Consider the following 57,671-nt stretch of genomic DNA (forward strand, 5'->3'; position numbering starts at 1 on the left):
AGCCACCCGCCGGAATCACGTCGCTTAACGCCTTGAACCGAAACGTCGCTCCCGGGCGACCAGTGCTTTTTTGAAATCACGACTATCCCTCCCGAATGTTCCAAGCTCAGGATAGTTGCGCCACACAAATTGAGGCAGAACCTAATTAAGGGCAACGCGGCACCCGCGTCGAAGCCGGCAGCCACGATGTCGAACTCCTCGTCTGTGACCGTGATATCGATCGTCACGCCCGGATGGGCCATTGCGAAGGTTGCGATCAGAGGCCCCGACAAGAACCGCTCGGCGATCTAGGTTGCGGCGATCCTGAGAAGCCCGTGTGGCGCGCGCTCTCCAGCCACGCCTTCGAGGGCCGTTCCAATATCGGAAAGGGGCCGAGATAAAGCGTCGCGCAAGCGCTCGCCCGCTTCCGTGAGACGCACCGAACGGGTCGTGCGCAGGACCAGCGCCGTGCCGAAAGCATCCTCAAGCCGTCGCATTCCCTGACTGACTGCCTAGCGTGTCACCCCCAGACGATCGGCGGCGGCACGGAAATTGTGTTACTCCGCGACGGCGAGGAACAGCGGAAGCAGGTTCAGGTCGATCGTCATTGTCCAGCTTTGCTAACCGTCCAATCAAGTAAGTGGCGGATACCGGCACTAGTCGCAAGCGTCTATCTTATCCCTCGAATCAACACATCAATGGAGAAGAGTATGGACAAGGTTATTCTGATTACCGGGGCCTTTAAGGGAATAGGCCCAGAGACACGATGATACAGATTTAGCGCACGGCACGCACGACTGACTTAATTCGGCCAGAAGTTATCTGATGGCCATTACACTATGGGAGCGGGATGATGGGATTTTCCGCGCAACAGCAGCGCAGGCATGGAAGACCTAGTATTTATAGCAATTTAACAACCGTTTGCGGCGATCACGCCGCACATTCGGCGCAGCACCTGAGGATCGAGAGCCGTGTAACGCTCGAAGTACCGCAGATTCTTCGGACCAAGTCCGTGCTCGGCGCTGAACGAGGCGCCGAAGCCTTCGACCGCCTGCTCCACAACCCAATCACGCAATCCCTCTTCGAAGCTCGGCTGCGCGGGTCCGTCGGTTTTGATTAAATTGAAATGCAGGCCGCCGTCGCCGAGGTGGCCGAAATCGCAGATCTCCATCATGGGATATCGGGCTGGGAGCGTCCTGTGCATCTGCTCGCGAAAGGCGATTACTTTGTCGCGCGTGAATCCCAAATCGAAGGCGATCAGTGGCCCCGCAGTGCGCACGCCTTCGGACAATGCGTGGCGTAGCGCCCAGATCTCTTCCGCTCGTCCGAACAGCGCGTCCTCGACCGGGGCGCCGGGCAGGTCCCAAGCCTCGGCAAATGCGGCCTGCAGCACCTCGTCAAGAGGCGTGTCCCAAGGGGCGTCCGCGGTCGTGCGGGAAACTTCGATCAGAAGCGCCATTTGCGGGATCGCGCCGCGCGCAAACGGGTTTGCGATCGCCGGCACGTGGGTGAAGGTATGGCGCATCGCGGCGCATGACATGAATTCAAAAGCCGACAGTAGCGGGCCGAGCCGGATCTCGAGATGGCGCAGAAGATCAAGCATGGCAGCATGCGACGAGGGGACAACGAGGGCCGCCGCCTGCGCCTGCACCATCGGCTCGACGTTGAGGACGGCCCGCGTTACGACACCGAACCACCCCGAGGTGCCGATGAACATTTGCCGCCAATCGGGGCCTGTGTTCGCCTTGCGCACCGCGCCGCCAAGCGTCAGTACCTCCGCCTTCGCCGTGTTCAAAACGACTGTCAGGCCGAGGACATGGCGCCGGACGTCGCCGTAGCGCAAATAGCGGCCACCGCCGGTATTGGTGGCAATCATGCCGCCGATCATCGGATCAGCGCCGAGGTCGATGGGAAAGAACAAGCCGTGCGGCGCAAGCTGGGCGTTCAGCTCGGACAGTCGTAACCCGGCGGAGACGGAGACGGTCCGGTTGGCGGCATCGACCGTGCATTCACCGCGAAGCCGGTCGAGGCTCAGCACCACCCCACCCTCCTGAGTGCCAGGCACGGAGGCGCCGACGAGCCCGGTGTTGCCCGATTGCGGCACGAAATTCATTCCTTCCGCGTGACAATGGCGCACGCAGGCGGCCACTGCCTCTGTCGTCTGGGGGCGTAGTACGGCGAGAGCCTGCCCTTTTTCGCCGCGCACACCCGCAAGATAGGGGGCCATGTCGCCCGGCGCCGTCAGGCAGGCGACACCGGGCGGCGCGGGCGGGCGGGCGGGCGTGCCGGTCATGCCGCCGCTTGCCCCGAGGCGAGGCGCGCGCGGCACCGGGCGATCGAGGCGGACTCGATACCCGCGTAAAGGGTGAATTCATCGGCCAGCGGCATCCCCAGCGCGGCCTCGAACGCCGCGCGCCCCGGACCGGCGTCGTAGATAACGCTCGGTCCGTCGCCGAGGTTCGACTGAAAGATGCCGGCGGCACTGACCGGCAGGAAATCCTCGTAGATCACAGGGCTCAGCGCGAGGACGCCCGTGTCGACGAGGGCTGTCGCGTCGAAACGGTCCGCTGGGATGGGCGCGTCGGGCGCCCGGGCGAGCGAGAACTTGAAATAGGCGAGGCCCTCGGCGTGCAGTGTGCGCCAGTTGTCGGGGAAGGCGGCGAAAGCGGTGGCGAGCCGCTCTTCGTAGGTCGCCGTCTCGCCGCTCGGACATGGGCTACGCACGGTCCCGAGAAGCCGGTCGTAGAGCGCGCGGCCTTTCGGCGTCAGGGCTACGCCGCGCTGCTCGATCTCACCGAAGCGAGCGGTATGGTGGCCGATGCGTGCCGCACCATCCGCGCCGGGAAAGGTCACTTGCTCTTGCATCGCCTTGAACGAGGTCTGGCGCAGAAGGATCGGGCAGCGGCGGCGCGGCGGCCCTTCGATGACGGCCTTGGCGGGTAGACCAGCCGCCTGCATCGCCGCCTGTGCCGCGTCTATATCGAGGGTGCGGGGCGTTAGGTGATTGATGTGCGGTCCTTTGAAGGAGACAACGTCGGCGATCAGTCTGTGCGCCTCGTTCAGCGCTCGGAACGTCCCGAGGTCGACGCAGGCCCGCTCGTGCCAGCGAAAGGTTTCGAGGATGGCGGCGACGAAGCGCACGGCCTCCTCCCCAGTTAGGCCGCCCTGCGCCTCGGCCCGTTCGGTCAGCGCGATGGCATCGGGGGTGAAGATGCGACGGCGGGCGAGGATTTCGGCTGCCGTGCGGCGCAAATCGGCATCCTCGATCAGTTCCAGCCGCAGCAGCGACGTGAAGATGCGGAATGGATTGCGTGCCAGTGCCTTACGATTCTTCGGGCGGAAAGCAGTCGAATGGACGGGGACGCCAGCGGCAGACAGATCGTAATACCCCACCGGATGCATCCCCATCACGGCGAAGATCCGCGCTATCATGGCCAGCTCCTGCGCCGTGCCGACGCGGATTGCGGCGTGACGCTCAAGCGAAATACGGTCGATGTCCTCCTCGGGCGTCAGGTTCAGCAGGTCGGCGTCGTCGCTGGCCAGTACCCCGGCATTCACCTCCGAAACGATACGCAGAAGATCGCCGTAGGCCCCGACCTCGGTTCGGTACATCCGCGACATGGCGTCCGAGAAGTCGTCGCGAATTGCGTCGGGAACGATGAAGTCGGCGTTCGTGGGGTAGGTCATTTTGCAAGGTTCCTATTGGTGTGGTCGGGCGCGCGGGCGCCAGTCAGATGTGTGAGGACGGCACCCGTCTCGTACCAGGCAGCCCTCAGCGCGACGCGCGCCTCGGGCAATGGCGGCGTGATGGGCACCGGGAATTCGCCCGCGCCTATCGCCCAATCAGCTGCGGCGCGGCCAAATACGGTCCCCGGCGCGATGCCCCGGCCCGAATAACCGAAGATGGAAATCGCCCCCTCGCCCAGCGACTGGACGCGGGGCAGATAGGTCGAGGTCATGGCGATGCGGCCCGTCCACTCATGCTCGAAAGGCACCCGAGGCAGTTGCGGGAAAAGCGCGGCCAGCTTGCGCCGGGCCCAGCCGCGATGGACGCCGCCTCCGGGACCATCGAGATTACCCAAGGCGCCGAAGATTAACCGCCCCGCCGCGTCAAGCCGAAATGACGACATGATGAGAGCGGTGTCCCAGCACCCTTCGCCACCGGCGAGGATGTCGGCGCGCAGGGCTGCGGGCAGCGGGGCCGTCGCCAGCTGGAAAAAATGCGTCGGGATGATCGGGCTGTCCGGGACACCGTCGCTGGCATAGGCGTTGGTGGCCTGGATCAGCCGGGCCGCGCGGACGCTGCCGCCTGATGTAGTGACGCGCCAATGATCGCCGTCGCGGCTCATCGTCGTAACGGCGGAGATCTCGTGCACCCGGGCGCCACGCGCCGCGGCGGCGCACGCGAGTCCCTGCACATAGGCCAGCGGCTGGATAGTGCCGGCGCGCCCGTCCCAGAGCGCGCCGTGGTAGGCAGGAGAGCCGGTGCGGCGGGCCGTCTCGGCGGCGTCGAGCAGTTTTACCGGCGCGCCTCGCGCCTCCTGTTGAGCATGGCGCGCCTGCAGATCGCGAAAGCCTGCCGCCGAATGGGCACAGTGCAGGGTGCCGCCCCGAACCGCCTCGCAGCGGATCTGCTGCGCCTCGATCAGATCGAAAACGAGCTGCGGTCCCTCGGCGAGCATGTCGTTGAGGGCGGCCCCCGCCGCCGCGCCCAGTTTCTCCTCGACACCGTCGGGAGGGGTCCAGAGGCCGGCATTGACCAGCCCCACGTTCCGCCCCGACCCGCCGAAGCCCACGGTTGCGGCCTCCAGAAGGACCACCGAAGCACCGCGCGCGGCAAGGTGCCAGGCTGCCGAGACGCCGGTGAACCCGCCCCCGATCACCACCACATCGGCGGTGACATCTCCTTCCAGTGCGGGCCAGGATCGCGCTTCTTGCGTAGTGTGCCGCCAGAGGCTGTCGGGAGCGGGTCGGGACATGGTGTGCCTCAGATTTCGAAGGAGATACCCTGCGCAAGCGGCAGGGAGCGGCTGTAGTTTACGGTGCTGGTCTGGCGGCGCATGTAGGCGCGCCAGGCGTCCGACCCGCTTTCGCGGCCGCCGCCCGTCTCCTTTTCACCGCCAAACGCGCCGCCGATCTCGGCGCCCGAAGGGCCGATGTTGACGTTGGCGATCCCGCAGTCTGAGCCCTGGACGGAGAGGAAATGCTCCGTCTCGCGCACGTCGGTCGAGAAGATGCAGGACGACAGGCCCTGCGGCACCGCGTTCTGCAGGGCGATGGCGTCATCGAGGTCGGTGTATTTCACCACGTAGAGGATCGGCGCGAAGGTCTCGGTGTGCATGATCGCGCTCTGCTTGGGCATCTCGACTATGGCGGGAGCCATGTAGGCGGCGCCCGGGAACCGGTCGGCCAGCGTGGCCGCGCCGCCGTGGACTGTTCCGCCCTCGGCCTGCGCCGTTTCCAGCGCGCGGGTCATTGCCGTCGCGGCCGTCGCGTCGATCAGCGGGCCGACGAGCGTTCCCTTTTGCAGCGGGTCGCCGATGGTCAGCCCTTCGTAGACCTTTACCAGACGCGGTACGAGCGTGTCGTAGACATCGGCATGCAGAATCAGGCGCCGCAGCGAGGTGCAGCGCTGACCGGCGGTGCCGACGGCGGAAAACACTATGGCGCGCACGGCCATCTCGAGGTCCGCCGAGGGTGTGACGATCATCGCGTTGTTGCCGCCAAGCTCGAGGATGGTCTTGCCCAGCCTTTGCGCCATGTCGGCGGCCACGGCCTTGCCCATGGCGACAGATCCCGTCGCCGATACCACGGCCACGTCCTTGGATGCCGTCAGCACCTGCCCGACTTCGCGCTCGCCGATCAGGGTCTGGATCAGGCCCTCGGGCGCGTCCGCGCCGAAAGCGGCACAGGCCCGGTCGCAGATCTTCTGGATCGCAAGCTGGGTGAGCGGCGTCTTTTCGGACGGCTTGGCGATCACCGGATCGCCGCAGACGAGTGCCAACGCCGCGTTCCAGGACCAGGGCGCCGCCGGGAAATTGAACGCCGTGATGATGCCGCAGATGCCCGCCGGATGCCAAGTCTCGCGCATCGTGTGGCCCGGCCGCTCGGAGGCGATCGTGAGGCCGTAGAGCTGGCGCGAAAGGCCGACGGCGAAGTCGCAGATGTCAATCATCTCCTGCACCTCCCCGAGACCCTCCTGCAGGATCTTGCCGCATTCGAGGGTGACGAGACGGCCAAGGTTTTCTTTTTCGCGGCGGAGTTCCTCTCCCAGAAGCCGAACGAGTTCGCCCCGGCGCGGGGCGGGTACCTTGCGCCACGCGGCGAAGGCCGTGTTCGCGCGCGCGATGGCGGCTTCGGCGTCGGCAACGGTGTGGACCGGCACCATGGCAATCTCGCTTCCGTCGACGGGAGTGGTCACGCGAAGGGAGCCTCCGGCGGTTTCGGCAGCGGTCAGGGCGCAGGCTTTCAGGATGTCCGTGTAAGGCATATTGGGTCCAGTTCGGGTCAGGTGGTCGGTTCGCAGAGTGCGGTGGGGGTTGATGCGGTGAGGGTGGTTGCGGCGCGGATCAGCCGCGCACAGCCGTCCGCAAGGTCGGCGTCGGAATAGGCATAGGACAGGCGCAGATGACCGGGCAGGCCGAAAGCACTGCCTGGAACGAGGGCAAGTCCTTCGGTAGCAAGCAGCCACTCGCACAGGTCGGTGTCAGTCTCGATCCGCGTGCCGTCCGGAGCGGTGCGGCCCAAAAGGCCGTGGCACTCGGGAAAGACGTAGAAGGCGCCGTCGGGTACGGCACAGGCGATGCCGGGGATGGCGTTCAGCGCCGCCACTACCCGGTCGCGGCGAGCGCGGAAGAGGGACAGACGTTCGGCCAGTAGCCCCTGATCGCCCGTCAGCGCCTCGACGGCGGCGGCCTGCGCGATGGAACAGGCGCCCGAGGTCACCTGCCCCTGCACCGCCACCATCGCATTGACCAGCGGCTCGGGCCCGATACCCCAGCCGATGCGCCATCCGGTCATCGAATAGGACTTCGAGACGCCGCTTATGACGATGGTCCTGTCGGCAAGGCCGGGAGCGGCGTTGCGGAACGACGTGAACGGTACATATGACAAATGCGCATAGATCTCGTCCGAGGCGATCCAGACGTGAGGATGCCGTTCGAGGACGCGTGCGAGGGCCGCGAATTCATTCGCGGTATAGAGCGCCCCGCTTGGGTTCGATGGAGAATTGAGCAGCACCCAGCGTGTGCGGGACGTGATCGCGGCCTCCAGTTGCGCGGACGTGATCTTGAAGCCCTGTTCAGGTCCGCAGGCAACCTCGACGGGGCGGCCCTCGGCCAGTGCTACGATATCATTGTAGCTGCTCCAGCAGGGTGTCGGAAGGACGACCTCACATCCGGCATCCAGCGTGGCAAGAAAGATGTTCGCCAGTACCTGCTTGGCCCCCGTCGACACAACAACCTGAGCCGGCTCGGCCGCGAAGCCAGCCGTGGCGGCAATGGCGCGCCGCAACTCTGGTGTCCCGGCAGTCGGGGTGTAGCGCGTGCGGCCTTCGGCCATTGCGCGAGACGCGGCGTCGCAGACGGGCGTGGGCGTGGGCAGATCCGGCTCCCCGGTGCTCAGTGCAAGCACGTCGCGCCCTTCGGCGCGCATCCGGGCGGCGGCCTCGGAAATGCGCACGATCTGCGACAGGGCAAGACCGGCGGTGCGTGAAGAGGGGCGAAACATGGGCGGCTCCCGGGGGCAGTTGCACTGCCGAGATTGACAGCAGCTGGGCCGTATGGGAAACGCGATTATCCGATACGGTATGCAAGACGGGAATACCCATGGCCTCGCCGAAGCGCTTTTTGCCGCCGATTTCCGCGCTGCGCGCACTCGAATCCTTTGCCCGGACGGGCAACGTCTCGGTCAGCGGGCGTGAGCTGGGGCTGTCGCAGAGTGCCGTCAGCCGACAGCTCAAGGTCCTCGAGGAGTACCTCGCCACCGACCTCTTCATCCGCGACCGCAAACGCATCGCCCTCTCGCCAGCGGCCCAGTCCTATGCTGGGGAGGTGCGCGGCGCGCTCGAACAGATCGGCCGGGCGAGCCTGCGGCTGAAGGCCAATCCGCGGGGCGGCCTGCTCAATCTGGCGATTCTGCCGGCGTTCGGGGTGCGCTGGCTGGCGCCCAAGCTGCCCGATTTCCTGCGGCGGCATCCGCAGGTAACGGTCAATCTCGGTACCCGTTTGTCGCCGTTCGATTTTCGCACCGAGGCTTTTCATGCCGCCATCCATTTCGGTCGGCAGGACTGGCCCGACGTGCATTATCTGCGGCTGTTGCGCGAAGAGGTGATCGCGGTCGCGGCGCCCGATCTTGCTGAGCGTATCGCGACCGGCAACCCCGCCTCGCTTTTTGATCTGCCGTTGCTGCACCTCGACACGCGGCCTGACGCTTGGGAGAACTGGGCGCAGCAGATGGGAATCACCATCGCGCCGCCCCGAGGCATGCTATTCGACCAGTTCGCCTCGATCGTGCAGGCGGCGGTGCACGGGATGGGCGTGGCACTGGTGCCAACGTTCCTCGTCGACGAAGATGTGGCGCAAGGCCGCCTCGTGCCGGTGGGCGGTGCGGCACCGCTGAGCATCGGTGATTACTTCTTGGTCTGGCCGAAGGCAGACGCGCCCCATGAACCGTGTCGGCTGTTCGAGGGGTGGTTGCGGTCGCAGGTGCCATCGTCTGCGTCTGGGCTGGCCTGACGGCGGGGACAGAGAGAACGAAAGGGCGTGCAACTTTCGGCCAGGACCGCGCGCCGGGCAGGACGGGCCGGGGGACTGTGCTGGGCTCAACGCAGGCCGATCTCGTCCAGCAGCGCCAGGATCGCCTCGGCGCCCTCGCCCGCGTCCTTGAGCACGCGCCCGCCCCCGGCAATGTCGCGCGGTGGCGCGATAGGCGGCGGCAGACGCCGGGAGGGGCGCGCGGGCCTGGCGTGGCGGGGATCGTCGGGGGCATCGACCGGCCACGCCGTCACAGTGCCGCGATCGGCGTCCCAGCGACTCCCGAGTGTAGCCGTGATGGCGCCGGTCGCCAGCGTGAGGACGGCGCCGCAGGGCGGTAGCCCCAGCACGCGCCGGGTTCCGCCGGACATTCGCGTCCGCACGATCCACGATGCCCCGTCACGCGAAAGGTCGAGGCACCGGGTGATGACAGTGCGCCCGAGGGCCGCGCCCAGCCGGTGGGGCACCATGCCGCTGCATTCTCCCGCCTCGGCCCGGGCTCCGCAAAGGATGATCTCCGGTCGGTCGCCCTGCAGATGCGCGATCAGCGCCGCCAGAGGGTCGCCCCGCACGCCGACGTCGAGGATATCGAGTGCCGGTGACCCCAGACCCAGACCGCGCCTGAGGGCCAACGCCGCATCCGGCGAGCCTGCGTGCAACAGGCGCGGCTCGAGACCGCCGCGCACCGCTAGTGAAATCGCTGCAGCCTCCTCAGGAGGGAGGCGCGGACGACCCGTGACCGGATTGCGGCCCGTCGAGACGAGAACGGTGCAGCGTGTCACGGCGTGTCACCCAGCCGGTCCAAGAGCGCCCGCAACACCGCGCCCGTGTCGGTGACGACGGCCAGATCGGCGCGCGCGATCATCGGCGCATGCGGATCGGCGTTGACGGCCACGACCTTTCGCGCGCCTTCGATCCCCTGCAGATGCTGACTCGCCCCCGAAATACCAAAGGCGATATAGCAACGCGGGGCGATGACGGTGCCCGAAATACCGACCTGCCGGCCCCGCGGCAGGAGCCCTGCATCGCAGACGACCCGGCTGCCACCGACCGCCGCACCGAGCGCTGCGGCGACCTGATGCAACAGCGCCCAATCGGAGACGCCCGCGCCCGCAGAAAGGACCACATCAGCTTCTGAGAGCGGCAGGGACGCCGGATCGCCCCGCTCGATCCCTAGCTCGACGGGCGCTGCGGCCTGCGCCGCGTCGGGCACAGAGGACCGGGGCGGGCTGAGCGGGAGGGCGGCGCCGGTCGACATATCTCCCGACACTTCTCCCGACGCTGGCCCGGCCTGCGGGCGAAACCGTCCCGGGGCAGCGATCAAAAGGGGCGCGTCGTCGCGCTGCCGCTCGCGGGTGGCGCCGTCTTCGAGGCAAAGGCAGCCACTGGTATCGATGGCGGCGACGTTCGTGCGGATCTGCCCTTCCGTCACGGCGGCGATCCGGCGGAGCACCTCGGCGGCCTCGCCTCCGTCGACGGCGACGATGCGGCGCAGTTCGAGGTCGTGCCAAAGGGCGGTGATCTGGTGGGACAGGGCGTCCGAGTCCTGCGACGGAGGAGCCCAGACGCGGTCCACGCCCGCCCCGGCAAGGCCCGAGGGCGCATCGGTAGAGAGAATGATCGCCAGAAGTCCGTGCCCGGCCGAAACCGCGAGCCTGCGCCCGAGGGTCAGTGCCTCGACGTCGAGAGGGGTCAACGGCCCCGCTCCGCCGTCGATCAGGACCGCGACGAGGGGGCTGTCGTCCGCAATCTGACGCACGGGGGCAGTTTTGGCGGCCTCCTGCGGTGCCGCCCGGCGCATCGTGGACCGGTCGCGCGGATCGCGGCGCACGCGCGCCGCACTCATGGCGTCGCCTCCACCGCCTGCCAGACAAGTTCGGCAAGATCGCGAACCTGCGGACGCGCACCCGGCACGCCCTCCAGCATCTGGGTGCAGTTGGGACAGGCCGCAACGACGGTCTGCGCTCCTGTGGCACGGGCCTGATCCATCCTGACATCGGGGATCCGGCGCCGGCCCGGCACGTCGGCCAGCGCCGCACCACCCCCGCCGCCGCAACAGCGCGAGGACCGTCCGTGATCGGCCATCTCGACAGAGGTCAGACCGAGCCGACGTAAAATGCGCCGGGGCGCGCCCGTCTCGCCCATGTAGCGGCCGAGGTAGCACGGATCGTGGTAGGTGACGGCGTCGGCGTCCGGCAGCGGCGGCACCGTCAGACGGCCCTCTTCCATCAGCGCGTCGAGCAGGGTGCTGTGATGGACGACGTCGGGCATCGGTCCGAAAGAAGGATACTCACGCGCGAGGCAATGCACGACATGCGGATCAGCGCTGACGATGCGGCCGATCCGGTGCCGCGACAGGGTGGCGCGGTTGGTCCGGGCAAGCGCCGCAAACGTGGCCTCGTCGCCCGCGCGCCGGGCGAAATCGCCGCAGTCGCGCTCCTCGGTGCCCAGAATGGCCAGATCGACGCCCGCGCGCTGCAAAAGCCGCACGAGCGCACGCAGCGTCGACTGGCTGCGCATATCGTAGGCACTTTCTCCCGCCCAGAGCAGCACCTCGCAGGCGTCGCCGTCGCTGCTCAGAACGCGGAGGCCCAGATCGGCGGCCCAGTCATGGCGTTCGGACAGCGCCCTGCCCGACTGCGTGTCGGTCTCGGCGAGGTCGAGAAGGACGGCACCGACAGCCAGCGGCGGCACGCCCCGGGTGAGGGTCTCGTGGCGCCGCAGGTCGACGATGGCGTCGACATGCTCGATCATCATCGGGCAGGCCTCGACGCAGGCGCGGCAGGTGGTGCAGGACCAGAGCGTTTCGGTCGCCACAAGGCGCGGGGAGCGGTCGGTGCCTGACCCGCCACCCAGACCGTCAATGAGATCGTCGAGCGGCCCCATGGGCGCGGGATGGCCGTGGCCGCTATATTCCGTTCCGATGGCGCCCGTTGCGGTGCCGTAGGTTCCGAGCTGGGCATCGGGACCGCTGCGTACCGTCCCTGCCCCGTCGCCGCCCAGTCCGATCACTAAGTCGTTGATCAGCTTTTTCGGGTTGAGCGGTTGGCCAGCGGCATAAGCCGGGCACGCCGCCTCGCATTTGCCGCACTGCACGCAAGCGTCGAACATCGCGAGGCGGTTCCAGCCGAAGTCCTCGGCGCGGCCGATCCCGTAGCCCTCCAGCGCGGGCTTCAGCGCCGTTGCGTGTGGCCCGGCGTCGAACCGTTCGGGGCGCGGGTGGGCGACTAGTGCGGTGACGCCGGCGACGGCGTGGCGCATAGGGCCGCGCGCCGCGCGCGCCACGAGCCAGCCTGCGCCGAGGGCTAGGAATATCGCCCCGGCATAGACAGCGACGGGCCCCGTCCACACCCCGACCGCCGAGAGCAGCAGACCCGCATCGAAGGTGAGAAGGGCAAAGGGCAGCCGGTCGAACAGCGCGCCGGACAGCCGGTCCGGGCGCGCGGACCGGCGGCGGCGCCAAGCATCGAGCCCTGCCCCGATTATGCCCGCCGCCGCCGCGATACCGGCCAGCAGGGCCAGAATGCGCCACCCAGTCGCCCCAGCCGCCAGCGTGCACACAACGGCACTCAGCGTTCCGCCCGCGACCAGCGCGTGCATGCGCGACATCCCCGGTTCTCGCTCGACGACAGTGTGCACGTCGTGCAGATAGACGCGAGGCAGACGGCGCAGGCCCGCCACGATATCGACGTCGGCCGCCGCCCCAATGGCCCACCGCCGCCCCAGCCGCGCGATCTGAAGCGACAGCACCGCACCGGCGGCAATCAGGATCCAGAATGCGTGCGTCATCTCAGAACAACAGGTTTGGCAGAAAAGTTACCAGCAGAGGCACGAAGGTCAGGAGCAGCAGCACCCCGATCAGGGCCACAAGGAACGGCACGGATTCGCGCGCGAATTCTTCGATCGAGCACTTCGTTATCGTGCAGACGGTGAACAGCACGGTGCCGACGGGCGGCGTGATCGACCCGATGGTGGTGTTGAAGACGAGGACGATTCCAAAATGCACCGGATCCACACCGAGCGCCCGCGTCACCTCGAGCAGGATCGGCACGAGAATGATCATCAGGGCCAGGCCTTCGAGCATCATGCCGAGGATCAGCAACATGACGTTGATCAGCAAGAGCACGACGAACTTGTTGTCGGAGATGGACAGAAGCACGCCGATCATCTTCTGCGGCGCTTGCTCGAGCGACAGGACGAGCGAAAAGACGGCAGCGGCGGCGATGATGAACAGCACGTTGGCAGTGGTCAGGGCGGATTCGCGCAAGAGGTCGAAAGTTTCGGTCCACCGAAAACCCCGGTAGATGACGAGGCCCACGATCAGTGCATAGACGGCGGCGATGGCACCTAGTTCGGTGGGCGTGAACCAGCCGCCCCGCAGGCCCACGATGAGAAGAACGGGCATCGCCAGCGCCCAGAGTGCGGCCCAGGCGCGGCGTCCGATCTCGGGGGTGGGCAGCCTGTGGCTGCGCTCGGGGGCATAGCCACGCCGCTTGGCGGTGACGCGGACGGTCAGCAAGAGAGCCACAGTGATGATAAAGGCGGGCACGATGCCACCAATGAACAACCGCCCGATCGAGGTATCGGTGAGCAGGCCATAGACGATGAGGCCGATGGACGGTGGCATGATCGGCGCGATGGCGCCCGAGGCGGCGCTGACGACGGAGGCGTAGCCGTTGGAATACCCGCGTTCGCGCATGATCGGGGCAATGGTGCGGGCGTCGATGGCTGCGTCGGCGTTGGATGAGCCCGACATGGCCCCGAGGAACAGCGAGTTCATCACCGCCACCTGCGCAAGGCCGCCCCACCAGTGCCCCACCATGCCATCAGCGAGGTGATAGAGACGCTGGGCAATGCCGCCGCGCGCCAGGGCGGCGCCCGCCACGATGAAGAACGGCACTGCGAGCAGCGGAAAACTTTCGAGCGACGAGGCCATGCGCTGTGCCACGATGCTGGCCATCATCGGATTGACGGCGAAATATCCGACCGAGGCGCCAAGGATGGTGAAGGCGATTGGCACGCCGAAGACGAGCAGTGCGATGAAGATGCAGCCGGCGAGGATCATGTGGGGGTTCCGTCATTGCGCGTGCCGCGCACGAGCCGGTAGAGTTGAATGAGTTGGGTCACGACCACCAGCGCCATTGCCAATGCCAGCGCCGCCGAGACGATCCATTTGGGCCAGCCGAGCGACAGGAATTGGGTGAAGCGTGCTGTCTCGACCTGAACGATCGCCGCCTGGGCCACGGCGGCGGCGATCAGGATGACGATGATGTGTACCAGACCCTGCACGATGGGGTGCCAGCGGCGCGGCAAACGCTCGACGAAATATTGGACGCCGAAGAGGTCGCCATTCGCGGCGATACCGACGATGCCGAACCAGACGACACCCGACAGGGCGACGATCCCAAGATCGTGGCTGATGGCGATGGATTGGCTGAGAGCGGTGCGGGCAAAGACGTCTGCCGTGATCACCAACAGCACGACCCCCAGCAGGGCCGCCGGAACCACCGACCCGAACAGCACGATGAGACGAAAAAGCAGTGTCATGGGATCACCTGTGGCAAGAAGGACGCGCGCACGCGGGATTTGGCGAAGGCCGTCAGGAGCGAAGGCCGTACGGAAGCGAATGTGCCCGGCCCGAAAGTGCGCCGGTGTGAAAGCGGGCCGGGAGTGCTGCGATCCCGTTCCCTGCGACGGGGGGTGTCGGGTGCGGGTGAGCAGCGCCGGACGGGGGCCCGGCGCCGAAAGCGTGGCGATCAGGCGCCGCTTGCTGCAGCCCGGATCTCTTCGTAGAGACCGTCAGGGAAACTTTCCCAGAACCCGGTAGTGGCTTTGCGGAAGGCATCGAGGTCTGCCTCGTGGAACGTCACACCCGCAGCCTCGAACTCGGCGCGGATCTCGCCTTCCAAGGCCTCGGACTGCGCGGTCAGTTCCTGTCCGCCCTTGCGAAACTCTTCCATCAGGATCACCCGGTCTTCCTCGGACAGTGCCTGGTAGGCGGCCTCGCTCATCACCCAGCCGGTGAAGAGGTTGAAGTGGCCGGTAAGCGTGATCTCCTTGACCACCTCGTACCACCGGCTGGCCCGCAGACCGGTCAGCGGCGATTCCGCTGCAGTCACGACACCCTGCGACAGCGCGGAATAGGCCTCGGCGGCCTCGACTGTGGTGGCGATCACGCCCATCGGCTCGAAGGTGTTGAGCCAGGTCTCGACTGGGGGCACGCGCATCCGCACACCTTCGAGGGCCGACGGCGAAGGATAGGCCTCGGTGCCGATCATGTGGCGCGCACCGTCGAACCAGTTCAGGGCTACGACGCGGATACCCGAGGATTCCGCCAGCTGATCGTAATACCCCATCATCAGGTCGGAGAAGGCGAGCCGCTCGCCCTCTGCGTTGTCAGCGACCACGAAGGGGCCCTCGACGGCGGCAAGCTCGGGCACGCCGAACTGCGCCATGAAGCTGGCCGAGGTATAGGTGATGACGGGCTGCCCCTGGCTCGCCTGTTCGAGCGAGTCGGTCGTGGTGCCGAGTTGCGCCGAGGGGAACATCTGGAACGCGACGCGCCCCTCCGTGCGCTCGGTGATGCGCTCGCCGACCTGTTCGGCGATCTGCACCGAGAGGTTCGTCGGTGGGTTGACCGAGGCGATGCGCATCGTCGTCTCCTGCGCCAGCACGCTCGTGGCGGCGAAGGCGAGCGGCGAGCTCGCGGCGATGGCCATCAGATGGCGGCGGGTGAGGGATGTCGGTTTTCTGGTCATGGTTGTACTCCTGTTGCGGGCTCGTGTCGGTCGTTGCGGATCGAATGGCGCACCTTATAGGTCAGGGTGTGTCACTTCGGCGGGATGCCGGTGAACGCCCGCCCCTCCCGGGCCGGCGTCGTCGTGCGGCGTCAGAGCGTTCTGGCGATTCGCGCCGCGTCGTAGATGGCCGCATGGGCGTTGCGCGCGACGAGCGCGTCGCCAATGCGGTAGAGATCGAAAGTACCGGCCAGATTGCGCGCAACCTCGGGCGTCTGCCCCGACAAAAGCGCATCGCGGTCCACCTCGCCAAGGTTGCGCGATGCAGCCCGCAGCCTATCGTAGAGTGCCAGGGTGGGGGCGGTGCCGATGTCATAAACGATCTGATCGACTTCGCGCTCTTCCTCGGCACCGGTATAGAGGTTGGTCAGCACCGCGATCAGCTTGTTGCCCTCACGGAAGGCGTCGGTCAGCCGGACGTTGGGTGTGAAGATCGCGTTGTGTTTGTACAGGCTCTGGAAATAGGCGACGTGCAGCAGCGCGCCGGCCTCCTCGCCCGCGGTGCGGTCAGCGCTGGCAAGCTCGACCTCGGCGCCGCGGCGCGCCATCATGTCGGCGCAGCCTATGGCCGTCATCAGGCCCGTTTCGTCATAGACGAGGACATTTTGCGCCGCTTCGACGGCGCCCGAGATCACGTCCCAGGCGGGCGTGCAGAGGCTGGCGCCCTCGAAATCCGGTGCGATGGGTGTGCCGCCGGTGGCGACGAAGACGGCATCCGGCGACAACGCCTCGACGTCCGCCAGCGTGGCCACCGTACTGGTGCGCACGTCGGCCCCGCCGCGCCGGACCTGACCCTCGAGCCAGCGGACGATGCCCGCGAGGCTCTCGCGCTGGGGGACCCGTGCCGCGAGCTTAAGCTGGCCGCCGACCTGCTCCGTCGCCTCGAAAAGCGTCACGGCGTGGCCGCGCTGCAACGATGCGCGCGCGGCCTCGAGGCCAGCCGGACCGCCGCCGATGACAACGACGCGCTTGGTGATTTCGGCGCGCGGCAAGACGTGGGGCAAAAGCGCCTCGCGCCCCGTCGCGGCGTTTTGGATGCACATGCCGGCAGGTCCGCCGAAATCGGCGCAATAGTTGGCACCGACGCACTGGCGGATATCCTCTTCGCGGCCCGCCCGCAGCTTGGCCACGATATGCGGATCGGCGATATGCCCACGCGTCATCGCCACCAAGTCGACATGCCCCTCGGAGACGGCGCGGGCCGCCGTTGCGATGTCGCGGATGCCCGAAGCGTGGAAGACTGGAATGTCGACCGCCGCCTTCACGCCGCTGGCCAGATGCAGGAACGGTGCGGAGGGCCATGTCATGTCGGGCAGCATCCGTGCCAGATCGGGCTGCGTATCGCCCGTAGCCTGATAGACAGACAGGAAATCGATCAGCCCGCTCTGCGCGAAGAGCTGGCACGCCTCGAGGCATTCGGCGACACCCATGCCGCCCTTTTGCATCTCGTCGCCCGAGATGCGGATGCCGACAACGAAATCGTCGCCAACGCCGTCGCGGATCGCGGAGAGCACTTCGATCGGGAAACGTGCGCGGTTCTCGAGGCTGCCGCCGTAGGCGTCGGTGCGGCGGTTGGTGACCGGGGAGAGGAAGCTGTCCAACAACTGATGCGCCGCCATCATCACTTCGATGCCGTCGAGTCCGCCCCGCTTGGCGCGCATCGCCGCTGCGACAAAATCGCCGCGCACCCGGGCGAAATCGAAATCCTCCATCTCCTTTGCAAAGGACCTGTGCGCGATCTCGCGAGAATAGGACGGGGAGATCAGCGGCAAGCCATTCGCCCCACGCCAGCCGCCACGACGGCCCATATGAGTGATTTGCACCATGATCGCTGCTCCGTGGCCCTTTACCGTCTCGGCCATCTTTTCGAGGTGAGGCACGACGCGGTCGGCGCCCATGTCGATCTGACTGAAGGCAAGCGGGCTGTCGGGCGCCACGGAGGAGGAACCTCCGAAGATCGTGAGGCCGAGGCCGCCCTTGGCTTTTTCGCCGTGATAGAGACGGTAGGTTTCGCCCGGCATCCCGTCCTCGGCCAGATGCGAGGCATGCCCGGTGCTGAACACGCGGTTGCGCAGCGTGATGTGCCGCAGCTTCAGCGGCTTGAGTAGTGCGTTCGTGTCAGTCACATCGGGTCCGTCCTGCTGGATGTCGGGATCATGGGTGCACCACCGGCGGGGCGGCATAGATCTCGTCAATGGTCATGGCGTGGCTCTCGTCGATCTCTGTCGGCGCCGGATGGCCAAAGCCGCCCAGATGGCCGCAGGTCTGCGCGGCCGCCTGCGCCGCCGCCGCAAGAATGGCACCCGGCGCCTCGCCCCGAAGCAGGCCGACGAGGGTGCGTGCTATGAATGTGTCTCCGGCCCCGAGCGTATCGACCACCTGCGTCGGTGCGGCTGGTGCCTCGGTGGTGCTCTCGGGCCCCACGAGGACGGCGCCCGCCTCGCCGCGGGTGATCAGGCACCAAATAGCGCCGCTTTGCCGCGCTGCCCGCGCAAGCGACAGGCCGCTTTGTGCATCGAGATCGCCGCCCGAAAAGCTCGCCAGATAGCACAGGGGCGCGATCGAGGCGATCATTTCAAAGGTACGAACCGTCGCGAAGTCATAGGACAGGCGCGCGCGGTCGGCAAAATCGGCCAGATGGCCGTCGACATGGCTCGACCGGCCCGTGTGTACCGCATCGGCGCCGGCGATGCGCACCAGATCATCGGCGCGCGGCGCGATGATGGACACCCCCAGATCGGCGCGCAGAAACTCGCGTTCGCCGTCCCGGTTGCCTATGACGCAGAACGCGGTTCGTCCGGGCAGGCTTCGCAGACCCGAAACGTCGACACCCTCGGCGACCAGTGAGGCGCGAATATGCCGTCCTGCGGCGTCGTCGGCCACGGCACCGTGGTAGCTTGCACGGGCCCCGAAGCGCTGCGCGAACACCGCGTGGTTGAGAGCGTTGCCGCCGGGAAACATCCGGTCATGATCTGCGTAGCAGTCCACCACATTGTCCCCGAAGGCGATGATTTCAGGCTTGGGGATGGTCATCAGGGGGTCCGCTCCAGTTAATTTGTGAGAACCTTCTCACTCGGGCATCACATATGTCAAGGGGTCGATTTCGAAGGCGCCAACTCTTGACTCGAGCCTGTGAAACGACTTAACACGTCTTATAACGTCTTCTCCGATAAGGACCCGCTCCATGACCACTCCCGCTCTCGACAATGGCGTCGCCGCAGCCCTTTCCCTCATCGACGGCCGCAAGATCGACCACGTCTTCTTCGTCGCCTGCGGCGGCTCGCTCTCGATCATGCACCCGGCGAAGTTCATGCTCGACCAGTATTCCGCCGCCCTACCTTCGGACGTCTACAACGCCGCGGAATTCATCCACCGCGCGCCGAAGCGCCTGACCGCGAATTCGCTGGTGATCCTGTGCTCGATGACCGGTACGACGCGTGAGACCGTCGCTGCGGCAAAGCACGCGGCCAACATCGGCTGCTTGACCATCGGGATGTCGACACTGGCCGATTCGCCCCTGAGCGAGGCCTGCGACACCACAGTCGGCTTCGACGCGCCCTATACGACTGGCGTGCCGATCGACGCACTAAACAGCAATTACGCCCGCATCTACCAGCTCGTCCTCGGCCTCGCGAAGATCTTCGACGGTGTCGACAAGTTGGCACCACTGATGGATAGCCTCGGCAACCTTCAGGGCGTGATCGACAAGGCGCACGCACGCTTTGCACCGCTCTTCGACGACTACGCGCCGCAGTTGGCGAAGGAAGACGTGATCTACACCATGGCCAGCGGCGCGAACTTTGGTGCGGCCTATTCCTTTGCGATCTGCGTGCTGATGGAGATGCAGCGCATCAACAGCCAGGCGATCCACGCCAACGAATTCTTCCACGGCCCCTTCGAGGTCCTCGACAAGGACCGCGCCTTCATCCTGCTCAAGGGTCTCGATTCCACCCGTCCGCTCGAAGAGCGGGCCGAGGAATTCCTGCACCGCTTTGGAACGGGCGACAAGATCATGGTCCTCGACGCGGCAACCCTCGATTTCGACGGAATCGCGCCGGAATTCCGGGGCAATCTTGCACCGCTGGTCTTCTTCGACACGCTGTGGCGTTTCATCTACAAGGTCGCGGATTTGCGCGGCCTAGAAATGCTCGAAGGTCGCCGGTACATGAAGAAACTGTCGGATTATTAGGCGCTTGGGGGCGCACTTTATGGAATATGAGAAGGGGGCGCCCCTTTATACCCAGGTGAAGCAACGGTTGGCCGAACGGATCGACGTGGGCGACCTCGCCGAGGGCGACTTCCTCCCCGCCGAGCCCGAACTCTGCGCCGAACTGAGCGTCAGCCGGATCACCCTGCGCCGCGCGGTCAAGGAACTGTGCGACGAGGGCTTGCTTATCCGCCAGCAAGGACGCGGCACCGTGGTGGCGCGAAAGAAGATGCAGCAGGCGTTGGTCTCGCTGTCGGGGTTTTCGGATATCCACGCCGAGGACGACCGCAAGATCGAGCATGTGGTCTTAGCCGCCGATAGGGACCTTGCCGACCCGGCCGCGAAGGCGGTTCTGGGGCAGGATGCGCGACTTGCGCGGATCCTGCGGCTGATCACGCTCGATTCCCGGCCGCTGACCCTAGAGACCCTGTTCATCGACATCTACCGCCTGCCCGACGTCCTGAAGCCGGTCGCCGCCGGCGCCTCGTTCTTTCAGACACTGCGCCGTCTTGGCGGGCCAAAGCCTGCCGCGGCCGCGCGCACCCTCAACGTCGGCTTTGCCAGCGCGGCCGAGCGGCGTCACCTCGCCGTCGGGCCGACCCAGCCGGTTTACCGGATGGACAAGACCCTGTTCGATGCAGACGAGCGCCCGATCGCATGGTCGCGCCTCGTCACGCCCACCCATCTTGTCACCTATGCGCTTCGCAGTTGAAGCGCCAAACAGAGGTTCCCATGCAGCTTGTCACCGCAGTAGACGTCCACGCCCTTCTGGACTATCCGTTCTTGATCGACGCCTTGCGCGTTGCGCACCGCGAGGCGCCGCCCGAGGGGCAGCATCTGATCGGCACAGAGCCGGGCGGTGGCACGAATCTGTTCGTCACCCTGCTGGGCTGGAAGAAGGACGCCGCCATCGTCGTGAAGATGGTCGGCGTTTTTGCGGGCAACCTCAAGCTCAGCCCACCGCAGGCCTCGGTGCAGGGGCTGGTGGCAGTGTTCGATGCCGGTACGGGCACGCCGCGTCTGGTGGCTGACGGCGAGGCGATGACCTTTCGCAAGACGGCGGCGGACTCGGGCCTCGGTGCAGCGTTCCTCGCGCGTGACGACGCCGAGACCCTGCTGGTGGTGGGGGCCGGTGGCCTTGCGCCGCACGTGCTGGCCGCGCACCGGGCCGCGCGTCCGTCGATCCGCCGGGTGCTGATCTGGAACCGCACGCACGAACGGGCCGACGCACTGGCCGCCGCCACGTGCGAGCCTGGCCTCCAAGTACACGCCGTGACCGACCTCGACGCAGCGGTGCCCGAGGCCGACATCATCTCATGCGTGACCATGGCGCGCGCGCCGCTGGTGAAGGGCGCGCTGCTGAAACCAGGCGCGCACCTCGATCTGGTGGGCGCCTACCTTCCCGACATGCGCGAGGCCGACGACGACGCGTTTCGCCGCGGCAGTGTGTTCGTGGACACGCGCAACGGCATGGAGGGATCGGGCGAAATCTCGGCCCCCGTCGCTGCAGGCGTCATCGGCTGGAACGCCGTGCGGGCAGATTTCTACGATCTGGCCAGCGGCCGCCACCCCGGCCGTACCTCGGCGGACGAGATCACAGTATGCAAAAACGTAGGCGGTGGCCACCTTGACCTCTTTACCGCAGAAGCGCTGATGCAGGCGCTCGAGCGGCGAGGCTGATACCGCCGCGCGCCTTCCCCAAGCGGTCAAGCGCGCAACGGGGCCGAGTCATTTGCTCGGGCGGGGCCGGTCAGGCCCTCAAACCGCCTGAGGCAGCACACGGGCCAGGAATTCGCGCGTCCGCTCGTGGCGGGGCGACGTCATGATCTCGCGCGGATTGCCCTGCTCGACGATCACTCCGCCTTCCATGAAGATCAGGTGATCGGCCACGTCGCGCGCGAACAGCATCTCGTGGGTGACGACGAGCATCGTCATCCCCTCCTCCGCCAGTTGCCGCATAGCCGCAAGCACCTCGCCCACGAGTTCGGGGTCGAGCGCCGATGTCGGCTCATCGAATAGAAGGAGTGCAGGCTTCATCGCCAGAGAGCGGGCGATGGCCACCCGCTGCTGCTGCCCGCCGGACAACTGGCGGGGATAATAGTGCGCCCGGTCGGGCATGCCGACCTTTTCCAAGAGCGCCATGCCTTCGGCCTCGGCCTGATGGCGCGGGGTGCCCTTTACGATGATCGGTGCCTCGGTGATGTTCTGCAGCGCCGTCTTGTGCGGGAACAGGTGAAAGCCCTGGAACACCATCCCCATCTTCTGCCGCTGGCGCGCCATTTCGTTGAACGACATCTCGTACAGCCGGTCGCCACGCCAACGCACGCCGACCGGTTCTCCTTGCAGGAAGATCGCGCCCCCTGTCGGCTTTTCGAGGTGGTTGAGGCAGCGCAACAGCGTGCTCTTGCCCGAACCGGAGGGTCCGACGATGCAGGTCACGTCGCCCTCGTTCACCGACAGGTCGATGCCCGACAGCACCTCGTGGTCTCCAAAGCTCTTTCGTAGACGCTCGACCTTCAGAAGCGGCATTGTCATGCGGAGAACTCCTTCTGGCGGCGGAACGGGCGCATGTCGAATAGACGCTTCTGAAAGCTGCGCTTCGACGGCGGACTGCCTTCGGAGAGACGATGCTCGATCGCATGTTCGGCGAAGGTGAGAACGGTGGTCAGCACCAGATACCAGATCGTCGCCACCATAAGCAGCGGGATCGTCTGATATGTCCGTGCATAGACCATCTGCGCCGAGAACAGCAAGTCGGGCAGCGCAAGAACACTGACGAGAGAGGTGAATTTGAGCATCGAGATCGTGTCGTTGCCGATGGGTGGAATGACGATCCGCAGCGCCTGCGGCAGAACGATCCGGCGCAGGGTCTGCGAGCGGCTCATGCCGAGTGTGGCGGAGGCCTCGACCTGACCACCGCTGACCGCCTGGATTCCGGCGCGGATCATCTCGGCGGCATAGGCCGCTTCGGTAAAGGCAAGGCCGAGGATCGCCGCGCTGAACGGCGTGATGACCGCGTTGGTATCCCAGATGAACAACTTGGGTCCGAAGGGAATGCCGATCGAAAGATCGGGGTAGAGCAGGGCCAGATTGTACCAGAAGATCAGCTGCACCAAGGGCGGCACGCCTCGGAAGAACCAGATCCACGCCCAGGCGGCGCCCTGGAAAACCCGGCTGTCCGACAGCCGCATGATGGCGAGGACCACGCCGATTGAAAGGCCGATAACCATCGCCAGTACGGTCAGCAAAATGGTCATGCCGAGGCCGGACAGGATGCTCGGAGCGAACATGTACTGCGCGACGACCGGCCACTGGATATTCTGGTTCGTCGCTAGGTTCTGCGCAAATAGCAGAGCAAAAACGATCAGGACGACGGCGCCGAACTGCTGGCCATAGCGGCGGACCGGAACGGGCGTCACATCGTGGATGTCGGGTCGGCTCATCTGGCGGTGCCCTCCTCGGGGCGCACTGGCTGGATGGCTGCGTATCAGGGCGCTTGCGCGCGCAACGGCAGCAAATCCGGACGGGGTTCGGCAAGGAACAGGGGGGCGGTAGCGGTATCTGGACATGCGCGCTGATCGACGGTTGCACGATCGCGGGACTCATCGGGAAAGGTTGCGCGCGCTTGCCGTCGCTTCCGGCGAGCGCGCGCCCAGCCATGAGGGGGCCCGCGCGACGGCGGGCGCCCTCATGGCTCAGTTGCCCATGGTATCTTCAGGATTTTCGAGCGTGATAACGAGTGCCTCTTCCAGCATGCCGCTGTCGTCGAGGCCCCATTTGGCCATGATCTCGACGTAGGTTCCGTCGTCGATCATCGTCTGGATCGCATCCGCCATCACCTGCGCCAGTGGATCACCCCGGCGCACGCCGATGTTGCTGTAGACAGGCTGCAGCACCAGATCGGACACGCGGAACTGGCCCGTCTGGGCCGCCAGATAGGCCATCTTGGCGGACGAGGCGAAGGTCGTTTCGGCTCGGCCCGACTGCACGGCGAGTTCGGCCGAATTCTGCGTCTGGTGCTGCTGGATGTCGACGGCTACGAGGCCGGCATCGACGCAGCTCTCCTGGCTCATCGTTTCCAGAAGCTGGTTGTCCCAACCGCCCGACAGGACGGCCACAGAGACGCCGCAGACGTCTTCTTCTGTGGCGATCTGCAACTCGCTCGACACGGGGATGGCGAAGGCGGTGCCGATCTTGCGTTGCGGAATGAAGTCGAGCTCGGTCAGCCGCTCGGGCGTGCTGCCGAACGACGAGAAGCCTGCGTCAAACCGGCGCGCCACGAGGCCGGGGATGATCGCGTCGAAACTGGTTGCGGTATAGGTGAACGGCACACCCAGACGCTCTTCCATTTCGTGAGCGATATCGACGCTCCAGCCGACGAGTTCGCCGTCATGCATAAATTCGTCTGGCGGCCAGTCGTTGAAAACCGCGGCGTCGATGCCGTCCCGGTACTCTTCGGGCAGCGCATCGTGCAGCGCCGGGATCACGTCGGCCGAGGCCGGAAGTGCCGCGAGAATGAGGCCAAAGGCGGCAGGGGCCGCAATGGCAAAGGTCGAGCGAAGTCGCATGCAATCTTCTCCTTTTGGCGTCTGGCTCAACTGTCAAGAGAATCAGCCGGACAATACTACTATGCGAACGTTCTCATAGTTCCTATCCTCGCGTCAATAGGGGCGTGGATGTGCCGCGTGTAAGGGAATGAGATCCGGTCGAAACGTGTCCAAAGGCAAGACCTGCTTGACACATTCTCAGTGGCATCTTCGAGGTCGCCTTGGGCCGGCAGAGGTGCTACCGCAAGCGCGGATGGTCGAGGAAGGCACTTGTTCATGAACGAAGAACGTAAGGCGACGATCACGGATGTAGCCCGCAGGGCCGGCGTCAGCACGGCGACTGCGGGCCGTGTCCTAGGGGGCTATGGGTACAGCAGCACCGAAATGAAGACGCGGGTGCAGGATGCGGCGACGGCCCTCGGCTACAGTCCCAACCTCTTGGCCCGCAGCCTGATCACCGGTCTGACCCGCACGATCGGCTTTGTCGCGGGCGATATCCAGAGCCCATTCTATGCCAAGATCCTGCGTGGCATTTCCGACGCGGCGGACGAGGCAGGATTTGCGCTGCTCATCACCAACAGCGACGAGACCATCGAGCGCGAGGTGGACGCAATCCGGCTCTTGCGCGAGAAACAGGTAGACGGGATGATCGTCTCTCCCTGCGATACCCAGAGGTCGCCGCACCTGCGCGATGCCGCAGCGGCGACACCGCTCGTTCTCATAGACCGGCAGGTCCGCGGCCTCGATGTCGACAGCATCGGTGTCGACAATGTCGAAGCGGTGCAGACCGGGATCGCCCGGCTGATCGAAAGGGGCCACCGCCGCATCGGAATGGTGGCCGAGTTGCAATCGACGCGCCCCGACGAGCTGGCAACCTTTGTTTCGGGTATCTGCGCCGATCCCGCCACCGACGTCTCCACCCTCTACCCCAGTTGGCAGCGTCTTGCAGGCTTCGTCCGCGCCCATACTGCGGCTGGCGTACCCGTCGATCTTTCGCTGATCGCTCAGGTGGGCGATTATTCTATGGAAGAGGCCGAACGTCAGGCGCGCGCGATGCTGGCGCGATCCGACCGGCCCTCGGCTCTGTTCACCGCCGACGGCCTAATGACGGAAGGCACGATGCACGCCATTACCGCCTGCGGGCTGCGGATTCCAGACGATCTTTCCCTCGTCGGCTTCGACGAACTCGACTGGATGGCCTTTGTTTCTCCCGGTATAGACGCGATCGCACAGCCGCGCCGGTTGATGGGACAGCGGGCCACACAGATGCTCATCGAGCGGATGGACCAGGCCGATCTCGCGCCGCGCAAGCTGACGCTGGCGGCGCGGCAGATCCTGCGCGGCTCAGTCCGTACAGTCACACCAACTGGCTGACCGGCGGGCTTGGCACATTCCACTCGCGCTACCGGTAGCTGGTCAGCGCCAGTCTGTGCCGCCAGCCGTCCGAACCGCGCTTCCGACGGTCGTCCAGCGCGCCTATCCGGCCGGCGACACGGACGACACGAGCGGCATCGCCGGGCTCAGCTGTTCGCCAATCGTCAAGAACTGCGGCTTCTCGCGGCTCTCCCATTGGCCCGGTCGACAGATAATCCGGCTCCTTTCGCGTTGCCCTTGAATCCGGTACGCAGAGCGTTGGGCCGGGTTTGTTGCTCTTGAGTATTACATTCAGGCGTCAGTTGGTCGGAGTTTTTCCCTGTTTCGCAGTACGATCCAGTCAACTGCGGCAAGAATACGGGGCTCACCCCCGTAGCACGGTCGCCCATCGTCCTGTCTGCTCCGACGCTCTGAGGGCATCGAGACCGCGCATATTCTGAACCGCGTCTTCCGCATCGAAGAGATCTCTGTCGCCATTCATGCAGAGATCGGAGAAGGCCTCGGCCTGCAATCGGTACTGATCAACCGGCGCAAACTCCTCGATCCGGTGCGGTTGTCCTTTTACGACTGTACCATCGTCGAAAATTAACCGTGCCGCATGATCTGACGGCTGATTGAATGGAATTGCGAGCGACACGCGCCCTTCAGTGCCGATGATCTGCACATCCTGACTGCGCACGAGTTGCGTGGCGCAGGTGAAGACGAGACGGCGGCCCTCGGGAAATGCCAGGATGCCACTGGTCACCCGATCGGTGCCGAATGCGGGATCTCGATCAACAAGCACCACCGCCTTTTCGGGTTCGCCCTCAAAGATAAACCGCGCCAGCGCAACCGCGTAGCACCCCACGTCATTCAGCGCGCCGCCACCGATATTGGCCTGATTGCGCACATTGGCGGGATCGCGATTGTCATAGCAGAAGCTGGCGTGAATCGCTCTTACGCTGCCAAGTGCGCCGGTTCGGGCCAGATCGCGTGCCCGCTGCCATTGAGGATGGTCGCGGATCATGAACGCTTCGCGCACTTTTTTGCCTGCACGACGGGAGGCTTCGATCAGTTTTTCGGCCTCACTCGCACTCAGGGCAATGGGTTTTTCGCAGAGCACATGCTTGCCCGCCTCAAGCGCCTTGAGTGTCCAGGGCACATGCAGGTGATTGGGCAGTGGATTATAGACGATGTCAATTTCGGGGTCTGCCAGCAGAGCCTCGTAACTGTCGTGGGCACGCGGGATGCCAAGGGCGGCAGCCGCCGCGCGCGCTTTCTGCCCATCGCGCGACGAGATGGCGCCGACACTCAGCCTGTCACTCTTCATCAGTGCGGGGATCACCTGTTTCACCGCAATGTTGCCTGTGCCGAGCACGCCCCATACGGGGCGTTTCGTTGTTTCGGATGTCATGGGAATATCCTTCATCCTGACCGGGGATCAGGCCGCATAGCGACCGGGGCGGAAGGTTTCGAACAGCGACGACGGTTCGCCTCCGAGGATTTCCCGCGCCAGAAGCTCAGGCAGAATCAAGCCCAGAGTGGCGCCGCTGTGGCTAAAGGCAACGTAATAGCCATCGATCCCGTCCAGCGCGCCCACTACCGGCTCGCCACCGCCGGGAATGGGCTTGCGCCCGACGCCGATGGAATCGATTTCCAGTTTCGGATTCCCCCGGATAAGCTTTTCCGCCTCGCTAAGAAGCGTCTGTACGTCGTCGTCGCTGTATTCAAAGCTGCCATCCTCGTGGATGACCATTGCACGTTCAACCCAGCCGGAATCGATGGCCAGGCAGTTGTTGACCGCGGGGCGCACTGCCGCACGAGGCGTGTTCAGCACCGCGCGCAGCCCGGAAGCGACGGGTTTCGTCAGGATCAGAAGAGACACCGGGCTGTCGTCGCCCATCGGCATTCCCAAGTCGCGTACCGCTTCGGGCACCGAAGGACCCGTGGCCAGCAGTGCGGCATCCACACTGAACCGTTCTCCCCCGGCAGTGCGTACGGCTGTCACGCGGCCCGAGGCCGTTTCGATTTCAGATTTTCCCGCATCCTCAACGATCTTCCCTCCCAAGGCCAGAATTTCCTTTGCCATCAGTCCGATGACGCTGGGCAGATCGACCCAGCCTTCACCAGCATTGAAAATGGCATGGCCATTGTTCACCGATTTCGGGTCTACCCCTGCCACGCGGCGGGAAATCTCGTCACTGTCCACCCATTCGGAATCGTATCCGATGCCCTGTTCGTAATGCAGCGTTTCTTCGAGCGTTGCGCCGTCGATCAGGCTTTTCCAGCGCAGCCCACCGTCAAACCGCAGGAAACCGTGGGTTTCGGGCCGATGGCTGCGGAAGCTACGCCAGCGGTCCATGCCCAGAAGGCGCAGCGTGTGATATTCCTGCGATCGGCGGTTTGCCGAGTTCAGCCAGGCGATCGAGCGGCACGAGGCGCCATTGGCCAGAGGACCATCGTTCAACAGCACAATCTCGGCTCCGGCACGGGCCAGATGCCATGCCGTGGCGACACCGAAGATGCCGCCGCCAATGATACCGACGCAGAGAGGAGAGGAATTGGTCGTCATAACTGTTCTACCTTTCAGACGTTTAGGAGTTGAGGGAAAGTGGACAGGGAGGGTCTAGCACGCCGATCTTTTCCAGCCCTTGGTACGGGCGAATTCTGTCTGAGGCGCGACGAACTTCCCTCGCGCTAAATGCTCATGTCGCCATTTCATGCACCGGCATGGGATGAGGATGCCCGAAGGCACCGAACCATCCACATGCCCTCGCAGCAAATCCTGCGGCTGCATCAAGCGCTACATCGGGACGAGCGCCCTGAAGAGTTGCCGCCAGGTAGGCCGCTGTGAAGGCATCACCTGCACCCATCGTATCGACCACCGTGGCGGGTTTCCGCGCCTGGCGGTAGATTGTGCCGTCGACCTGCCACATGGCATCCTTCACGCCCCGGGTAATGGCGATGGTGCTTACGCCGAACCCGTTGACCTGTTTCATCAGTGCGGTGCAGGCTTCATCATCGAGATCGGCGGCGGAAAAGCAGGCCATGGTTACATGTGGACACACCTGCGCCAAGTAATCGGGCTCGCGCCGGGTGGAGAAATCGAAGGAGATGCCCTGAGCAACACGCCTTATGCGCGGTAGTTCGGCTTCGAGATAGCTGAAACAACTGGTGTGAACATGGCCGTAGCGTCTGATGAGCGCGAAATCGTCATCATCCATGCGGAGCATAAGCTTGCGGCGGATGCCCCCATTGTTGGATCGCAAAAATACCCTGTCGCCTCCTTCATCCAACGTGACCTCTGCCTTCCCGTTTGGACCGACAGCCTGACGCAGATGATTGTCGCTCAAGCCCTCGGCAAGAATGCTGGCCCGCACGTGCGCGCCTTCGGGGTCATCGCCCACAATTCCGATATACGCGGTCTGGGAAAGCCCGGCACGTCGAGCCAAAACAGCGACGTTCAAGGCATTGCCGCCGGGGAAATATTCCGCCCTCTCAAGGTAAGCGTCCACGACATTGTCGCCGATCCCGACCAAACCTACGCATTGAAGATCGTTCATTTCTGCGCCCCTCTCCCTCTCCGACGTCCTTGGATGCGTCAAAGCACCACATCGTCATCATCGTCACCTCGACCATGTGCTTAGATAAAGGTTCAATCAGCTTCGCCGATCCCCAACGAGGCCGCTCTGGATCATCTATCGTCCCTCGGGTGGCCGCGCGAGTCATGCTCAATACTCCATCTGCCACATGTAGCGACGCACTGTCAGCGGATGCCCGCGGGAGAAGGCGAGCTTGTCGCAATAGACTCGCAAAAGCGCGCCGAAGACGAGCGGTTCGACATATTCGACGATGTCCGTGGCCAGTGCCCCTAGGCCTAGTTCCTCAGCGTCGAGAACCGTGACGCGGTTGCTGTACTTGGTGACGAAGTCGATCGCGCGGTCGTCCATCGGTCGTGACGCGCCAAGGCTTTTCAGCACGATGAAGGGCACATCGAAATCAGTGATCTCGAAGGGGCCATGGAAATACTCGCCCGCATGGATTGCGGCCGAATGGATCCATTGCATCTCCTGAAAGATGCAGATCGCGTAGGAATAGGCGGTGGCGTAGTTGCCTCCCGAGGCCATTGTGTAGATTACAGTGTCGCGCTTGTGGTCTTCAGCAAAGGTCGCGATGCGACCTTCATGCGCGGCGACTGCCTTATCCACGATCCCAGGCAGTTGGTTCAGCGCGGCATCTAGCTTTGCAACGACCTCATTCCCTTCTCGCGCGGCGAGGATGCCGAAGGTCAGCCGGGCGAGAAGGGCGGGAGCGTCGTTCGTTTCCAACCGCTTAGGGTCGTGCTTATAGTAGATCGAAATTTCGGCGACCTCGTCCAAGGGGCTGCCTGCGACAGTGGTGAGCACGATGGTCAGCGCACCCCTCTCGCGGGCGAAGCGCGCTGCCTCGACCGTCTCGGGTGTGGTGCCGCTGAGCGAGCAAAGGATGACAATCGAGCTCTTGCCAAGCCGCGCAGGCGCGCGGGCCTTAAACTCGGCGGCATTCAGCGCGTGTGCGGCCATCGTCTTGGACTGGCGGTCCATCACATATTCTGCCGGTAGCATCAGCGCGTAGGAGCCACCGCATGCGACGAAGTAGACATCGTCCACGTCAACACGGCACTTGGCGGAGTCAATAGCGGCGGAAAGTTGCGCCTCGGTGGGAAGGTTGTGGTCCAGCATTTTGATCCTCTTTCGGGTCGGGTTCAGGCAAGGGAACGCTGATACCGGAACATAGTTGAACCGGGTCGCGGCCGTTTTGGTTGTAGCGCGCTACTGCGGAAAACCTCCGGGATGGCTGCAGGTGCGGGCGGCCAAAGCATGTCCCGCCAGCATTGCTTCTTGCATTTCTGCTCCATTCAGACGGGCAGTCAGGAAGCCCGCGATGTAGCTGTCGCCGGCGCCGGTCGTGTCGAGAGCGATTATAGGCTCGGCCCCAGTGCGCCACTCACGACCACCGGCAAGTGCGAAGCTGCCGGCCCGGCCGAGCGTAATTACGGCCGTGTCGGCGCCATCGGCGACAAGGGCCGCGGCGCGGCCCGCAGCCTCACTGGCGCGTGCCTCTGGCAACGAAGCAAAGGCTATAGACAGGCCATCAGCGCGGATGTTCTCCTCTGAGGTCACATTGACAGAAAGATCCTGGCTCACAGAGATCCCGCTGGCCTTGAGCGCCCGTCGTAGGGCTCCGCCATCGTCGAGCCAGCCAATATGGACATGCCGTGCCTGCGCGATTGCGGCCCGTGCCGCGGCATCGGGGGTCCAGCCGCTGCAGGCGCCAAAATCCTCCTTTAGTAAAGTCCGCTCGCCATCAGCGCCGACGTAGATCTCAGTGACCGACGTTGGGGCGTCTCGCCGGACGAGCCAGCGTATGTCGACCCCGTTGGCAGCAAGCGTGTCGGCGACCCGATCGCCGTCCGGTCCCAGGGCGCCGGCGTAGGCTGCAGAAAGCCCGCTTCGCGCAGTCTGTACGGCGACATTTACTGCGTTGCCCCCCACGAGGACAGCCTCAGCATGGCCGCTCAGCTTGTCGATGCAGTTGTCGCCAACGGCGAAAAGGTCAAATGCCGTCATCCGATGGTCGCTCCGCGGGATGGCAGCCGATCCTTGACATCGTGTAGGGCCAGCACGGGACGACGGTACCAGGTCTGACCGTGGAAGAAGGGTCGGGTCTCAAACTCCAACCCGTCCAAGCCAGTCTCTCCGCCAGGCTGACCCAACAACTTGCGCGCCAGCGCCTGGCCGAGGAAGGACGTCATCGCAACCCCGGTGCCGTTATAGCCGATGGCGTAGCCCATACGCCCCTTCACACCGACATGCGGCAAATGGCTGAAAGTCGCGCCGACCCACCCCGACCAGACATGGCCCAGGGGGACCCCCGCGAGCTGCGGAAATACGCGCAACATGTTGTCGCGTGCGCGCGGCAGGCAAGTGCGCAAGTTCTTCGTATCCACTGGCACGACGGTCCCCATAACCACGCGGTCGCCGTCTGGCGACGGCCGGTGGTAGGTCACGTTCAGTCGCGTGTCGTAGATCATTGAGGCGCGGGGATAGAGCCGCGTCACCTCGGCCCTGTCCATCGGTACCGTCGCCATCACTACCGAGGCGAGCGAGACGACTCTGCGCCGCATCCATTTCGATGCGCCATCAGTATAGCCATCCGTGCCCATGACCAGATGGTCCGCCCGAACCCGAACCTGGCCCGCCATCAGGGACATGTAGTCGCCCCGGTCCTCGATGGCGCTGGCGCGGCAATGAGGAACAAAGCGTATGCCCTCTTCAAGGCACAGCCTCACCAGCCCGGCCAGAAGTCGCCCGGGATGCACGCTTGCCCAGTCGGGCAGATGCAACCCGCCGCGGAACTGGGGGGACGAGACGTAGTCGCAAACCCGGGCAGCGGGGACCATTTCGGCCTCTATCCCGATCTTGCGCTGCAGCGCACCGAAGGCCTCCAGCCCCTGAAGCCGATCCTCGCGGTGGGCGCCTATGAAATGTCCACATACTGAATAGTTGCAATCGATGCCTTCATCGGCCACGAAATTGCGCAGATGGCGGTGCGCCTCGACCCCGGTGCGCAGGATCTCCATCGCCCTCGTCTCGCCAAAACGAGCTGCTAACCCCACCAGATCGGGCTTGATCTCCGAGGAGACCTGACCGCCGTTGCGGGTGGAGCAGCCGTGGCCAATCTCTTCCGCGTCAAGGATGACGACCTTGCGACCGCCGCGGGCAAGGTGCAGCGCCGTATTCAGGCCGGAGAATCCCGATCCCACCACGACCACGTCCTCGCGGGGCTCGACCTGCGCCGCGGGAATTTTGGGTAAGGTCATCTCGGCTCGCCAGAGCGGTTGTTCAGAGTAATTTGCGAAAAATTCTAGGGTCATGCTCTGCCTCAGTAGGCGACGCGGCGGTAATAGCGGCGTGTCTCCAGCGGATGGTTTCGAAGCACTTCCAGATGAGCCGAGAGCCGTTCGAGAGTGGTGGCTAAGAGCGCCGGCGTAAGCATCGCGCGGAGATCGGGCGACAGACCGGTCGTGGGCATCTCGGCCGTGTCGAGCACGATCAAGCGGTCGGTATGATCCTTGGCGAATTGAACCACGCGCTCGGCCAGCGGCCGAGCTTCGTCCTCCCCCATGAAGACAATGACAGAAACGCCTTTTTCCACAAGCTCCAGCGTACCGTGAAAGAAGTCGGCAGCGTGGACGGGACGAGTGCGGACCCACTGCATCTCTTCAAGGATGCACATCCCGTAGTAATAGGCCTCCGTCCAGGCGGACCCGGCGCCCGTGATGATATGCCAGTCATCATTCTGAATAGTCTTTGCCAGCGCCTCCGCTCGCGGCTCAATTGCCTGCTTTACTGCCAGAAGCTGCTGCGGCAGACCCGAGAGCTCCTCGAGCAGTCGCTCGTAGTCGTCCCGCTCGCCAGCCGCCTGCATCGCGGCGAGGACTGCGACGAGCGACTGGACGTAGAACATCTCGCAGGAAGTGTCGTCGGCCGCGTAGTTGATGAAGCAGTGGTCTGCCGCCTTTGCCAACGGCGTATCGCCATGCCCGACAAGGGTGATAACGGTGGCACCCTGCCCCTTCGCATAGTCGAGCGCGGTGATGCTCTCCTGCGTGGTACCCGAAAGCGAGGGCATCAGGACAATAGAATTGGGGCCAAGCGCGCGATGGCCAGTCAGCACGATATCCGCGCAGATCACGTTGAAACAGGGCATCGCGCTTTGCCGGGCCATAAGGTCGGCTGCGGGCTGCATCAGGATCCCGGCCCCGCCCGATCCCATGAAGAAAAGGCTGTCCGCGCCCTCGCGTACCAGCTTCTGCACCAGTGCGCCCAAGTCGCGCGCCGTGTCGTGCGCACCTGTCTGGATCCGCAAAAAGCGGTCGGAGTCAAAGTTGAACATCTAAAAGTCGTCCTTTCTAAAGGTCAGAGTCGCAGGCCGGTTTCGGCCGAGAACAAATGCGCGCGGCCGGGATGGGCCGTGCATGTGATTGTGTTGCCGGGCGAGATCGGCAGTTCGCCGTCGATCTGCACCGTCAGATCAATACCGGCAGAGAACCGGGTGAATGCGTGGGTCACGCCGCCCAACCTCTCGCAGGCAATCACGTCGAGTGAGGGGCCAGATCCAGTGCCAAACTGGCCTTCCAAGTGCTCGGGGCGAATTCCCAGCGTCACCCGTTCGCCGACGATCGGTGGCTCTCCATCGATCTCCGCGTCGACGATCAAGCCCGCGGCATCGACGCGGACGATCCGCTCCGAGACGCTGGTCACGCGGGCGTCAAGAAGGTTCATGGTGGGACTGCCGATGAAGCCTGCGACGAATGTGTTGACCGGGCGGCGGTAGATCTCGAGCGGGTTACCGGTCTGTTCGATCAGCCCATCGCGCATCACCACGATCTTGTCGGCCAACGTCATCGCTTCAACTTGGTCGTGGGTCACATAGACCATCGTGGCCTGCAGCTCCCGATGCAACCGCGCCAGCTCAACCCGCATCTGCATCCGAAGGGCAGCATCGAGGTTCGAGAGTGGCTCATCGAAGAGGAATACCTTGGGTTCCCGCACGATCGCTCTGCCTATGGCAACCCGCTGGCGCTGCCCCCCCGAAAGATCACGCGGCAGCCGATCAAGCAGCGGCGTCAGCTGAAGGATGCGTGCGGCCTCGGCGATCTTGGCGTCACGTTCGGGCTTCTTCAGCCCGGCCACCTTAAGTCCGAATTCCATGTTCTGGCGCACGGTCTTGTGCGGGTAGAGCGCGTAAGACTGAAAGACCATTGAGATGCCACGATTCGCCGACTTGACATTGTTCATGCGCTGGCCGTCGATCATCAAATCGCCGCTGTCGATGCTTTCCAGCCCAGCGATCATCCGCAGCAGTGTGCTTTTCCCGCATCCCGAAGGGCCGAGCAGGACGACGAACTCGCGCTTAGCAATATCTATGTCGACGCCGCGCAGAGCCTCGTAGCGGCCAAAGCTCTTCCGCACGTCGTCGATCTTCATGTAGCTCATGGGCAGGTCCTTCATTTCACAGCGCCCTGCGTCAGGCCGCCGATGAACTGGCGCTGGAGGATAAGAAAAGTCGCCAGAATCGGCAGGATCGACAGGGCGAGTCCCGCCATCATAATCCCGTAGTCGGCCCTCAGAGCGACGGCGAAGCTCATCACGCCGATGGTGACGGTCTTGACGCTGTCGCTTTCCACGAAGGTGAGCGCGAAGATGAATTCGTTCCAGACACCCATTGCAGCGATCAGGCCAGCCGAGGCGAGGATCGGCCTACAGAGCGGCATGTAGATGTCGCGCCAGACCAGCCCCTCGCTCGCCCCCTCTACCAGCGCGGCCTCCCGTAAGTCGGGAGGAATGCCGACCATATAGGACCGGATCAAGAAAGTCGTGAACGGCAGATGGAAGGCAACGTTGGGCAGGATCAGGGCGAAGTAGGTGTTGTAGAGATCCGTCGCTGCCAGAACCTTGAACAATGGGAATAGGCTGACCTCGGGCGGCAGGATCATCCCGCCAAGTATCGACATGTAGATCGCGGCCTTCGCTGGAAAGCTCATCACCACCAGCGCATAAGCCGCCATCGAGGAAAGCGTCAGCACGGTTGTCACAGTCGCAACGGTGACGATGACCGAGTTTAGAAGATAACGCGAGATGCCGTAACCCCAGGCGGTGGTGAAGTTTTCCCAGCGCCACGTCTCTGGCAGCGCCCACGAGGCCGAGAAAAGCTCATTGGTGGACTTAAAGGCGTTCAAGAACAGCCAGATCATCGGATAGACGCAGATGACCGATAGTGTCAGGAACACGGCCCAGAGGATGACCCGATTAATGACCTCTCCGGCCTGCCGATGCACGGTAGAAATGGGGCGCTCAGCGTTCAACGCGCTATCGGCCATCTCATCGATCCTTCTGCAGCTTGATCTGCACCACGCCGATTGTCAGGGCAATGAAGAAAATCACCGTGGCGATGGCAGAGGAGTAGCCGATTACGTCGTCGCGGAAGGCTGCGCGATACATCAGCGTGCCCAGTACTTCGGAGGAATGGTTTGGTCCGCCGGCAGTCATCACCCAGACGATATCGAAGACCTTGAGCGAGCCGAGGATGGTAATGATCGTGACGATCAGGATGGTTTCCCGCGCCCCCGGAACGGTGAGGTTCCAGAAGATCCGCGGGCCCGAAGCACCCTCCAACTCCATTGCCTCGTAAAGGTCGCGCGGGATCGCGCGGATCGCGACCATGAAGAGTGCCATGATGTATCCGGTCCACTGCCATTGGCTGACCATGATTATCGTAAAGAGTGCTGTGGCAGGATCGCCCAACCAGGCACGCGACCAGTCTCCCAGCCCCAACTCCCAAAGAGCTTGGTCGACCAGGCCCATTGCTGGGGCGAGCAGGAGCTGCCAGATTAGCCCAACCACGACGACGGGTAGGATCGACGGCAGGAAAAGTGCGCTGCGGAAGGTGTTGGCCGCGAACCTGGGAAAGATCCGCGCCTCAAGCACGGCCGCAAGCGTAAGCGCCACACCCACTTGGAAGAACACCGAGATCAGCGCGTAGAGCGCATTGTTCACTAGGCCTTGCAGGAAGATGGGGTCGGCCATGAGGCGCGCGTAATTGGCAAGGCCTACGAACGTTTTGCTGGTCGACATCGCCGAAAAGGAGAACAGGCTGTAGCGCACGTTGGCCAGCGCGGGCCCATAGACGAAGATGACCAGAAAGGCGAGCGTCGGGGCAACCCAGAGCCAGCCCTGTAGGCTGGCGCGGTGCGTGCGGTTAGCGGAGGGACGCGTCATCGTGCTGCCTTTTGTATAAAAGGGGACGCGGGCGAGAACCAGAAGGTCGGCCACCGCCCTTGCCATGGTGCCTTAGCGGCCGCCCTGAACATCGAGCGCAGTCGTGCGCACTCTTTCCATCACTGCCTCGGGCGTATCATCGCCCGACAGCAGGCCCTGTCCGGCGGCGAGGATCACGTTGGCCGACTGGGTGTCCATATCGGTGTCCAGCCACAACGCCATACCGTCCGCCTCTTCGAGCCGCTGGAGCCCGGCAATGACCTCTTCGCTTGCTGTCTCGCTTGTGACTGAGCCGATCACCGCAGAAGTCATGCCAGTGGTGCGGACATATTCGGCCGCCATTTCCGGTGAGGTCAGGAAGTTGAGGAAGTCGAGCGCCTCTTCGGCCACCTCAGTATCGGCCGAAAGCAGGAAGCCTTCCGGCGCGCCGGTCAATAGGGTCTGGCTGCCCTCAGCTCCGTCAACCGGCGGGATCGCGAAGAAACCCCAGCCGCTTTCTTCCAGGTCAGATCCCGGGATCATGTAGAACTCCACTAGTTCGAGATACATCATCGCCGCCCGACCGGAGAGAAATGAGCCTCGCGCTGCAGCGTGGGGCAGGGCATTGGCTCCGCGGTTAAAAAAGCCGGCATCACCGAGGTCCAGATAGACTTGGAGCGCCTCGACATAACCCGGATGGGTGTAGAGATCGTCCGGGTCCGCGAGGAGCTGGTAATCAGCGATGCGGACATCGTTCGGCACATACTTCGCGAAGAGATCGCCGATATAATGCGTTGCGGCCCAGGGCGCCTGATTGCCGTAGGCGATGGGTGTCACGCCTTCTTCCGCGAGTGTCTGAAGGAGTGTGAGGAACTCTGCGAAGGTCGCAGGCTCCTCAAGGCCGTATTCGTCGAAAATCTCGGTCGAGTAGACCATGTATTTGGCATTGACGTTCGTTGGCACGCCAAATTGCCGCCCCTCGAAGCTCAGGGGATCGAGTGCGGCCTCCGAAAACCGCCCCTCCCATTCTGCACCCGCAAGTGCATCTGTCAGGTCATAGGTGCGTCCTTCGCGGGCAAACTTTCGCCCGAACTCACCCGACCAAGAAAAGTAGATGTCTGGCACTTGGTCTGACGCCATGAGCACACGGATCTTGTCCTTGTAAGGGTCATCGGCCACTGCCTCCATGACGATGTCGATGTCGGGATTCTGCTCTTCATAGGCTTCGACTGCCGCCTCAAAAAAGGCCATGCTCTCCGGCTCAGGATATTTGTGCAGGAAGCTGATCGTCGTCTGATCCTGGGCGAACGCGCTGGATGCGATAAGGCCAAGCGCTGTAGCTGCGAGAAGTCTGGTCATTCTGAACACTCCCTTGTTGGTCATTCACGCCTGACAGTATACCAGTCAGACCGAAACGTTGTTATTGGTATATAAAAATCAGACCAATGCTTTACTGGCAACAGTTTTATTCGCCAGCTCGTCAATTTACAAAGGTTTCTGCACTGCAGCGCTGTCGCTGCCATTGCGAAGGTCGTCCAATCTTGGTATATTATGAATATTAGAACCCGCGCGCCGTAGTCGCATTCAGCACGGTATCCGGCGATTGGTGAGAAGAGGGATTATACCAAGTATGCCAAAAGAACTATCCGAATTGCAAAGCTCGACTCCGTCGCGAGGCGTGATCGAGCGGCGGGCTGAAGCGCTGATCCGGCGCCTTCTGCCCGAAATTGGCATGTCACCAGGCGATAAAATCCCCTCCGAACGCGACTTGGCGGAGCGATTCGGCATCTCGCGCATGACCGTCCGGAAGGCGATCGACCATATGGTTGATCTAGGCCAACTCGAGCGGCGCGGGACGGCCGGCACGTTCATCCCCGAAGTCGCAGTCGTACGTCCCCTGTCAAAACGTATTTCAACCGCGATCTCCGAGGTAGTGGGTCAGCGCGGCAAACTGCCGGGATCGAAACTGCTGTTCTTTGAACAGGCCAGCGCAGATGCCCATGTCGCCCGGCGTCTTCGGCTGGAAAATGGTGACGGGGTGATCGTCATCAAGCGCCTTCGACTGTCGGACAGCGTGCCTTTCTGCGTCGAGATCTCATATCTGCCACTGGAGAGCGTGCCCGGTCTAGTCGCCGCCGACTTGATGGACGCCCCCTCCCTCTATGCGCTACTGCGGGACAGATACGGCATGACCTTCGCCAAGTCAGACTTCCAAGTCACGGTGGGCGCCGCACCCGAGGCCGAAGCGACCTTACTGGGCATCGCGGTCGATGCCCCGACCTTGTTGATGCGCTCTTTGGTCTACGACGTAACGGACCGGCCGGTCGAGTATCTGATTTCATGGAACCACCCCGACCGGGTGGCTTTCGAATCCTACCGATACGACGGCAATCCGATTACCAGCGTCTATACTGATTGGACCCGTCCGACAAAGGGGGAGGCCGCGGGGCCGCCCTCCGGCGTCGCCGATCGCCAATGACAGGGTCGGCGGCGTCGTGCGTAACTCTTGCACAAGGCCGATTAGACACCCACAGTTAGAATTATGCCACACGCCACGTTGCCCTCAAGTTGCCACGCGGAAATCTTCGAGAAGCAAGCTGCGGCGCGGTGGCTGAGCCCATTACGGAATGCCTTGTCCAGATCAGTCTTGCCGTAGATTAGCGCGAGTGGGCTCTCGGCTCAGGCAAAGAATGCCTCGGTCTTCTTGGCGCTGTGTCTCGGATACGCAGCAAGGCGCAAGGGTCTTTTACACTTGAATGAGGCCGCTCGGTCGCGACTAGGGTCTGGACTCATTGACTTTCACAGCCAGTAGATGACGAGTGCAGCGAGGGCGATGGCTGACAAAAAGACCTTCGGGCACCTGTCGTATCGTGTTGCCACGCGGCGCCAGTCCTTGAGCCTGCCGAACATTATCTCGATCCGGTTGCGGCGTTTGTAGCGGCGCTTGTCGTATTTCACGTTGGTCTTGCGCTGTTTGCGACCTGGGATGCAGGCGCGTATTCCTTTATCTTTCAACCCTTCTCGGAACCAGTCAGCGTCATAACCGCGATCCCCGAGCAACCAGCCGACTTTGGGCAGGCTGCTCAGGAGAGCCCGTGCGCCGATATAGTCGCTGACCTGCCCGGCAGTGACGAACAGGTTCAGTGGCCGCCCTTGGCTGTCGCAGTTGGCGTGCAGCTTGGTATTCATCCCGCCCTTGGTGCGCCCAATCAGACGTCCGCGCCCCCCTTTTTCACGCCCATGCTGGTCGCAGTTCGGTGTGCCTTGAGATATGTTGCGTCGATCATCACGGTTTTCTCTTCGCCGTGTCTGGCTGCGAGGCCGACCATCATCTGCGCAAAGACCCTACTGCTCGCGGATCGTGCACTGGAACCTCCCGCGGAACCCTGTCGATATCGAGCAGCGTGAAGGACGGGTCCATCGTTACAAAGACCATGCTGTTCGGCGCAATGTCGTCGCTGCTTTTTCGGCCACTCCTCTCGCTGCGCAGAGCAGGCAATCACCATGGGTCTCCATGTTTGAGGCAGCGCAAGCTGATGAGGTTTCAAAGGGCCACTCGGGAGACATCATTCTGTTCTGGATCTACCAAGGTAATCACAAAATTGAGCGGGTCGTCCTCATTCCGCCCTTCAGCCGCGAGAAGGAACCCTACAAGGATCTCATCACATCTCTGGCCACTTACCGTCTGGCCTTTGGCCAACCGCGCCAAGATGAATTGATTAGCCTCTTTTCGGGTATGGACGACGACTTTATCCAAGAATTATCGGAGCTTCAGATATCGCTTAGGCCAAACTGACGCGCCCCGCCGAAAGGTCACATCGGCACCTTTAGCGAGAGCCAAGCAACCCTGTTCCTTCATGGCTGACGCCTACCTCAGAGCATTCAGCTCGTTGGTCGCCACATCCGGTACCGCCCCTGCCCAGTCACCTCGCGGATCAGGCCGTGCGTTTCCATCCAGGCGAGGTTGCGCTGAACGGCGGCGCGGCTGGTGCCAGTCATGGTCTCCGCCATCGGAGCGGACACGAGCGGCCATTCCGTCAGCACAGTGCGTAAGGCCGGGGGCGTGCTGCCAGAGAGCGGGGTCATCATGGTTTTCGCCCTTGTTGACCATGCCTCGATATCGTCGAGTTGCCGCATTGCGGTCAGACATCCGGTCTCCATCCCGTCAAGCCAGCGCGCTAGACGGTCAGCCGGTGGGCCACTGGCACGCAGGCCCCCTGCCCCGCCCATGGCCAGAGGCGCAAAGACTGCGCCTCTCCCCTCGCTTGCCGCGATCCGTGCGGCCGTAACCGCCGCTTCTATCTGGTCGCCGTACTGCCCAAGGCCTGCAAGTCTCCAGAGGTGATAACCCATGCAGGCGCGGGTTATCGGGTGAAGATCGGCGACTTGTGCCAGCAAGTCGAGCCAACCGCCCGCGCGGTCCGCAAAGGGCTCGGCTTCATCTGCCATATTCTCGGGATCGCGGCGGTCGAGAAAGGCGGCCAGGTCCACCTCTGGGCCTGGCCCCCCTGTCAGACGACGTACCGCCCAACCTACACGTGCAAGGACTGCGGTGTCGTCGTGCGCGCCGGACAGGCGCATGGAGATCCAGAGCGCCAGCCGATCCGGGCCAATGCGATCACCCACGAACCAGCTGAGGTCGGCAGCCTCTATCAGGGCAAGCCTGTGCCGCCATCCTTCCGGGCCGCGCTTTAGCCGGTCGTCCAGCGCACCGACGCGACCGGCCACACGGGCAAGACGCGCGGCATGACCCGCCTCCGCTTTGCTCCAATCGTCGAGGACCTCGGCTTCACGCGGTTCGGCCCGAGGTCCGGGCGGCAGATAATCCGGTTCCTCTTCCATCGGGCCGGGCAGAAACCACAGGTCGTCCTCGGACGTCTGTTCCACCTCCTCAGCGTCGAGGAAGAGAGCATCCGATTCATCATGGAAGGCAGGCGCTTGAGGCTTCATATGCGCAAAATAGTGGATTTCTGCACTTTACCCAAGGGTTTTGTCGGATTGCGCCCAAGCTCCTTATATAGCACGCGCAGGCGATGGTCAGCGAGGGTTGTCTGATCGCGCTCATTGTATGGGAAACCAAGGGCATTCCGGTAAGCAACATCAGAGAACCCGCCCTTGCATTCGTTCACAAACGGTCGTTTAGTAGCGATACATTAAACTGCAAACGGCCCGTTTTCATGCCCCTGATAGGCTACGCCCGTGTTTCCACAGAGGATCAGACCCCCCTGCCCCAGTCTGAGGCCCTGCAAACTGCGGGTTGCGTCGAGATCTTTGAAGAGCACGCCTCGGGCGGCAATCGCGCGCGACCGGTGCTGGCAAGCGTGCTCGAACGCGTCCAGAGCGGCGATACGCTGGTCGTTGTGCGGATCGACCGGCTTGCGCGGTCTCTGTCGCACTTGCTGGAGGTGATCGAACGTCTGGAGGCCAAGGGCGCCTTCTTCCGCTCCCTGCAGGACCCCATCGACACCGCATCCCCGCAGGGCAAATTCACGCTGCAAGTTCTGGGCGCCGCCGCCGAATTCGAACGCGCCCTGATCCGAGAGCGCACCAAGGCTGGGCTTGCCTCGGCACGCGCCAAAGGGCGCGTTGGCGGCAATCCGGGACTTCGCGCCAAAGACCCCGCCGCGCTGCGCAAGGTGCGGCTGGCGCGGCAGGACGGCTATATGGAGCGTCTGAACGAGACCGCGCAGGATTGGGTGCCCCATGTGCGCCGCCTGCGCCCCGATATGGCCTGGGAAGATGTTTTGCGAATTATAAATGGCCCCCTGCCCCACGACCGGCGCTGGTCTCAAAGCCGCCTGCTGCGCGCCGTGAAAGCCTATGTCCGCGACGGGTTTCTGCCCGATGAAGTGCTTGGCCGCGCCGGACGCCGCGACACCGACGATCGCCTGCCCGCTATCGTGGCGGGCATCAAGGGCGCGGACCCGGACATCACGCTTCAGGCGATCTGTGATCGGCTGGAGTCAATGCGTGAGCGCACACCACGTGGTCGGACAAGTTGGCAACCGTCTTCTGTTAAAATGCTGCTCGAACGAGCGGAACGACTTGGCTTGCTGATCAGGCAAATGGATTGACGACGCGCAGCCGATCTTCGACCAGCAATCCGTCGTGCATGTCCTCCGTCCACAACGTCGTGCATCCAGCTAACAGCGCGGCTGACACGATCATCGCGTCATAGACCGATAGCTGGTATGTCTCTGCCAAGGCTCGACCCACCTGATGGGTTTGAAACGTCAGGTCCTCGACCGGGCACAGGGACTGGATACCTTCGAGAAACGCGCCGGTATCCTCCCAGCTGAGCCCAGCTTTCCTCCGGCAATTGACCATCGCTTCGTTCAGGACCTGCACACTGATCCGCGGCCCCTGCCCCAGGATTTCTTCCGCCCGATCCGCCTTTGGGCCGTCGTCAAGAAGGTAAAGGACTACATTTGTATCCGCGAATTCAGCGCTCATGCGCAGCGTCGCGGCTCAGGCGTGCGTCCTTGGATAGCTTTCCGCGAAACCGTCTTAGCCCTTGCAGGACTTCATCGGCGCGAAGTTGGCGCTTGACCAGAATGGTTCCATCGTCCTTCACCAGGTCGATCTGATCGCCTTCCTTTAGGCCGAGTTCCCGCACAAGATCCGCGGGTAGCCGGACTGCAAGGGAGTTTCCCCATTTGGCAACTTGCATCTCGTACTCTCAGGCGTGGATAAACATCCGAGTATGTATATCTAAAAACATCGAAAGACAAGCTTTGGGTCGTTCAAAGAACTCCCCTCATCTTCATTAGGGCAACGCAGGTTCTGCCCGTTAATTACTGTCCTATGGTGCATCAAATTTCGTCCATGAGTGGGCTTCCGCTACTTGGCATGATCTCCGATTGAATGGCAGTCATTCGTGGACGACGACCTTCGCCCTCGATGTGGCCGGGTCGCATGAATCACATGTCTCTAAAGTCGTCGGTTCCTAATCAGTTGTCTTTGACTCCCCTCCCCTCCCCTGCCCCGCGGCGCTTCGTGTCCTGCGTGGCTGATATTCAGTCAGCTGCCTGGCTGCTGCGCATCGAGACGCAACCAATGAACGATTAGGGCGACGACAGAGGGTGGAAAGATCGGAGTTACTACGGTCGTCGGTTGCACTTCGACGTTTATCTCTAGGAACAATGCGAGGTTTGAAAGTCGTGTGGGTGGAAAGGAAAATGTACAATGCTCGTTGTCACCACGTTTACAGGTGTAAACTCGGTCTAGATTGCGTTCGTCGATATAGTTCCAAAGCGCATGTTTAGACACTAAATAGAGGAAAAATCTTGACTTAGGAGCGTGAATCGCTGCTTTTATCCTCAAGTGGCGTGAAAAAGGCCACATTTTGGAAATTGAGGCAACCAGATGATTCCTGTGACACCATTGGCAAATGAGCGCCCATCGGCACTTGCGACCGAGATATCCGAGCGGCTCAACGCCGCCATCAGGGAGCACCTGCTCTCTGCTTTTGCCCCAGACAATTCGAAAACGCTACGTTCTTTTTCGGCCCCAGAGACTGCTGAACTCTTGGGTGTGTCTGGGCAATTCATGCGAAAGGTCCACGCCGAAGGGACACTTCCGGAGCCCGAAGATATCCGGGGTGGCAGACGCTACTACACAGCCCAAGAGATTTGGGATGCCCGCGAAATCCTGGAAAAAACCTCTCGGAAGAAGGGGCGGTATATGCCTCGCCGCTCTGGCGAGGAAAAGCTGCAGATTTTGCAGCTGATGAATTTTAAAGGCGGGTCAAGCAAAAGCACAACGAGCGTCCACCTCGCTCACTACTTTGCTCTTCGGGGCTATCGGGTCTTGGCGTTGGACCTGGATCCGCAGGGGTCGCTCACATCAATGTGTGGGATTAGCCCCGAGATCGAGTTTGATGGACTGACCGTTTATGATGCGATCCGCTACGATGATCCGGTCAGCATGGCAGACGTTGTCGTTCAGACATATTTTCCCGGGCTCTCGATTGCGCCTTCACGCTTGATGTTGTCTGAATTTGAGACGGAGTCGGCCGTTCATTCGAACCCGGACCAGCCATTCTTTACACGCATCCGAAACGCCTTGGCCCAGGTCGAGGATGATTTTGATATTGTTCTCATGGATAGCCCGCCACAACTGGGTTTCTTGACCATTGCAGGGATGGCTGCCGCCAGCTCCCTGATCGTTCCTCTAACTCCATCGATGTTAGATGTTTCTTCAACAGCTCAATTTCTCGAACTGGCTGGAGCTTACATGGGTGTGATCGAAGATGCTGGCGCATCTCTGCAGTATGATTTCTTTAAGTTTCTCATCACACGAGACGAACCAACGGACGTACCTTCTCAGCAGTTGACCTCTTTCATGCGGGCTCTGTTTCAAGACCGGGTCATGTCGGCAACTGCTTTGAAGAGCACAGCAATCAGTGATGCCACCATGCTCAAGCAGTCGATCTATGAGGTGGTGCGTTCGGAGATGACACGCGCCACATATGATCGGGCCAAGGGCTCGATGGATGCGGTTGGGCTCGAAGTGGAAACGATGATCCATCAATCGTGGGGGCGTAAGTAATGGCCAGGAAATCTCTTCGCGAAATGTCGGGAATTGCCAACACAATCGCCCGTTCCGGCGGAGCACAGCCAGAGAGACCGCCAAAGGCCAGCGCTCCGGCTTTGGGGGCTCTTCAAGGCTCTTTGGCGTCTATTCGTGAGATTGATCCCAATCTGATCGACGATTGGGGCCCAGTAGACCGGCTTGAGGAGTTTACAGCTGTAAACGTCGAAGACGATGACGAGAGCTTCGAACGACTTAAGAGCAGCATTCGCGAAGGCGGGCAGCAAGTGCCAATACTCGTTCGGCGGTCAAAAGTCGCAGAAGGGCGCTTTGAAGCAATCTACGGGAGGCGCCGTCTAAAGGCCTGCCGCGAACTCGGCATAAAGGTCCGTGCAAACGTCCAAGACATTGATGATGCGACGGCCTTGCTGGCGAAAGGATTGGAAAATGCTGCGCGCCGCAACCTGTCTTTCTACGAAAAAGCAAGGTTCGCCGAGGCCATCCAAAATGCCGGCCACGATGGAGCAACTGTTCGGCAGGTCCTAAACCTGTCGGCGTCAGGTCAGTCACACCTTACGAAGGTGACGCAAAATGTCCCAGTCAAGATCGGTGACCTCATTGGCGCGGCACCAAAGTCCGGGCGTCCGAGGTGGACCGAGTTGGCCGAGCTCTTTCTCTCTCGGAAGCTCACTGAACGTACGGCTCTCGATATCCTGGCTAAGATCAGGGCAACATCGAATTCAGATGAGCGCCTTGAATCGCTCATTAAGGAAGCGACTAAGCGCGGCGCGAAGAACTCGCGCGAAACTCGGGAGATCACGCCCATAGAGGGCGTTACGATCAAAACTGGTCGCGCAACACTGTCACTTTCGGTGAAGAAGTCTGGCGCAAACGCTGAGTTTGCAACCTGGCTTGAGAGCAATCTCGCGGAAATAATCAAGCAATCCTATGCCGAATTTACAGATGTAAATTCAGTGGATGACAACTGAGGACGAGCAGAAAGGAGGAACGGCAAACAAAGAAAACCCCCGAAACCGGAGCTTCGAGGGCTGCTGCGCAGAGCGCAGTTCTTAGATTAGACACCTAGAATCTAGCAGCCAACGAATCACCACACAAGAGAAAACGCTTCTGAGCGAACGGGATTTCTTTGTCGCTGACATAAAATGACAAAAATCAATGATGCTCCACATGGAGCGACTGAGACAGTCTTGCCTCAGAAGGCTGGAGGTATGTCCAATATCAACCAACCCTCGGGGTGGCGCAAAGCGACGGCCGGACTGGCGGTTGCTGAACAGCACGCACAAGCTGGTGAACGAGCAAACGTGCCCAAGGCACAGGCCTTTGTCGCCGTGAAACGCGTTGGTGCGCATATTGGCCTCAAGGCTGGCGACATGCTGGTTCTCGACACGCTTGGGGCCTTCACACAGGCCCAGGACTGGGAAGAGGGACAGCGTCCGATCGTCTGGGCCTCCAATTCTTATCTGATGGAGCAAACAGGCTTCTCGCTCTCGGCGCTCAAGCGCCACGCGCGGCGTCTGGCCGAGATCGGTGTGATTGCCTTCAAGGACAGCCCTAATGGCAAGCGGTGGGGCCACAGGGACGCTGACGGCCGTATCATCGAGGCCTACGGCTTTGATTTGTCGCCGCTATCGGCCCGCGCCGAAGAGTTTGAGCAGCTGCATGCTGAACTGCAGGCTGAACGTGAACTCTGCCAGCGCCTGAAGCGCCAGATCACAGTTGCGCGCCGAATGATCCGTGCGAGGATCGAAGCGGCCCTCAGCGGTGCTCTGAGAGGCCCTTGGACACAGCTCTCAAGCCTCTTTGAGGATCTTCTGGACCGCCTGCCACGCCGGAACACGGCCTCTGAGACGCTTGCGCGGCTTCTGGCATGGTTCAGGGAGCTTCAGGAGCGTGTCGAAGTGACCTATCTCAAGGCATTTCGAGTGGATGACGTTGTGGAAAACACCGCCGAATCCACCGAACAAGTCAGTGAAAAGACTCAAGAAATGGACCCCAGGGAGGTCATTTCTGAACCTCATATACTAACTACAAAGCAACTTAATCCTGTAACCTGTAATCGCTCAGAAACTGAGCAAACGGCGGCCGTGGTGCCAAATACGCCACCGGAAGAGAAGGTGGATAGGGAGCTGGAAGACTGGGTGGTTGAAACACGTAAGAAACGTGGTGCCGCGCTCGATTTGCCAACCGTGATGCAGGCCTGTCCTGAATTCGCGTCCTGGGCACGCAATATGGGCGGGTATTTGAAGGATTGGGGAGATCTTCATCGCGTTGTCGGGCAGCTCAGGCCGATGATTGGTGTCTCAGAGCACGCTTGGAACCTCGCACAGGACCGTCTCGGTCCCCAGATCGCGACAGCAGCGCTCGTTCTCACGTTTGACAAGCATTGTGCCGGCGAAGTGGCGTCTCCGGGTGGATATCTGCGGGGTATGGTCGAGAAGGCCGGGGCAGGGGAGCTGCATCTGGAGCGCAGTTTCTATGGCCGGTTGAGCGGACAGGCGGCGTAATGGGAAGTGAAGCAGTTGTCCTGCGTTTGACCTTCCAGATCGGGTATGCGGAGATTGTCGCCCTTATTCTCCGCGCCTTCTGCGGTGTTTGTCGTTGTCTTGCGGAGATTGTGCCGTATAATCTCCGCAAGGAATGCGTAAAATATGACTTACATTCACGAACACCCTGATTGGCCCCAGTTTACCTGGGATAAGGCCAAACTGTCGTCACAACTTGCTGCGGTCCGTCACCGCCAAGGCAAACTCTTGGGGCGCATGGAGGGTCTTGGCTTCGATCTTCGCAACGAGGCGATACTTAGAACACTAACCAATGATGTCGTCAAAAGCAGTGAGATCGAGGGGGAGACGCTCGACAAGGATCAGGTTCGCTCATCTATCGCAAAGCGGTTGGGTCTGGAAATTGGCGGACTGATCCCGTCTGATCGCCATGTTGATGGTGTCGTCGAGATGATGCTGGACGCGACCCAAGCGTATGACCAGCCATTGGATGCGGAGCGTCTGTTTGGCTGGCATGCGGCTCTCTTTCCGACCGGGCGAAGCGGAATGACCCGGATCAGGGTGGGAAATTGGCGTGACGGTCCCATGGAGGTTGTATCCGGACCCTATGGCCGCGAACGCGTGCATTTTGAGGGGCCAGATGCCGTGCGGCTGGATGCTGAGATGGCGCGGTTCTTGACCTGGTTCAATCAGTCCCCTGATACGGATCCCGTCATTCATGCCGCCATCGCCCATCTGTGGTTTGTCACCATACACCCGTTCGATGATGGCAATGGGCGCATTGCGCGCGCGATCGCAGACATGGCCTTGGCGCGATCGGAAGGCAGCGCGCAGCGGTTCTACAGTATGTCGACGCAAATTCGGCAGGAGCGGAACGCTTATTATGATATGCTTGAGACGACACAAAAAGAGGGGCTTGATGTCACGGCGTGGCTTGTTTGGTTTCTGGCTTGCCTGGACCGCGCATTCGATGGCGCAGAGATCATACTTGAGGCCGTGTTCCAGAAGGCGCGGTTCTGGGAGAAATATGGAACGGCGAACATGAATGACCGCCAGCGGGACATGCTCAATCTCCTGCTGGATGGGTTCGACGGAAAGCTCACGACGTCGAAGTACGCGAAGATCGAAAAATGCTCACAAGACACGGCCTATCGCGACATCCTTGATCTGATCGACTTGGGCGCCTTGGAGAAAGATGAGGCTGGTGGGCGTAGTACCAGTTATTCCCTGACGGAGATGTAAAGAGGCTTGACACTTCCGGTGCTCAAGACACGGCCAGCATTGATTTTTCTGGCAACCACCAGAGACAACTGCCGATTTGTGCTTTTCTCTAAATCGTTGATGTAGATTGAGAAGTTAGACGATGCGGGCAAGGCTCTGGCAATCTCGGGATACAATGAAGGCTTGCTGCGTTAAATCACAGCGGTTCTGATTTATTCTCCTGAGAACCTTCTATTTGAGGTTAGTCTGTTCCCAGACAAAAGAGACGAACGATGAAGAGAAGCGAATACAGCGATGAAAGCATCATTGCGGCCTATGCGTCTGGCGACGTGGCAGCGGGCAACGCCTTGTTCGAAGCCGCGGGCGGAGAGCATTTCGTCTTTCACTTCGGCTACGACGCGCTCGGGCAGGTTCTGTCGGCTATGCCACAGGACCATTGGCGCCATCATGAGCCGACCCTGTGCGCCCTTGCGTTGTATTTGTCCAAACACGGCAATGCCGCGCGGGCGCAGGCGCACCTGAATGATCACGACCTGTCATTCAAGAAAACTTTCCGATTCTACGTGTTCGAGCTGCTGGTCGCAATTCATCTTGGGGACCCCATTAAGACGGAAGATATCGAGCGCTGGACCTTGCTGGAACGCAGGCTGCCAATTTCACAGCCGCTGACCCAAGGGCTTTATTGCAATGCGATGTTGTCGATCCTAGTGCGGGCAGGGCGGTTGCAGGACGCGCGATCGTTCGGGATGCGGGCGATTTCAGCCTATCAGGCGGCGAACCATTGTTATCTGGAACACTTCATTCACCTTCATTTGGCCGATCTGTCGATCATGGAGGGGCATTTGCGGCGGGGGCGGCGGCACCGAAAGACGGCCCAGGCCTGTCTTGATGCCTGGGGCGAAACATATGCGAACGAGTTGGAAATTGCCGAAATCGTGGACCTGACGCTCGATTACGAGACCGGCAAGTTCGCCCATATACCGGCGCAATCGGCACGGCTTCGCCGTTCGCTCGTCAAGGGAGACAGCTGGGCCGAAATCTTCAACCAACTGGGGCGGATCACAGTGATGTCGGTGTTCTTCACAGCAGGGCGGGCGGCGGCGCTGAGCGAGCTGGAGATGTATCAAGCGGATTATGCGCAGCGCCACGGGCGACTGTCGGATGCGCTGGCCTTGCTGGAGATCGAGATTGACCGGTTGGATCATCTGCTGGGCGGTGCGCAACAGAGGGTGGCACAACTTGATACGGAAAACCTGTCCGGTCCGATCGGCACCGTTCTGCTGGGTGCGGTGCACGCAACTTTTGAGGAAGCGGGCGAACAGATCGGCGAGGTCTCCGGGCCGCGGGCGCAATTGAACGCCATTCTGCGACAAGCCTGTGGAAAGGATGCACAGACGCGGCGACGGCTGGTCGAACAGGCGTTCTGGCTGGCAGTTCAGGAGGGCCATGCCGCCCCGTTCCTGGAGAACCGCGATGTGTTGTCAGGGCTGGGTCCGCGCCTGTCCAGTGCGCGATTTGCGCGCGGGCATGTGCAACTTGCACGGATGGTTCGCGCCACTCTGCGGACTGTGAAGGAATGCTACTGGTTGCCGTCTACAATGAAGGTTCTTGGCATAAACCAACGTCAGCTACAGGTGATCACCGCGCTACAATCGGGCGCAACCAACAAGGAAATCGGGCGCCTATTGGGGTTGAGCGAGGCGGCGGTCAAGTATCACCTTGCAAATCTGTACCGCGCAACGGGAACCAACAGGAGAGGTCAGTTACTTGAAAAAATTGGGAAATTAACAGTTTAACCAAAATACTATCCTTTTTAGGTCGAAACTAACCTAATTTTGAATCCGCGGCCCCGCAGTTGTGCCGCTAGGCTTTCCGCAGGGGGAACTTGGCACATGGTGCTTTATCTGCTTCGTCGGGCTGCATCCTTACTTTTGGTCCTGTTCGGTCTGGCGATCCTGATTTTTGTGATTGCCCGCGTTGTGCCGGGCGACCCGGCGCGTATCGCGCTGGGGCCGATGGCGACACCCGAACAGGTTTTGGAGTTGCGCACGGAGATGGGGCTGGATCAGCCCTTTCTTGTGCAACTTGGCACCTACCTGTCCGGTCTGGCACAGGGCGATCTGGGAAAGTCCCTGCTGACGTCGCGCCCGGTGATGGACGACATTCTGGCGGCACTGCCTGCTACGTTCGAACTGGTGTTGTTCACGATCATCCTGCAAATCGTCATCTCGATCCCGCTGGGCATTCTTGCGGCGGTCTATCGCAATACGTGGATCGACAACGTCACACGAGTGATTTCGTTGATCGGCGTTGTGACGCCCGGCTTTGTTCTGGCGATCCTGTTGCAACTGGTCGCGGCCTTCTACCTTGGCTTTTTCCCGATCACGGGGCGGTTGGACCCTTCCATCGCATTTGATGCGGACATCACGGGGCTTTTGTTGGTCGATGGCACCCTGAAAGGGCGCTGGGATGTGGTGGCCGATGCAATCCGGCACCTGATCCTGCCCTCCATCGCGCTGGCCATGGCGGGCATCGGGCAGGTCGTGCGCATCACGCGCTCTGCCATGATCGAGGTTGCAAGCCGAGACTTTATCGAAGCCTCCCGCGCCTATGGCATTCCCGAACGCGTGGTGCGATTCCGCTATATGCTGCGGGTAGCCTCTGTTGCGCCACTGACGATCCTTGGGCTGGAGTTCGCATCGCTGATCGGCAACGCCTTTATCGTCGAATTCGTGTTCTCATGGCCAGGCATCGCCAGCTACGGCGTGCGCACGATCCTGCAAAAAGACCTGAATGCAGTGATCGGCGTGGTGCTGGTGTCCGGCGTGTTCTTCGTGATCGCCAATCTGGTGATTGACATCGTTCTTGGCCTTCTGGATCCACGTCACAGGCTGCGCGAAGGAGGAAGAAAATGAGTGCGCCCGAGATGATTGATGCCAAGGCACAGCGCAGTCTGACATCGCGTCAGATGGCGATGTATCGCTTTACCCGCAACCCTGCGGCCTTGATCGGCGCACTTATTGTCGTCTCTGTGGTGATTGCCGCCATTTTCGCGCCATGGCTGGCGCCGTCGCCCGAAAGTGCGGGGTCGTTCGTGGACTTTCGCAATCGCCATATGGCCCCCTCGTGGGATAACGTAATGGGCACCGACAACGTGGGCCGCGACATCTTCAGCCGGGTGTTGTTCGGCTATCGCGTGTCGCTGGGGCTGGTCGTGGGGGTTTTGGGCGTCGCTGTCCCTTTGGGTGTCGTTTTGGGGCTGGTCGCGGGCTACTTCGGCGGCTGGACAGAGACCATCGTGATGCGCTTTACCGACATAATGCTGGCCCTGCCGCCGCTGGCCATGGCGCTGGCGATCACCGCCGTTCTGTCGCCCAATCTGGTCAACGCGATGATCGCCATCACCCTACTGTGGTGGACGTGGCACACCCGTCTGATCTATCGCATCGTTAAGGCACAGATGAACGAGGATTACGTCGAGGCGGCAAAGCTGGCAGGGGCGTCGCATTTCCACATCATGTTCCGCGAACTTCTGCCCAACTGCATCTCTGCGATTGCGGTCAAGATCTCGCTGGATGCGGGGTTCGTGATCCTGTTTGGCGCGTCTCTTTCGTTTCTGGGGTTGGGTATCCAACCGCCGACACCGGATCTGGGCACGATGGTTGCCACGGGTGCGGAATACATGCCCGAAATGTGGTGGCAGGCCGTCATGCCGGGGCTGGCGATCCTCTATGCGATCCTTGGGTTCAATCTTCTGGGCGATGGCCTGCGGGACATGCTGGATGTGGAATTATGAGCGAACCATTACTGGATATCCGCAACCTGACCATCGGCTTTCGCGCCTACGGCCAATACCGCCGTGTGCTGCACGACGTGTCGCTTTCCGTGGGGCAGGGCGAACGCGTGTCCCTGATCGGGCAATCGGGATCGGGCAAGACCGTGACCATGCGCACGATCATCGGCACCTTGCCGATGCCCCCTGGCGAAGTTGAATCCGGATCAATCCAGTATGATCGAAGCTCATTGCTGGACCTGAACAAGATCGAGCGCAACAAGCTGAAGGGCACGGGCATCTCCATCGTGTTGCAAGACCCGATGCTGTCGTTCAATCCGGTGCTAACCATTGGGCGGCAAATGGACGACATCGTGCGTTATGGCGATGCACGGCTTGGCCAATCGCGCAGTCGGGACGCACGACGCAGGCACATCATCGACACCTTGGACAAAGTGCAATTGTCCGATGGAGATCGCATACTCGACAGCTACCCCATGATGTTGTCGGGCGGGATGCGCCAGCGTGTGCTGATCGGCATGGCCTTGCTGAACAAGCCGCGTTTGCTGATCGCGGATGAACCGGGGACCGCGTTGGACGTTACCACGCAAGACGAGATTCTGGCGTTGCTGAACCGCCTAGTCGCCCAGGAGGGGTTGTCGCTGCTGCTGATCACCCACAACCTTGGCGTGGTGCGTGAAATGGCGGACCGCATCTATGTGATGGACAAGGGCCGCATCGTCGAACACGGCACCCGCGAGGCGATCTTCAACGCTCCGCAGGACGATTACACCAAACGTCTGATGGCCGCCGTGCCGCCGCTTTATGGGCCTGATGTGGTGACAATCACCAACGACAAGACAGCCCCGAAACCGGCAATCGCGATCGAGGCCGTCAGCAAGGATTTCACATCTCGCAGCGGCATTTTCAACCAGCACAAGACCGAGCACCGCGCCGTCGATAGCGTTTCGATCAATGTCGCACAGGGCGATATTTTCGGGCTGGCGGGCGAAAGCGGGTCGGGGAAAACTACGCTGGCCAAGATGACGCTGGGGTTGATCGACCCGACCGAGGGGCGCATCGAAATCGACGGTCAGGATGTCGGGCAAACGCGGGGCACAGCTGATTTTCGCAAGCTGATCCAGATCGTCTATCAGAACCCCGGCTCATCATTGAACCCGCGCCGCACCATCACTGATCAGATCGCAGTGCCGCTGAAATTCACCGGCCACGAAAGCACGCGGATCAAGACTCGCGTGTGCGAACTGCTTGAGATGGTCGACCTGCCGGCGGATATGGCGAACATGTATCCTCATGAATTGTCGGGCGGGCAGAAACAGCGGGTCGCGATTGCGCGGGCGCTCTCGGTGAACCCGCGGATTTTGGTGCTGGACGAACCCACGTCGGCGCTGGATGTGCTCGTGCAATCCACGGTGATCGATCTGCTGCACCGGCTGCGGGCCGAATTTGACCTGACCTATCTGTTCATCAGCCACGACCTGTCGCTGATGCGGAACTTCTGTAACCGCGTGGGCGTCATGCTGCGCGGGCAGATCGTCGAAGAAGGGCCGGTGGCGGATGTGTTCGGCACACCGCAGCATGCCTATACACGGGCCCTGCTGAGCGCGATTCCGGTTACGACCGACGCGGCTGAAGCCCTGAAACCCAAAGTCAGCAAAGAAGAACGCGGCGCGGTTTTGAATCGCTCAACCGCAATTGGAGGATAGTGAATGATACGAATTGGCGTGGACGTTGGTGGCACCAACACCGATGCGGTGGTGATGGATGGGGACAAGATCCTTGCGGGCGTGAAATCTCCGACCACCGAAGACGTGATGGGTGGTGTGGCCAACAGCATCACCAAGGTTCTTGAGGAGTCCGGCGTGAAGGGTGAAAAAGTTGGCGCCGTGATGATCGGTACCACCCATTTCGTCAATGCCGTCGTTGAGCGTCGCCATATGGAACCCACTGCCGCCGTGCGCCTGTGTCTTCCTGCCGCGCAGTGTTTGCCGCCGATGGTGGACTGGCCCGATGACATCCGCGAAGTCGTGGGCGGTCATTATTGGATGGCCAAGGGCGGGCACGAATTTGATGGGCGCGAGATCAGCGCCTTGGACATGGATGAACTGGACCGGATTGCCGAAGAAATCGCCAAGGCCGGGCTTGAATCGATTGCGATTTCGTCGGTGTTTTCGCCGGTCAATGACGTGATGGAGCGCACCGCGATGGAGCGTCTGCAGAAACGGCTGCCCGATGCCAATTTCACCCTGTCTTCCGAAATTGGCCGTTTGGGGATCCTCGAGCGTGAAAACGCCGCGATCATGAATGCGTCGCTACGCGCGCTCTCGCGCCGAACGGTCGATGCCTTTGGCCGCGCGTTGGAGCAAGTGGGGCTGACCTGCCCCTATTATATCACTCAGAACGACGGCACTCTGATGAACCGCGACTTCGTTCAGGCCTATCCGGTGCTGACATTTGCCAGCGGGCCGACGAACTCCATGCGCGGGGCGTCATTCCTGTCGGGCGAGGCCGATGCCATTGTTGTCGATATCGGCGGCACGACCACGGATGTGGGCGCGTTGGTCAAGGGGTTCCCCCGTCAGGCCAGCACCACGGTAGACGTGGGCGGTGTGCGCACCAATTTCCGTATGCCCGATGTCTATTCCATCGCCCTTGGCGGCGGCACGATTGTGGCCGGAGAAGGCCAGAAGATGACCGTCGGGCCCCGCTCTGTCGGGTATCGCATTCTGCAGGACGCCATGGTCTTTGGCGGTGACACATTGACGGCAACGGATGTTGTCGTGGCGTTGGGCCTGTCCGGTTTGGGCGATGCAAGCAAGGTTGCCAGTCTCGATAAGGCGCGGCTGGAACATGCCGATGCGATGATTGATGAGATGGTGCTGAACGCCGTGGAACGCATGCGGGTGTCGCCCGATCCGATCCCCATTCTGGCGGTCGGAGGCGGTTCGATCCTGATGCCTGATCAGATTGGCGATCTCCCGGTCATCCGGCCCGATCATTTTGCCGTCGCCAACGCCGTGGGCGCGGCAATCGGCCAGATATCGGGGGAAGTCGATCGTATCTTCTCGCTTGAATCGATTTCACGGGCCGACGCGCTTGAACAGGCTCGCGAGGAGGCAACCGCAAAGGCGGTCTCTGCGGGGGCGCATCCAGACACCATCGAACTGCTGGATCAGGAAGATGTGCCGCTGGCCTATCTGCCTGGTCAGGCTACCCGCATTCGCCTGAAGGTCGTGGGGTCCATGGATGTCTGATACACTTAGAGAAGTCACGCTTGAGGATCTGGATGCTATTGAAATCGGCGCGGCGATCCTTGGCACTGGGGGCGGGGGCAACCCCTATATCGGCAAGCTGCGCTGCCGCGAAGAGTTGCGCAAGGGGCGCAAGATTCCGGTCATTCCGCTGAATGAACTGCCCGATGATGCGCTGGTTGTGTCCTTGGGCGGGATCGGAGCGCCGGTTGTCGGCGTCGAAAAGATCGAGGAAGGCGAGGAATGCCTGCGTGCCCTTCGGGCCGTCGAACAGGAAGTCGGCAAAAAGGTCGACGCGCTCATCTCGGCGGAAATCGGTGGCGCGAATTCCATGGAACCGATGTTGACGGCCGCACAGGCCGGATTGCCCGTGGTGGATGGCGATGGCATGGGCCGCGCGTTCCCTGAAATGCAGATGATCACATGGTCGATCTATGGCCAGCGATCGACGCCTGCGGCGATGGCCGACGAAAAGGGCAATATCGTGGTGTTTCGCGAAACACCGAATGACAAATGGGTCGAAGATCTTGCCCGTGCCAGCGTCGTCGTCATGGGTGCCGCTGCTGGTCTGGCGCAGGCGCCGATGCGCGGTGAGTTCGTGAAACGCGCCGCCATTCCTGGGACGGTGACGCAGGCCTACAATCTGGGCCGCGCCGTGCTGGATGCCAACCGCGACCACCGCGATCCTGTGCAGGCGGTCATCGATCATGAGGGCGGGCGGCTGTTGATGACGGCCAAGATTGTCGATCTTGAGCGGCACCTGAAGGGCGGCTTTGCTGTCGGGCATCTGTCACTGGAAGGCTACGGTGCCTTTGCCGGGGACAGTGGCAAGATCAATTTGCAAAACGAGTTCCTGATCTTCGCGCGTAACGAGGTTGTCGAGGTTTGTGTTCCGGACCTGATTGTCGTTCTGGACGCGGATACGGGCCACCCGATCACCACCGAGATGCTGCGCTATGGCCAACGGATCGCGGTGCTGGGTCTGCCCTGTCACGCCCTGTTGCGCACACCAGAAGCCCTGGCCGTCGTTGGCCCGGCTGCTTTCGGATATCCGGAAGTTGAATTTGTGCCGATGGCCGCAAAGGGGGACGCCAAATGACACCGATCAAGACGATTGCCCGTGAAGACATGGAGAATATCGCCCTTGGTGGGGCCTTCCTTGGCACGGGGGGCGGGGGCGACCCCTATATCGGCAAACTGATCGCCGAACAGGCGATTGACGCCAATGGCCCCGTTGCCGTGATCGACGTGGAAGATCTGGCAGATGATGCGTTGGTTGTGCCCGTGGCAATGATGGGCGCTCCCACGGTGATGCTAGAAAAGCTGCCGCGCGGCGACGAGGCCTACTCGGCTCTGCGCGCGCTGGAAGCTGTGATGGGCCGCAAGGCCGACGCGATCTTTTGCATCGAGGCGGGCGGGCTGAACTCGACGATCCCGATTGCCGTTGCCGCGACGGCTGGCCTGCCGATTGTAGACGGCGATGGCATGGGCCGCGCCTTTCCCGAATTACAGATGGTGTCGATGACCATGGCGGGGGTCTCTGCCTGCCCGATGACCATGGCCGACGAGAAAGGCAATGCGGTGACGATGAACACGGTCGACAACCTATCGACCGAGAAATTCGCTCGCTCCATCACCGTTGAAATGGGCGGTGCGGGCTTGATTGCGCTTTATCCGATGACGGGGGCACAGGCAAAAGAGGCCGTGTTGCGCGGTTCGATGAGCCTGATCCATTCCATCGGGCGCATCATCCACGAGGAACAGGCCGCCAACCGCAACTGCTCCGACCGCCTTGCGGCGGATTTGAATGGTATGCGCCTGTTTGAGGGGCGTGTTATGGATGTGGACCGCAAGACAACGGGCGGGTTTGCCCGTGGCAAAGCGGTGATCGAGGGGCTCGAAGGCTATGCAGGC

Annotated in this window: 50 protein-coding genes and 2 pseudogenes (1 of these 52 running past the window's edge); 19 read left to right on the forward strand and 33 right to left on the reverse strand. The window is 62.3% G+C overall.

Features of this window, described 5'->3' with window-relative positions; genetic code table 11:
• The 7 genes and pseudogenes from LOM8899_RS23605 to LOM8899_RS19820 all read right to left on the reverse strand — a co-directional run.
• On the reverse strand, nt 1–227 hold a 227-nt coding region (locus LOM8899_RS23605), incomplete at its 3' end, for a hypothetical protein (RefSeq protein WP_211096234.1).
• 60 nt (nt 228–287) lie between these two features.
• A pseudogene (locus LOM8899_RS23945) lies at nt 288–479 on the reverse strand (LysR family transcriptional regulator); the annotation flags it as partial.
• 410 nt (nt 480–889) lie between these two features.
• Nucleotides 890–2,272, reverse strand: a complete 1,383-nt coding sequence (locus LOM8899_RS19800) for an FAD-binding oxidoreductase (protein ID WP_093994047.1) — start codon at nt 2,270–2,272, stop codon at nt 890–892.
• Complete coding sequence (hglS, locus tag LOM8899_RS19805) at nt 2,269–3,666, reverse strand: 2-oxoadipate dioxygenase/decarboxylase HglS (protein ID WP_093993988.1); 1,398 nt, start codon at nt 3,664–3,666, stop codon at nt 2,269–2,271. Before hglS ends, LOM8899_RS19800 begins: the two co-directional genes overlap by 4 nt.
• Nucleotides 3,663–4,958 (reverse strand): NAD(P)/FAD-dependent oxidoreductase, encoded by a 1,296-nt coding sequence (locus tag LOM8899_RS19810; protein WP_093993989.1) that lies wholly within the window; start codon nt 4,956–4,958, stop codon nt 3,663–3,665. The genes hglS and LOM8899_RS19810 overlap by 4 nt, the downstream gene beginning before the upstream one ends.
• Nucleotides 4,959–4,966: 8 nt before the next feature.
• Nucleotides 4,967–6,469 (reverse strand): L-piperidine-6-carboxylate dehydrogenase, encoded by a 1,503-nt coding sequence (gene amaB / locus LOM8899_RS19815; RefSeq protein WP_093993990.1) that lies wholly within the window; start codon nt 6,467–6,469, stop codon nt 4,967–4,969.
• Between the two features lie 17 nt (nt 6,470–6,486).
• Entirely contained in the window at nt 6,487–7,707 is a 1,221-nt protein-coding gene (locus LOM8899_RS19820; RefSeq protein ID WP_093993991.1) for a pyridoxal phosphate-dependent aminotransferase, read from the reverse strand.
• 98 nt (nt 7,708–7,805) lie between these two features.
• On the opposite strand from LOM8899_RS19820, the gene LOM8899_RS19825 reads away from it, so the two are divergent.
• Nucleotides 7,806–8,714 carry a LysR family transcriptional regulator gene (locus LOM8899_RS19825; protein WP_093993992.1) on the forward strand — a complete coding sequence of 303 codons (909 nt, stop codon included), beginning with the start codon at nt 7,806–7,808 and terminating at the stop codon, nt 8,712–8,714.
• 86 nt (nt 8,715–8,800) lie between these two features.
• Here the strand turns inward: LOM8899_RS19825 and LOM8899_RS19830 are convergent, their stop codons facing one another.
• From LOM8899_RS19830 to LOM8899_RS19865, 8 genes are all read right to left on the reverse strand, one after another.
• Nucleotides 8,801–9,514, reverse strand: coding sequence for an adenine nucleotide alpha hydrolase family protein (locus tag LOM8899_RS19830; RefSeq protein WP_093993993.1), 714 nt, complete (start codon nt 9,512–9,514; stop codon nt 8,801–8,803).
• A complete protein-coding gene (locus LOM8899_RS19835) occupies nt 9,511–10,578 on the reverse strand; it encodes an FAD-binding protein (RefSeq protein WP_093993994.1) in 1,068 nt (355 codons plus the stop codon). Before LOM8899_RS19835 ends, LOM8899_RS19830 begins: the two co-directional genes overlap by 4 nt.
• Nucleotides 10,575–12,521, reverse strand: coding sequence for a DUF3483 domain-containing protein (locus tag LOM8899_RS19840; RefSeq protein ID WP_093993995.1), 1,947 nt, complete (start codon nt 12,519–12,521; stop codon nt 10,575–10,577). The genes LOM8899_RS19835 and LOM8899_RS19840 overlap by 4 nt, the downstream gene beginning before the upstream one ends.
• 1 nt (nt 12,522) lies before the next feature.
• Nucleotides 12,523–13,797 (reverse strand): TRAP transporter large permease, encoded by a 1,275-nt coding sequence (locus LOM8899_RS19845; protein WP_093993996.1) that lies wholly within the window; start codon nt 13,795–13,797, stop codon nt 12,523–12,525.
• Nucleotides 13,794–14,279: a TRAP transporter small permease gene (locus tag LOM8899_RS19850; protein ID WP_093993997.1), complete on the reverse strand. Its 486-nt coding sequence runs from the start codon at nt 14,277–14,279 to the stop codon at nt 13,794–13,796. Before LOM8899_RS19850 ends, LOM8899_RS19845 begins: the two co-directional genes overlap by 4 nt.
• Nucleotides 14,280–14,488: 209 nt before the next feature.
• Nucleotides 14,489–15,490: a TRAP transporter substrate-binding protein DctP gene (gene dctP, locus LOM8899_RS19855; RefSeq protein ID WP_245820644.1), complete on the reverse strand. Its 1,002-nt coding sequence runs from the start codon at nt 15,488–15,490 to the stop codon at nt 14,489–14,491.
• Between the two features lie 131 nt (nt 15,491–15,621).
• Complete coding sequence (locus LOM8899_RS19860; RefSeq protein ID WP_211096236.1) at nt 15,622–17,655, reverse strand: oxidoreductase; 2,034 nt, start codon at nt 17,653–17,655, stop codon at nt 15,622–15,624.
• A 28-nt stretch (nt 17,656–17,683) separates the two neighbouring features.
• Nucleotides 17,684–18,562: a PfkB family carbohydrate kinase gene (locus tag LOM8899_RS19865; RefSeq protein ID WP_245820645.1), complete on the reverse strand. Its 879-nt coding sequence runs from the start codon at nt 18,560–18,562 to the stop codon at nt 17,684–17,686.
• 151 nt (nt 18,563–18,713) lie between these two features.
• Here LOM8899_RS19865 and LOM8899_RS19870 point away from each other — a divergent pair, with 151 nt between their 5' ends.
• From LOM8899_RS19870 to LOM8899_RS19880, 3 genes are read left to right on the forward strand one after another with little or no spacing between them, the layout of a single operon-like run.
• Complete coding sequence (locus LOM8899_RS19870) at nt 18,714–19,718, forward strand: SIS domain-containing protein (protein WP_093994000.1); 1,005 nt, start codon at nt 18,714–18,716, stop codon at nt 19,716–19,718.
• A 19-nt stretch (nt 19,719–19,737) separates the two neighbouring features.
• Nucleotides 19,738–20,448, forward strand: a complete 711-nt coding sequence (locus tag LOM8899_RS19875) for a GntR family transcriptional regulator (RefSeq protein WP_093994001.1) — start codon at nt 19,738–19,740, stop codon at nt 20,446–20,448.
• Nucleotides 20,449–20,468: 20 nt separating this feature from the next.
• Entirely contained in the window at nt 20,469–21,416 is a 948-nt protein-coding gene (locus LOM8899_RS19880) for an ornithine cyclodeaminase family protein (RefSeq protein WP_093994002.1), read from the forward strand.
• Nucleotides 21,417–21,494: 78 nt separating this feature from the next.
• On the opposite strand, the gene LOM8899_RS19885 is transcribed toward LOM8899_RS19880, so the two are convergent.
• The 3 genes from LOM8899_RS19885 to LOM8899_RS19895 all read right to left on the reverse strand — a co-directional run bounded on the left by LOM8899_RS19885 (nt 21,495) and on the right by LOM8899_RS19895 (nt 24,304).
• Nucleotides 21,495–22,271: an amino acid ABC transporter ATP-binding protein gene (locus LOM8899_RS19885; protein ID WP_093994003.1), complete on the reverse strand. Its 777-nt coding sequence runs from the start codon at nt 22,269–22,271 to the stop codon at nt 21,495–21,497.
• A complete protein-coding gene (locus tag LOM8899_RS19890) occupies nt 22,268–23,179 on the reverse strand; it encodes an amino acid ABC transporter permease (RefSeq protein WP_093994004.1) in 912 nt (303 codons plus the stop codon). The genes LOM8899_RS19885 and LOM8899_RS19890 overlap by 4 nt, the downstream gene beginning before the upstream one ends.
• Before the next feature lie 252 nt (nt 23,180–23,431).
• On the reverse strand, nt 23,432–24,304 hold the full coding sequence (locus LOM8899_RS19895) for a transporter substrate-binding domain-containing protein (protein ID WP_093994005.1): 873 nt from the start codon (nt 24,302–24,304) through the stop codon (nt 23,432–23,434).
• 255 nt (nt 24,305–24,559) lie between these two features.
• On the opposite strand from LOM8899_RS19895, the gene LOM8899_RS19900 reads away from it, so the two are divergent.
• Nucleotides 24,560–25,657, forward strand: coding sequence for a LacI family DNA-binding transcriptional regulator (locus tag LOM8899_RS19900; protein ID WP_093994006.1), 1,098 nt, complete (start codon nt 24,560–24,562; stop codon nt 25,655–25,657).
• Between the two features lie 364 nt (nt 25,658–26,021).
• Here the strand turns inward: LOM8899_RS19900 and LOM8899_RS19905 are convergent, their stop codons facing one another.
• The 11 genes from LOM8899_RS19905 to LOM8899_RS19955 form a co-directional block, all read right to left on the reverse strand.
• Nucleotides 26,022–27,050, reverse strand: a complete 1,029-nt coding sequence (locus tag LOM8899_RS19905) for a Gfo/Idh/MocA family protein (protein WP_093994049.1) — start codon at nt 27,048–27,050, stop codon at nt 26,022–26,024.
• Between the two features lie 27 nt (nt 27,051–27,077).
• Nucleotides 27,078–28,208, reverse strand: coding sequence for an NAD(P)/FAD-dependent oxidoreductase (locus LOM8899_RS19910; RefSeq protein ID WP_093994007.1), 1,131 nt, complete (start codon nt 28,206–28,208; stop codon nt 27,078–27,080).
• 133 nt (nt 28,209–28,341) lie between these two features.
• Entirely contained in the window at nt 28,342–29,199 is an 858-nt protein-coding gene (locus LOM8899_RS19915) for a PfkB family carbohydrate kinase (protein ID WP_093994008.1), read from the reverse strand.
• A gap of 168 nt (nt 29,200–29,367) precedes the next feature.
• Complete coding sequence (locus tag LOM8899_RS19920) at nt 29,368–30,357, reverse strand: SIS domain-containing protein (RefSeq protein WP_093994009.1); 990 nt, start codon at nt 30,355–30,357, stop codon at nt 29,368–29,370.
• 90 nt (nt 30,358–30,447) lie between these two features.
• Nucleotides 30,448–31,245, reverse strand: a complete 798-nt coding sequence (locus LOM8899_RS19925) for a PfkB family carbohydrate kinase (protein WP_093994010.1) — start codon at nt 31,243–31,245, stop codon at nt 30,448–30,450.
• On the reverse strand, nt 31,242–32,498 hold the full coding sequence (locus tag LOM8899_RS19930) for an NAD(P)/FAD-dependent oxidoreductase (RefSeq protein ID WP_168770609.1): 1,257 nt from the start codon (nt 32,496–32,498) through the stop codon (nt 31,242–31,244). Before LOM8899_RS19930 ends, LOM8899_RS19925 begins: the two co-directional genes overlap by 4 nt.
• Nucleotides 32,499–32,560: 62 nt before the next feature.
• Nucleotides 32,561–33,574, reverse strand: coding sequence for an SIS domain-containing protein (locus LOM8899_RS19935; RefSeq protein WP_093994012.1), 1,014 nt, complete (start codon nt 33,572–33,574; stop codon nt 32,561–32,563).
• Nucleotides 33,575–33,597: 23 nt separating this feature from the next.
• Nucleotides 33,598–34,668, reverse strand: coding sequence for an ABC transporter ATP-binding protein (locus LOM8899_RS19940; protein ID WP_370739396.1), 1,071 nt, complete (start codon nt 34,666–34,668; stop codon nt 33,598–33,600).
• 20 nt (nt 34,669–34,688) lie between these two features.
• Nucleotides 34,689–35,561 carry a carbohydrate ABC transporter permease gene (locus LOM8899_RS19945; RefSeq protein WP_093994013.1) on the reverse strand — a complete coding sequence of 291 codons (873 nt, stop codon included), beginning with the start codon at nt 35,559–35,561 and terminating at the stop codon, nt 34,689–34,691.
• A gap of 1 nt (nt 35,562) precedes the next feature.
• Entirely contained in the window at nt 35,563–36,513 is a 951-nt protein-coding gene (locus LOM8899_RS19950) for a carbohydrate ABC transporter permease (RefSeq protein ID WP_168770610.1), read from the reverse strand.
• 18 nt (nt 36,514–36,531) lie between these two features.
• Complete coding sequence (locus LOM8899_RS19955) at nt 36,532–37,821, reverse strand: ABC transporter substrate-binding protein (RefSeq protein ID WP_093994015.1); 1,290 nt, start codon at nt 37,819–37,821, stop codon at nt 36,532–36,534.
• Nucleotides 37,822–38,068: 247 nt separating this feature from the next.
• On the opposite strand from LOM8899_RS19955, the gene LOM8899_RS19960 reads away from it, so the two are divergent.
• Complete coding sequence (locus LOM8899_RS19960) at nt 38,069–38,917, forward strand: GntR family transcriptional regulator (protein ID WP_093994016.1); 849 nt, start codon at nt 38,069–38,071, stop codon at nt 38,915–38,917.
• Between the two features lie 320 nt (nt 38,918–39,237).
• On the opposite strand, the pseudogene LOM8899_RS19965 reads toward LOM8899_RS19960, so the two are convergent.
• Nucleotides 39,238–39,782: pseudogene (locus LOM8899_RS19965) on the reverse strand (IS5 family transposase); the annotation flags it as partial.
• A gap of 17 nt (nt 39,783–39,799) precedes the next feature.
• On the opposite strand from LOM8899_RS19965, the gene LOM8899_RS23505 reads away from it, so the two are divergent.
• Nucleotides 39,800–40,234, forward strand: coding sequence for a hypothetical protein (locus LOM8899_RS23505; RefSeq protein ID WP_168770611.1), 435 nt, complete (start codon nt 39,800–39,802; stop codon nt 40,232–40,234).
• Nucleotides 40,235–40,320: 86 nt separating this feature from the next.
• Here LOM8899_RS23505 and LOM8899_RS19975 read toward each other — a convergent pair whose 3' ends face one another.
• The gene (locus tag LOM8899_RS19975; protein ID WP_093994018.1) at nt 40,321–41,388 is read right to left on the reverse strand and encodes a hypothetical protein; all 1,068 of its coding nucleotides are present in this window, start codon (nt 41,386–41,388) and stop codon (nt 40,321–40,323) included.
• 227 nt (nt 41,389–41,615) lie between these two features.
• On the opposite strand from LOM8899_RS19975, the gene LOM8899_RS19980 reads away from it, so the two are divergent.
• The gene (locus LOM8899_RS19980; RefSeq protein ID WP_093994051.1) at nt 41,616–42,512 is read left to right on the forward strand and encodes a recombinase family protein; all 897 of its coding nucleotides are present in this window, start codon (nt 41,616–41,618) and stop codon (nt 42,510–42,512) included.
• Here LOM8899_RS19980 and LOM8899_RS19985 read toward each other — a convergent pair.
• Nucleotides 42,496–42,891: a PIN domain-containing protein gene (locus LOM8899_RS19985; protein WP_093994019.1), complete on the reverse strand. Its 396-nt coding sequence runs from the start codon at nt 42,889–42,891 to the stop codon at nt 42,496–42,498. The two genes, LOM8899_RS19980 and LOM8899_RS19985, sit on opposite strands and share 17 nt — an antisense overlap.
• On the reverse strand, nt 42,881–43,108 hold the full coding sequence (locus LOM8899_RS19990; RefSeq protein WP_093994020.1) for an AbrB/MazE/SpoVT family DNA-binding domain-containing protein: 228 nt from the start codon (nt 43,106–43,108) through the stop codon (nt 42,881–42,883). The genes LOM8899_RS19985 and LOM8899_RS19990 overlap by 11 nt, the downstream gene beginning before the upstream one ends.
• 695 nt (nt 43,109–43,803) lie before the next feature.
• Here LOM8899_RS19990 and repA point away from each other — a divergent pair.
• From repA to LOM8899_RS20045, 11 genes are all read left to right on the forward strand, one after another.
• Nucleotides 43,804–44,988: a plasmid partitioning protein RepA gene (repA, locus tag LOM8899_RS19995; RefSeq protein WP_093994021.1), complete on the forward strand. Its 1,185-nt coding sequence runs from the start codon at nt 43,804–43,806 to the stop codon at nt 44,986–44,988.
• On the forward strand, nt 44,988–45,959 hold the full coding sequence (repB, locus tag LOM8899_RS20000; protein ID WP_093994022.1) for a plasmid partitioning protein RepB: 972 nt from the start codon (nt 44,988–44,990) through the stop codon (nt 45,957–45,959). The genes repA and repB overlap by 1 nt, the downstream gene beginning before the upstream one ends.
• A gap of 240 nt (nt 45,960–46,199) precedes the next feature.
• Complete coding sequence (gene repC / locus LOM8899_RS20005; RefSeq protein WP_093994023.1) at nt 46,200–47,495, forward strand: plasmid replication protein RepC; 1,296 nt, start codon at nt 46,200–46,202, stop codon at nt 47,493–47,495.
• A 144-nt stretch (nt 47,496–47,639) separates the two neighbouring features.
• The gene (locus tag LOM8899_RS20010) at nt 47,640–48,734 is read left to right on the forward strand and encodes a Fic family protein (protein ID WP_093994024.1); all 1,095 of its coding nucleotides are present in this window, start codon (nt 47,640–47,642) and stop codon (nt 48,732–48,734) included.
• Nucleotides 48,735–49,276: 542 nt separating this feature from the next.
• Complete coding sequence (locus tag LOM8899_RS20015; RefSeq protein ID WP_168770612.1) at nt 49,277–50,509, forward strand: helix-turn-helix transcriptional regulator; 1,233 nt, start codon at nt 49,277–49,279, stop codon at nt 50,507–50,509.
• A gap of 96 nt (nt 50,510–50,605) precedes the next feature.
• Nucleotides 50,606–51,628, forward strand: coding sequence for an ABC transporter permease (locus LOM8899_RS20020; protein ID WP_093994026.1), 1,023 nt, complete (start codon nt 50,606–50,608; stop codon nt 51,626–51,628).
• A complete protein-coding gene (locus LOM8899_RS20025; protein ID WP_093994027.1) occupies nt 51,625–52,509 on the forward strand; it encodes an ABC transporter permease in 885 nt (294 codons plus the stop codon). Before LOM8899_RS20020 ends, LOM8899_RS20025 begins: the two co-directional genes overlap by 4 nt.
• Nucleotides 52,506–54,212 carry a nickel ABC transporter ATP-binding protein NikE gene (gene nikE, locus LOM8899_RS20030; protein ID WP_168770613.1) on the forward strand — a complete coding sequence of 569 codons (1,707 nt, stop codon included), beginning with the start codon at nt 52,506–52,508 and terminating at the stop codon, nt 54,210–54,212. Before LOM8899_RS20025 ends, nikE begins: the two co-directional genes overlap by 4 nt.
• A gap of 3 nt (nt 54,213–54,215) precedes the next feature.
• Nucleotides 54,216–55,760 (forward strand): hydantoinase/oxoprolinase family protein, encoded by a 1,545-nt coding sequence (locus tag LOM8899_RS20035; RefSeq protein WP_093994028.1) that lies wholly within the window; start codon nt 54,216–54,218, stop codon nt 55,758–55,760.
• Nucleotides 55,753–56,856 carry an S-methyl thiohydantoin desulfurase family protein gene (locus LOM8899_RS20040; RefSeq protein WP_093994029.1) on the forward strand — a complete coding sequence of 368 codons (1,104 nt, stop codon included), beginning with the start codon at nt 55,753–55,755 and terminating at the stop codon, nt 56,854–56,856. The genes LOM8899_RS20035 and LOM8899_RS20040 overlap by 8 nt, the downstream gene beginning before the upstream one ends.
• Nucleotides 56,853–57,671 carry the 5' portion of an S-methyl thiohydantoin desulfurase family protein gene (locus tag LOM8899_RS20045; protein WP_093994030.1) on the forward strand. The gene runs 267 nt beyond the window's last position, so the window shows 819 of its 1,086 coding nt (coding positions 1–819); it begins with the start codon at nt 56,853–56,855; its stop codon lies off the right edge, out of view. Before LOM8899_RS20040 ends, LOM8899_RS20045 begins: the two co-directional genes overlap by 4 nt.

Origin of the sequence: Flavimaricola marinus, from assembly GCF_900184895.1 — a bacterium.
GTDB classification, from domain to species: Bacteria; Pseudomonadota; Alphaproteobacteria; order Rhodobacterales; family Rhodobacteraceae; genus Flavimaricola; species Flavimaricola marinus.

Bases quoted from the DNA above. Each gene is read 5' to 3' on its own strand.
- LOM8899_RS19905 (WP_093994049.1), bottom strand. From the start codon at position 27,050: ATGACATCCGAAACAACGAAACGCCCCGTATGGGGCGTGCTCGGCACA.
- repA (WP_093994021.1), top strand. From the start codon at position 43,804: ATGATTCCTGTGACACCATTGGCAAATGAGCGCCCATCGGCACTTGCG.
- dctP (WP_245820644.1), bottom strand. From the start codon at position 15,490: ATGACCAGAAAACCGACATCCCTCACCCGCCGCCATCTGATGGCCATC.
- nikE (WP_168770613.1), top strand. From the start codon at position 52,506: ATGAGCGAACCATTACTGGATATCCGCAACCTGACCATCGGCTTTCGC.
- LOM8899_RS20020 (WP_093994026.1), top strand. From the start codon at position 50,606: ATGGTGCTTTATCTGCTTCGTCGGGCTGCATCCTTACTTTTGGTCCTG.
- LOM8899_RS19835 (WP_093993994.1), bottom strand. From the start codon at position 10,578: ATGAGTGCGGCGCGCGTGCGCCGCGATCCGCGCGACCGGTCCACGATG.
- LOM8899_RS19880 (WP_093994002.1), top strand. From the start codon at position 20,469: ATGCAGCTTGTCACCGCAGTAGACGTCCACGCCCTTCTGGACTATCCG.
- LOM8899_RS19850 (WP_093993997.1), bottom strand. From the start codon at position 14,279: ATGACACTGCTTTTTCGTCTCATCGTGCTGTTCGGGTCGGTGGTTCCG.
- LOM8899_RS19975 (WP_093994018.1), bottom strand. From the start codon at position 41,388: ATGAAGCCTCAAGCGCCTGCCTTCCATGATGAATCGGATGCTCTCTTC.
- LOM8899_RS19870 (WP_093994000.1), top strand. From the start codon at position 18,714: ATGACCACTCCCGCTCTCGACAATGGCGTCGCCGCAGCCCTTTCCCTC.
- LOM8899_RS19875 (WP_093994001.1), top strand. From the start codon at position 19,738: ATGGAATATGAGAAGGGGGCGCCCCTTTATACCCAGGTGAAGCAACGG.
- LOM8899_RS19895 (WP_093994005.1), bottom strand. From the start codon at position 24,304: ATGCGACTTCGCTCGACCTTTGCCATTGCGGCCCCTGCCGCCTTTGGC.
- LOM8899_RS19960 (WP_093994016.1), top strand. From the start codon at position 38,069: ATGCCAAAAGAACTATCCGAATTGCAAAGCTCGACTCCGTCGCGAGGC.
- LOM8899_RS19990 (WP_093994020.1), bottom strand. From the start codon at position 43,108: ATGCAAGTTGCCAAATGGGGAAACTCCCTTGCAGTCCGGCTACCCGCG.
- LOM8899_RS19845 (WP_093993996.1), bottom strand. From the start codon at position 13,797: ATGATCCTCGCCGGCTGCATCTTCATCGCACTGCTCGTCTTCGGCGTG.
- hglS (WP_093993988.1), bottom strand. From the start codon at position 3,666: ATGACCTACCCCACGAACGCCGACTTCATCGTTCCCGACGCAATTCGC.
- LOM8899_RS20040 (WP_093994029.1), top strand. From the start codon at position 55,753: ATGTCTGATACACTTAGAGAAGTCACGCTTGAGGATCTGGATGCTATT.
- LOM8899_RS19985 (WP_093994019.1), bottom strand. From the start codon at position 42,891: ATGAGCGCTGAATTCGCGGATACAAATGTAGTCCTTTACCTTCTTGAC.
- LOM8899_RS19935 (WP_093994012.1), bottom strand. From the start codon at position 33,574: ATGTTCAACTTTGACTCCGACCGCTTTTTGCGGATCCAGACAGGTGCG.
- LOM8899_RS19890 (WP_093994004.1), bottom strand. From the start codon at position 23,179: ATGAGCCGACCCGACATCCACGATGTGACGCCCGTTCCGGTCCGCCGC.
- LOM8899_RS19810 (WP_093993989.1), bottom strand. From the start codon at position 4,958: ATGTCCCGACCCGCTCCCGACAGCCTCTGGCGGCACACTACGCAAGAA.
- LOM8899_RS19825 (WP_093993992.1), top strand. From the start codon at position 7,806: ATGGCCTCGCCGAAGCGCTTTTTGCCGCCGATTTCCGCGCTGCGCGCA.
- amaB (WP_093993990.1), bottom strand. From the start codon at position 6,469: ATGCCTTACACGGACATCCTGAAAGCCTGCGCCCTGACCGCTGCCGAA.
- LOM8899_RS19930 (WP_168770609.1), bottom strand. From the start codon at position 32,498: ATGACCTTACCCAAAATTCCCGCGGCGCAGGTCGAGCCCCGCGAGGAC.
- LOM8899_RS19925 (WP_093994010.1), bottom strand. From the start codon at position 31,245: ATGACGGCATTTGACCTTTTCGCCGTTGGCGACAACTGCATCGACAAG.
- LOM8899_RS19885 (WP_093994003.1), bottom strand. From the start codon at position 22,271: ATGACAATGCCGCTTCTGAAGGTCGAGCGTCTACGAAAGAGCTTTGGA.
- repC (WP_093994023.1), top strand. From the start codon at position 46,200: ATGTCCAATATCAACCAACCCTCGGGGTGGCGCAAAGCGACGGCCGGA.
- LOM8899_RS20010 (WP_093994024.1), top strand. From the start codon at position 47,640: ATGACTTACATTCACGAACACCCTGATTGGCCCCAGTTTACCTGGGAT.
- repB (WP_093994022.1), top strand. From the start codon at position 44,988: ATGGCCAGGAAATCTCTTCGCGAAATGTCGGGAATTGCCAACACAATC.
- LOM8899_RS19900 (WP_093994006.1), top strand. From the start codon at position 24,560: ATGAACGAAGAACGTAAGGCGACGATCACGGATGTAGCCCGCAGGGCC.
- LOM8899_RS19840 (WP_093993995.1), bottom strand. From the start codon at position 12,521: ATGACGCACGCATTCTGGATCCTGATTGCCGCCGGTGCGGTGCTGTCG.
- LOM8899_RS19980 (WP_093994051.1), top strand. From the start codon at position 41,616: ATGCCCCTGATAGGCTACGCCCGTGTTTCCACAGAGGATCAGACCCCC.
- LOM8899_RS19920 (WP_093994009.1), bottom strand. From the start codon at position 30,357: ATGCTGGACCACAACCTTCCCACCGAGGCGCAACTTTCCGCCGCTATT.
- LOM8899_RS19910 (WP_093994007.1), bottom strand. From the start codon at position 28,208: ATGACGACCAATTCCTCTCCTCTCTGCGTCGGTATCATTGGCGGCGGC.
- LOM8899_RS19955 (WP_093994015.1), bottom strand. From the start codon at position 37,821: ATGACCAACAAGGGAGTGTTCAGAATGACCAGACTTCTCGCAGCTACA.
- LOM8899_RS19940 (WP_370739396.1), bottom strand. From the start codon at position 34,668: ATGAAGATCGACGACGTGCGGAAGAGCTTTGGCCGCTACGAGGCTCTG.
- LOM8899_RS19945 (WP_093994013.1), bottom strand. From the start codon at position 35,561: ATGGCCGATAGCGCGTTGAACGCTGAGCGCCCCATTTCTACCGTGCAT.
- LOM8899_RS20035 (WP_093994028.1), top strand. From the start codon at position 54,216: ATGATACGAATTGGCGTGGACGTTGGTGGCACCAACACCGATGCGGTG.
- LOM8899_RS19915 (WP_093994008.1), bottom strand. From the start codon at position 29,199: ATGAACGATCTTCAATGCGTAGGTTTGGTCGGGATCGGCGACAATGTC.
- LOM8899_RS20025 (WP_093994027.1), top strand. From the start codon at position 51,625: ATGAGTGCGCCCGAGATGATTGATGCCAAGGCACAGCGCAGTCTGACA.
- LOM8899_RS19865 (WP_245820645.1), bottom strand. From the start codon at position 18,562: ATGACCATCCCCAAGCCTGAAATCATCGCCTTCGGGGACAATGTGGTG.
- LOM8899_RS19820 (WP_093993991.1), bottom strand. From the start codon at position 7,707: ATGTTTCGCCCCTCTTCACGCACCGCCGGTCTTGCCCTGTCGCAGATC.
- LOM8899_RS19800 (WP_093994047.1), bottom strand. From the start codon at position 2,272: ATGACCGGCACGCCCGCCCGCCCGCCCGCGCCGCCCGGTGTCGCCTGC.